The 45,689-nt window shown below is 60.5% G+C and carries 57 protein-coding genes and 1 pseudogene; 42 read left to right on the plus strand and 16 right to left on the minus strand.

Annotated elements, in window-relative coordinates; translation table 11 throughout:
* From tuf to AC1D2N_RS33215, 29 genes are all read left to right on the plus strand, one after another.
* A partial coding sequence (tuf, locus tag AC1D2N_RS33075) for an elongation factor Tu (RefSeq protein ID WP_477982781.1) occupies positions 1-1,092 on the plus strand: 1,092 nt, incomplete at its 5' end.
* A gap of 62 nt (positions 1,093-1,154) precedes the next feature.
* Complete coding sequence (gene rpsJ / locus AC1D2N_RS33080) at positions 1,155-1,463, plus strand: 30S ribosomal protein S10 (protein ID WP_003547547.1); 309 nt, start codon at positions 1,155-1,157, stop codon at positions 1,461-1,463.
* A gap of 39 nt (positions 1,464-1,502) precedes the next feature.
* Entirely contained in the window at positions 1,503-2,144 is a 642-nt protein-coding gene (rplC, locus tag AC1D2N_RS33085) for a 50S ribosomal protein L3 (RefSeq protein WP_477982783.1), read from the plus strand.
* Between the two features lie 13 nt (positions 2,145-2,157).
* The gene (rplD, locus tag AC1D2N_RS33090; protein ID WP_003573800.1) at positions 2,158-2,778 is read left to right on the plus strand and encodes a 50S ribosomal protein L4; all 621 of its coding nucleotides are present in this window, start codon (positions 2,158-2,160) and stop codon (positions 2,776-2,778) included.
* Positions 2,775-3,068, plus strand: a complete 294-nt coding sequence (locus tag AC1D2N_RS33095) for a 50S ribosomal protein L23 (protein ID WP_003547550.1) — start codon at positions 2,775-2,777, stop codon at positions 3,066-3,068. The genes rplD and AC1D2N_RS33095 overlap by 4 nt, the downstream gene beginning before the upstream one ends.
* 11 nt (positions 3,069-3,079) lie before the next feature.
* Complete coding sequence (rplB, locus tag AC1D2N_RS33100; RefSeq protein WP_018241641.1) at positions 3,080-3,916, plus strand: 50S ribosomal protein L2; 837 nt, start codon at positions 3,080-3,082, stop codon at positions 3,914-3,916.
* Between the two features lie 15 nt (positions 3,917-3,931).
* Entirely contained in the window at positions 3,932-4,210 is a 279-nt protein-coding gene (gene rpsS, locus AC1D2N_RS33105; RefSeq protein WP_003547552.1) for a 30S ribosomal protein S19, read from the plus strand.
* A gap of 2 nt (positions 4,211-4,212) precedes the next feature.
* On the plus strand, positions 4,213-4,602 hold the full coding sequence (rplV, locus tag AC1D2N_RS33110; protein WP_003547553.1) for a 50S ribosomal protein L22: 390 nt from the start codon (positions 4,213-4,215) through the stop codon (positions 4,600-4,602).
* Positions 4,602-5,333 (plus strand): 30S ribosomal protein S3, encoded by a 732-nt coding sequence (gene rpsC / locus AC1D2N_RS33115; RefSeq protein ID WP_003547554.1) that lies wholly within the window; start codon positions 4,602-4,604, stop codon positions 5,331-5,333. The genes rplV and rpsC overlap by 1 nt, the downstream gene beginning before the upstream one ends.
* Before the next feature lie 36 nt (positions 5,334-5,369).
* Positions 5,370-5,783 (plus strand): 50S ribosomal protein L16, encoded by a 414-nt coding sequence (rplP, locus tag AC1D2N_RS33120; protein ID WP_003573792.1) that lies wholly within the window; start codon positions 5,370-5,372, stop codon positions 5,781-5,783.
* Positions 5,784-5,795: 12 nt separating this feature from the next.
* Positions 5,796-5,996, plus strand: a complete 201-nt coding sequence (gene rpmC / locus AC1D2N_RS33125; protein WP_018241642.1) for a 50S ribosomal protein L29 — start codon at positions 5,796-5,798, stop codon at positions 5,994-5,996.
* Between the two features lie 12 nt (positions 5,997-6,008).
* On the plus strand, positions 6,009-6,248 hold the full coding sequence (rpsQ, locus tag AC1D2N_RS33130; protein WP_003547557.1) for a 30S ribosomal protein S17: 240 nt from the start codon (positions 6,009-6,011) through the stop codon (positions 6,246-6,248).
* Positions 6,249-6,507: 259 nt separating this feature from the next.
* Complete coding sequence (rplN, locus tag AC1D2N_RS33135; protein WP_003573790.1) at positions 6,508-6,876, plus strand: 50S ribosomal protein L14; 369 nt, start codon at positions 6,508-6,510, stop codon at positions 6,874-6,876.
* A gap of 11 nt (positions 6,877-6,887) precedes the next feature.
* Positions 6,888-7,196 (plus strand): 50S ribosomal protein L24, encoded by a 309-nt coding sequence (gene rplX, locus AC1D2N_RS33140; RefSeq protein WP_003547559.1) that lies wholly within the window; start codon positions 6,888-6,890, stop codon positions 7,194-7,196.
* The gene (gene rplE / locus AC1D2N_RS33145) at positions 7,189-7,746 is read left to right on the plus strand and encodes a 50S ribosomal protein L5 (RefSeq protein WP_018067987.1); all 558 of its coding nucleotides are present in this window, start codon (positions 7,189-7,191) and stop codon (positions 7,744-7,746) included. The genes rplX and rplE overlap by 8 nt, the downstream gene beginning before the upstream one ends.
* 32 nt (positions 7,747-7,778) lie before the next feature.
* Positions 7,779-8,084 (plus strand): 30S ribosomal protein S14, encoded by a 306-nt coding sequence (gene rpsN, locus AC1D2N_RS33150; protein ID WP_003547561.1) that lies wholly within the window; start codon positions 7,779-7,781, stop codon positions 8,082-8,084.
* A 12-nt stretch (positions 8,085-8,096) separates the two neighbouring features.
* Positions 8,097-8,495, plus strand: a complete 399-nt coding sequence (gene rpsH / locus AC1D2N_RS33155; protein WP_003547562.1) for a 30S ribosomal protein S8 — start codon at positions 8,097-8,099, stop codon at positions 8,493-8,495.
* Positions 8,496-8,537: 42 nt separating this feature from the next.
* Positions 8,538-9,071, plus strand: coding sequence for a 50S ribosomal protein L6 (gene rplF, locus AC1D2N_RS33160; RefSeq protein WP_017963907.1), 534 nt, complete (start codon positions 8,538-8,540; stop codon positions 9,069-9,071).
* Positions 9,072-9,083: 12 nt separating this feature from the next.
* Complete coding sequence (gene rplR, locus AC1D2N_RS33165) at positions 9,084-9,446, plus strand: 50S ribosomal protein L18 (RefSeq protein WP_018241643.1); 363 nt, start codon at positions 9,084-9,086, stop codon at positions 9,444-9,446.
* A 130-nt stretch (positions 9,447-9,576) separates the two neighbouring features.
* Positions 9,577-10,146 carry a 30S ribosomal protein S5 gene (rpsE, locus tag AC1D2N_RS33170; RefSeq protein ID WP_017963908.1) on the plus strand — a complete coding sequence of 190 codons (570 nt, stop codon included), beginning with the start codon at positions 9,577-9,579 and terminating at the stop codon, positions 10,144-10,146.
* A gap of 14 nt (positions 10,147-10,160) precedes the next feature.
* Positions 10,161-10,370, plus strand: coding sequence for a 50S ribosomal protein L30 (rpmD, locus tag AC1D2N_RS33175; RefSeq protein ID WP_003547566.1), 210 nt, complete (start codon positions 10,161-10,163; stop codon positions 10,368-10,370).
* Positions 10,371-10,386: 16 nt separating this feature from the next.
* Positions 10,387-10,863, plus strand: a complete 477-nt coding sequence (gene rplO, locus AC1D2N_RS33180; RefSeq protein ID WP_003547567.1) for a 50S ribosomal protein L15 — start codon at positions 10,387-10,389, stop codon at positions 10,861-10,863.
* Between the two features lie 235 nt (positions 10,864-11,098).
* On the plus strand, positions 11,099-12,439 hold the full coding sequence (secY, locus tag AC1D2N_RS33185; RefSeq protein WP_018447022.1) for a preprotein translocase subunit SecY: 1,341 nt from the start codon (positions 11,099-11,101) through the stop codon (positions 12,437-12,439).
* Complete coding sequence (locus AC1D2N_RS33190; RefSeq protein ID WP_130652206.1) at positions 12,436-13,086, plus strand: adenylate kinase; 651 nt, start codon at positions 12,436-12,438, stop codon at positions 13,084-13,086. Before secY ends, AC1D2N_RS33190 begins: the two co-directional genes overlap by 4 nt.
* Positions 13,087-13,308: 222 nt before the next feature.
* On the plus strand, positions 13,309-13,677 hold the full coding sequence (gene rpsM, locus AC1D2N_RS33195; RefSeq protein WP_003573772.1) for a 30S ribosomal protein S13: 369 nt from the start codon (positions 13,309-13,311) through the stop codon (positions 13,675-13,677).
* 133 nt (positions 13,678-13,810) lie between these two features.
* On the plus strand, positions 13,811-14,200 hold the full coding sequence (gene rpsK / locus AC1D2N_RS33200; protein WP_003547577.1) for a 30S ribosomal protein S11: 390 nt from the start codon (positions 13,811-13,813) through the stop codon (positions 14,198-14,200).
* A 97-nt stretch (positions 14,201-14,297) separates the two neighbouring features.
* On the plus strand, positions 14,298-15,308 hold the full coding sequence (locus AC1D2N_RS33205) for a DNA-directed RNA polymerase subunit alpha (protein ID WP_003547579.1): 1,011 nt from the start codon (positions 14,298-14,300) through the stop codon (positions 15,306-15,308).
* A gap of 123 nt (positions 15,309-15,431) precedes the next feature.
* On the plus strand, positions 15,432-15,854 hold the full coding sequence (rplQ, locus tag AC1D2N_RS33210; RefSeq protein WP_003558556.1) for a 50S ribosomal protein L17: 423 nt from the start codon (positions 15,432-15,434) through the stop codon (positions 15,852-15,854).
* 84 nt (positions 15,855-15,938) lie between these two features.
* Positions 15,939-16,358 carry a ribosomal maturation YjgA family protein gene (locus AC1D2N_RS33215; RefSeq protein ID WP_130652207.1) on the plus strand — a complete coding sequence of 140 codons (420 nt, stop codon included), beginning with the start codon at positions 15,939-15,941 and terminating at the stop codon, positions 16,356-16,358.
* Positions 16,359-16,368: 10 nt separating this feature from the next.
* Here the strand turns inward: AC1D2N_RS33215 and msrQ are convergent, their stop codons facing one another.
* Together msrQ and msrP are read right to left on the minus strand one after the other, a co-directional pair.
* A complete protein-coding gene (gene msrQ / locus AC1D2N_RS33220; RefSeq protein WP_130652208.1) occupies positions 16,369-17,025 on the minus strand; it encodes a protein-methionine-sulfoxide reductase heme-binding subunit MsrQ in 657 nt (218 codons plus the stop codon).
* Positions 17,025-17,972, minus strand: a complete 948-nt coding sequence (msrP, locus tag AC1D2N_RS33225) for a protein-methionine-sulfoxide reductase catalytic subunit MsrP (protein ID WP_115156937.1) — start codon at positions 17,970-17,972, stop codon at positions 17,025-17,027. The genes msrQ and msrP overlap by 1 nt, the downstream gene beginning before the upstream one ends.
* Before the next feature lie 335 nt (positions 17,973-18,307).
* Between msrP and ilvD the strand changes: the two genes are divergently transcribed.
* Entirely contained in the window at positions 18,308-20,146 is a 1,839-nt protein-coding gene (ilvD, locus tag AC1D2N_RS33230; protein WP_130652209.1) for a dihydroxy-acid dehydratase, read from the plus strand.
* A gap of 58 nt (positions 20,147-20,204) precedes the next feature.
* Here ilvD and AC1D2N_RS33235 read toward each other — a convergent pair whose 3' ends face one another.
* A complete protein-coding gene (locus AC1D2N_RS33235) occupies positions 20,205-20,558 on the minus strand; it encodes a lysozyme inhibitor LprI family protein (RefSeq protein ID WP_130652210.1) in 354 nt (117 codons plus the stop codon).
* 23 nt (positions 20,559-20,581) lie between these two features.
* Entirely contained in the window at positions 20,582-20,962 is a 381-nt protein-coding gene (locus tag AC1D2N_RS33240) for a YkvA family protein (protein ID WP_028733687.1), read from the minus strand.
* A gap of 256 nt (positions 20,963-21,218) precedes the next feature.
* On the opposite strand from AC1D2N_RS33240, the gene AC1D2N_RS33245 reads away from it, so the two are divergent.
* Positions 21,219-22,622 (plus strand): DegQ family serine endoprotease, encoded by a 1,404-nt coding sequence (locus AC1D2N_RS33245; RefSeq protein ID WP_018447016.1) that lies wholly within the window; start codon positions 21,219-21,221, stop codon positions 22,620-22,622.
* On the plus strand, positions 22,619-23,935 hold the full coding sequence (locus AC1D2N_RS33250) for a replication-associated recombination protein A (protein WP_130652211.1): 1,317 nt from the start codon (positions 22,619-22,621) through the stop codon (positions 23,933-23,935). The genes AC1D2N_RS33245 and AC1D2N_RS33250 overlap by 4 nt, the downstream gene beginning before the upstream one ends.
* A gap of 31 nt (positions 23,936-23,966) precedes the next feature.
* Here AC1D2N_RS33250 and AC1D2N_RS33255 read toward each other — a convergent pair whose 3' ends face one another.
* From AC1D2N_RS33255 to AC1D2N_RS33280, 6 genes are all read right to left on the minus strand, one after another.
* The gene (locus AC1D2N_RS33255) at positions 23,967-24,641 is read right to left on the minus strand and encodes a VIT1/CCC1 transporter family protein (protein WP_130652212.1); all 675 of its coding nucleotides are present in this window, start codon (positions 24,639-24,641) and stop codon (positions 23,967-23,969) included.
* 280 nt (positions 24,642-24,921) lie between these two features.
* Positions 24,922-25,233: a DUF1883 domain-containing protein gene (locus AC1D2N_RS33260; protein ID WP_018447014.1), complete on the minus strand. Its 312-nt coding sequence runs from the start codon at positions 25,231-25,233 to the stop codon at positions 24,922-24,924.
* A 131-nt stretch (positions 25,234-25,364) separates the two neighbouring features.
* Complete coding sequence (locus AC1D2N_RS33265; RefSeq protein ID WP_130652213.1) at positions 25,365-25,628, minus strand: hypothetical protein; 264 nt, start codon at positions 25,626-25,628, stop codon at positions 25,365-25,367.
* A 26-nt stretch (positions 25,629-25,654) separates the two neighbouring features.
* Positions 25,655-25,837, minus strand: a complete 183-nt coding sequence (locus AC1D2N_RS33270; RefSeq protein ID WP_165403086.1) for a hypothetical protein — start codon at positions 25,835-25,837, stop codon at positions 25,655-25,657.
* Positions 25,838-25,959: 122 nt separating this feature from the next.
* The gene (dapA, locus tag AC1D2N_RS33275; RefSeq protein ID WP_130652215.1) at positions 25,960-26,880 is read right to left on the minus strand and encodes a 4-hydroxy-tetrahydrodipicolinate synthase; all 921 of its coding nucleotides are present in this window, start codon (positions 26,878-26,880) and stop codon (positions 25,960-25,962) included.
* Positions 26,881-26,889: 9 nt separating this feature from the next.
* Positions 26,890-27,039 (minus strand): hypothetical protein, encoded by a 150-nt coding sequence (locus AC1D2N_RS33280; protein ID WP_165403070.1) that lies wholly within the window; start codon positions 27,037-27,039, stop codon positions 26,890-26,892.
* Positions 27,040-27,185: 146 nt separating this feature from the next.
* Between AC1D2N_RS33280 and AC1D2N_RS33285 the strand changes: the two genes are divergently transcribed.
* On the plus strand, positions 27,186-28,181 hold the full coding sequence (locus AC1D2N_RS33285; protein WP_018241662.1) for an alpha/beta fold hydrolase: 996 nt from the start codon (positions 27,186-27,188) through the stop codon (positions 28,179-28,181).
* 41 nt (positions 28,182-28,222) lie between these two features.
* Here the strand turns inward: AC1D2N_RS33285 and AC1D2N_RS33290 are convergent, their stop codons facing one another.
* Complete coding sequence (locus AC1D2N_RS33290; RefSeq protein WP_130652216.1) at positions 28,223-29,227, minus strand: ketopantoate reductase family protein; 1,005 nt, start codon at positions 29,225-29,227, stop codon at positions 28,223-28,225.
* Positions 29,228-29,374: 147 nt separating this feature from the next.
* Positions 29,375-30,226 (minus strand): oxidoreductase, encoded by an 852-nt coding sequence (locus AC1D2N_RS33295; protein ID WP_130652217.1) that lies wholly within the window; start codon positions 30,224-30,226, stop codon positions 29,375-29,377.
* 126 nt (positions 30,227-30,352) lie between these two features.
* Between AC1D2N_RS33295 and AC1D2N_RS33300 the strand changes: the two genes are divergently transcribed.
* Together AC1D2N_RS33300 and AC1D2N_RS33305 are read left to right on the plus strand one after the other, a co-directional pair.
* Positions 30,353-31,240: a LysR family transcriptional regulator gene (locus AC1D2N_RS33300; RefSeq protein ID WP_028733690.1), complete on the plus strand. Its 888-nt coding sequence runs from the start codon at positions 30,353-30,355 to the stop codon at positions 31,238-31,240.
* Between the two features lie 169 nt (positions 31,241-31,409).
* Positions 31,410-32,384 carry an alpha/beta hydrolase gene (locus tag AC1D2N_RS33305; RefSeq protein WP_197728284.1) on the plus strand — a complete coding sequence of 325 codons (975 nt, stop codon included), beginning with the start codon at positions 31,410-31,412 and terminating at the stop codon, positions 32,382-32,384.
* A gap of 70 nt (positions 32,385-32,454) precedes the next feature.
* On the opposite strand, the gene AC1D2N_RS33310 is transcribed toward AC1D2N_RS33305, so the two are convergent.
* The 3 genes from AC1D2N_RS33310 to AC1D2N_RS33320 all read right to left on the minus strand — a co-directional run bounded on the left by AC1D2N_RS33310 (position 32,455) and on the right by AC1D2N_RS33320 (position 36,805).
* Complete coding sequence (locus AC1D2N_RS33310; RefSeq protein WP_018241667.1) at positions 32,455-33,078, minus strand: carboxymuconolactone decarboxylase family protein; 624 nt, start codon at positions 33,076-33,078, stop codon at positions 32,455-32,457.
* Positions 33,079-33,141: 63 nt separating this feature from the next.
* Positions 33,142-34,677 carry a sensor histidine kinase gene (locus AC1D2N_RS33315; RefSeq protein WP_130652219.1) on the minus strand — a complete coding sequence of 512 codons (1,536 nt, stop codon included), beginning with the start codon at positions 34,675-34,677 and terminating at the stop codon, positions 33,142-33,144.
* A gap of 160 nt (positions 34,678-34,837) precedes the next feature.
* Positions 34,838-36,805 (minus strand): helix-turn-helix domain-containing protein, encoded by a 1,968-nt coding sequence (locus AC1D2N_RS33320; protein WP_130652220.1) that lies wholly within the window; start codon positions 36,803-36,805, stop codon positions 34,838-34,840.
* Positions 36,806-36,922: 117 nt separating this feature from the next.
* Here AC1D2N_RS33320 and AC1D2N_RS33325 point away from each other — a divergent pair, with 117 nt between their 5' ends.
* Entirely contained in the window at positions 36,923-38,167 is a 1,245-nt protein-coding gene (locus AC1D2N_RS33325; protein ID WP_130652221.1) for an MFS transporter, read from the plus strand.
* Complete coding sequence (locus AC1D2N_RS33330; protein WP_028733695.1) at positions 38,164-39,555, plus strand: amidohydrolase; 1,392 nt, start codon at positions 38,164-38,166, stop codon at positions 39,553-39,555. The genes AC1D2N_RS33325 and AC1D2N_RS33330 overlap by 4 nt, the downstream gene beginning before the upstream one ends.
* A gap of 64 nt (positions 39,556-39,619) precedes the next feature.
* Here AC1D2N_RS33330 and AC1D2N_RS33335 read toward each other — a convergent pair whose 3' ends face one another.
* On the minus strand, positions 39,620-40,024 hold the full coding sequence (locus tag AC1D2N_RS33335; RefSeq protein ID WP_130652222.1) for an Imm6 family immunity protein: 405 nt from the start codon (positions 40,022-40,024) through the stop codon (positions 39,620-39,622).
* Positions 40,025-40,418: 394 nt separating this feature from the next.
* On the opposite strand from AC1D2N_RS33335, the gene AC1D2N_RS33340 reads away from it, so the two are divergent.
* The 5 genes and pseudogenes from AC1D2N_RS33340 to AC1D2N_RS33360 all read left to right on the plus strand — a co-directional run.
* Positions 40,419-41,465 carry a LacI family DNA-binding transcriptional regulator gene (locus AC1D2N_RS33340; protein WP_130652223.1) on the plus strand — a complete coding sequence of 349 codons (1,047 nt, stop codon included), beginning with the start codon at positions 40,419-40,421 and terminating at the stop codon, positions 41,463-41,465.
* 9 nt (positions 41,466-41,474) lie between these two features.
* Entirely contained in the window at positions 41,475-43,088 is a 1,614-nt protein-coding gene (locus AC1D2N_RS33345; RefSeq protein ID WP_018241675.1) for an acyl CoA:acetate/3-ketoacid CoA transferase, read from the plus strand.
* Positions 43,081-43,860: an enoyl-CoA hydratase/isomerase family protein gene (locus AC1D2N_RS33350; protein WP_130652224.1), complete on the plus strand. Its 780-nt coding sequence runs from the start codon at positions 43,081-43,083 to the stop codon at positions 43,858-43,860. The genes AC1D2N_RS33345 and AC1D2N_RS33350 overlap by 8 nt, the downstream gene beginning before the upstream one ends.
* The gene (locus tag AC1D2N_RS33355) at positions 43,860-45,380 is read left to right on the plus strand and encodes an aldehyde dehydrogenase family protein (RefSeq protein ID WP_028733699.1); all 1,521 of its coding nucleotides are present in this window, start codon (positions 43,860-43,862) and stop codon (positions 45,378-45,380) included. The genes AC1D2N_RS33350 and AC1D2N_RS33355 overlap by 1 nt, the downstream gene beginning before the upstream one ends.
* Before the next feature lie 88 nt (positions 45,381-45,468).
* A pseudogene (locus AC1D2N_RS33360) lies at positions 45,469-45,689 on the plus strand (sugar ABC transporter substrate-binding protein); the annotation flags it as partial.

The raw sequence follows: 45,689 nt of genomic DNA on the forward strand, positions 1-45,689 counted from the left end.
AAGACGAAGACGTCTCTGACGGCAGCGATCACGAAGTACTTCGGTGAGTACAAGGCGTACGATCAGATCGACGCGGCTCCGGAAGAAAAGGCCCGTGGCATCACCATCTCGACGGCGCACGTCGAGTATGAGACGCCGGCCCGCCACTACGCGCACGTCGACTGCCCCGGCCACGCCGACTACGTCAAGAACATGATCACCGGTGCTGCCCAGATGGACGGCGCGATCCTGGTGTGCTCGGCCGCTGACGGCCCGATGCCGCAGACGCGCGAACACATCCTGCTGGCYCGCCAGGTCGGCGTTCCGGCAATCGTKGTGTTCCTRAACAAGGTCGACCAGGTWGACGACGCCGAGCTTCTCGAACTGGTCGAGCTCGAAGTTCGCGAACTGCTGTCGTCCTACGACTTCCCGGGCGACGATATCCCGGTCGTCAAGGGTTCGGCMCTTGCTGCTCTYGAAGATTCGGACAAGAAGATCGGCGAAGACGCGATCCGCGAGCTGATGGCTGCTGTTGACGCCTACATCCCGACGCCTGAGCGTCCGATCGACCAGCCGTTCCTGATGCCGATCGAAGACGTGTTCTCGATCTCGGGCCGCGGCACGGTTGTGACCGGCCGCGTCGAGCGTGGCATTGTCAAGGTTGGCGAAGAAGTCGAGATCGTCGGCATCCGTCCGACCTCGAAGACGACGGTGACCGGCGTTGAAATGTTCCGCAAGCTGCTCGATCAGGGCCAGGCTGGCGACAACATCGGTGCGCTGATCCGCGGTGTGAACCGTGACGGCGTCGAGCGTGGCCAGATCCTGGCCAAGCCCGGCTCTGTCAAGCCGCACAAGAAGTTCATGGCAGAAGCCTACATCCTGACGAAGGAAGAGGGTGGCCGTCATACGCCGTTCTTCACCAACTACCGTCCGCAGTTCTACTTCCGCACGACCGACGTGACGGGCATTGTGACGCTGCCGGAAGGCACGGAGATGGTGATGCCGGGCGACAACGTCACGGTTGCCGTCGAGCTGATCGTTCCGATCGCGATGGAAGAAAAGCTGCGCTTCGCGATCCGCGAAGGCGGCCGCACCGTCGGCGCCGGAACGTAACTGAAGGTAAGTCGTGTCCCTAAGTGGTGACACGCGGATAACAGACACAAGGATAAAGTCGAATGAACGGCCAGAATATCCGCATCCGCCTGAAGGCGTTCGATCACCGGATTCTCGATGCCTCCACGCGCGAGATCGTATCGACGGCTAAGCGCACCGGTGCAAGCGTCCGGGGCCCCGTTCCGCTTCCGACCCGCATCGAGAAGTTTACGGTCAACCGGTCCCCGCACATCGACAAGAAGAGCCGCGAACAGTTCGAGATGCGCACGCATAAGCGCCTTCTCGATATCGTTGACCCGACCCCGCAGACGGTAGACGCGCTGATGAAGCTCGATCTCGCCGCCGGTGTCGATGTTGAGATCAAGCTCTGAGACCTCGGGTCTTCGGGCTGAGTGAGAAGGATTGAACCGATGCGTTCAGGTGTGATTGCACAGAAGGTGGGAATGACCCGCGTCTATAACGACGCCGGCGAGCATGTCCCGGTAACGGTACTGCGTATGGAAGGCTGCCAGGTCGTAGCCACGCGCACTGTCGAAAAGAATGGCTATACCGCAGTTCAGCTCGGTGCCGGCCAGGCGAAGGTGAAGAACACGTCGAAGGCGATGCGTGGCCACTTTGCCATTGCCAACGTCGAGCCGAAGGCCAAGCTCACTGAATTCCGCGTGTCGGAAGATCAGCTGCTCGAGATCGGCACTGAGATCAAGGCGGGTCACTTTGCAGCCGGTCAGCTCGTCGACGTGACGGGCACGACGATCGGTAAGGGTTTTGCCGGCGCCATGAAGCGCCACGGTTTCGGCGGTCTGCGTGCCACGCACGGTGTGTCGGTGTCTCACCGCTCGCACGGTTCGACCGGCTCGCGCCAGGATCCGGGCAAGGTTTTCAAGAACAAGAAGATGGCTGGTCACATGGGCCAGACGCGCGTCACGACGCAGAACCTGGAAGTGGTTTCGACCGACGAAGATCGTGGTCTGATCCTGATCAAGGGTGCTGTTCCTGGTTCCAAGGGTGCTTGGATCATCGTGCGCGACGCCGTCAAGTCGGCCGCGAAGTAAGGGAGCCAGATCAATGGAATTCAACGTCAAGACCCTCGAGGGAAAAGACGCCGGGAAGGTTTCCCTTTCGGACGCGATTTTCGGCCTCGAGCCCCGTGAAGACATTCTCGCCCGCGTCATTCGCTGGCAGCTTGCCAAGAAGCAGCAGGGCACGCACAAGGCTAAGGGCCGCGCTGAAGTTTCGCGCACCGGCGCCAAGATGTACAAGCAGAAGGGTACGGGCCGCGCCCGCCACCATTCGGCTCGCGCTCCGCAGTTCCGCGGCGGCGGCAAGGCCCACGGCCCGGTCGTCCGCAGCCACGAGCACGATCTTCCGAAGAAGGTTCGTGCACTCGGCCTTCGCCACGCCCTTTCGGCCAAGATCAAGGCCGATGACGTCATCGTCATCGACAACCTGGTTGCCACCGAAGCCAAGACCAAGGCTCTCGCGTCCGTTTTCGAGACGCTCGGCCTGACCAACGCCCTCTTCATCGGCGGCGCAGAGCTTGACGGCAACTTCAAGCTCGCAGCTCAGAACATCCCGAACATCGATGTTCTGCCGATCCAGGGCATCAACGTTTACGACATCGTGCGCCGCGGCAAGCTCGTGCTTTCCAAGGCTGCGGTTGAAGCGCTAGAGGAGCGATTCAAGTGACCGATCTTCGCCACTACGATGTGATCGTCTCTCCGGCGATCACCGAAAAATCCACGCTGGTATCCGAAAACAACCAGGTTGTTTTCAATGTCGCCAAGCAGGCGACGAAGCCGGAAATCAAGGCTGCGGTCGAGGCGCTGTTCGGCGTCAAGGTCACGGCTGTCAACACTCTGCTGCGCAAGGGCAAGACCAAGCGGTTCCGCGGTTTCGTCGGCAAGCAGAAGGACGTGAAGAAGGCTGTTGTGACGCTGGCTGAAGGCCAGACGATCGACGTCTCCACCGGTCTCTGAGGTATAAGAAAATGGCATTGAAAACATTCAATCCGATCACCCCGAGCCAGCGCCAGCTGGTCATCGTCGACCGCTCGGCCCTCTACAAGGGCAAGCCGGTCAAGGCGTTGACGGAAGGTCTGACCAAGAGCGGCGGTCGTAACAACCTCGGTCGCATCACCGCCCGCTTCATCGGCGGCGGTCACAAGCGCACCTATCGTCTGATCGACTTCAAGCGTCGCAAGTTCGACATCGAAGGCACGGTCGAGCGTATCGAATACGATCCGAACCGCACGGCTTTCATCGCGCTGGTGAACTATGCTGACGGCGAAAAGGCTTATATCCTCGCTCCTCAGCGCCTGGCTGCCGGTGACAAGGTTATCGCTTCCGAGAAGGCTGTCGACGTCAAGCCCGGCAACACTATGCCGCTGCAGTTCATCCCGGTCGGCTCCATCATCCACAACGTGGAAATGAAGCCGGGCAAGGGTGGTCAGATCGCTCGCTCCGCCGGTGGCTACGCACAGCTCGTCGGCCGCGACCAGGGCATGGCGATCCTTCGCCTGAACTCCGGTGAACAGCGTCTCGTTCATGGCTCCTGCCTTGCTTCGATCGGCGCCGTCTCCAACCCTGACCACGCCAACATCAACGACGGCAAGGCCGGTCGTACCGTTTGGCGCGGCAAGCGTCCGCATAACCGCGGTGTTGTCATGAACCCGGTCGACCATCCGCACGGCGGTGGTGAAGGCCGCACTTCCGGTGGTCGCCATCCGGTGACACCGTGGGGCAAGCCGACCAAGGGCAAGCGCACCCGGTCGAACAAGTCGACCGACAAGATGATCATGCGCTCGCGTCATCAGCGTAAGAAGTAAGAGAGGAAGTCTCCAATGGCTCGTTCAGTATGGAAAGGTCCGTTCGTTGACGGCTATCTTCTCAAGAAGGCTGAGAAGGTTCGTGAAGGCGGTCGCAGTGAAGTGATCAAGATCTGGAGCCGTCGCTCCACGATCCTGCCGCAGTTCGTCGGTCTCACCTTCGGCGTCTACAACGGCAGCAAGCATATCCCGGTCAGCGTCAATGAAGACATGGTCGGCCACAAATTCGGTGAATTCTCTCCGACCCGCACCTACTACGGTCACGGCGCGGACAAGAAGGCGAAGAGGAAGTAACAATGGGCAAGGCAAAAGCCGAACGCCGGCTGAAGGACAACGAGGCGCAAGCAGTCGCCCGCACGCTCCGCGTCAGCCCCCAGAAGCTCAACCTGGTTGCTGCGGCTATCCGCGGCAAGAAGGTCGAGCGCGCACTCGCTGAGCTGGAGTTCTCCCGCAAGCGCATCGCAGGCGCCGTCAAGAAGACGCTCGAATCTGCGATCGCCAACGCCGAGAACAACCACGATCTCGACGTCGACTCGCTGGTTGTCGCCGAGGCCTATGTGGGCAAGTCGATCGTCATGAAGCGTTTCCACGCTCGTGGCCGCGGTCGTGCGTCGCGCATTGAAAAGCCCTTCGCGCACCTGACGATCGTCGTTCGTGAAGTGCAGGCAGCAGAGGAGGCCGCATAATGGGTCAGAAAATCAATCCAATCGGTTTCCGCCTCGGCATCAACCGTACCTGGGATAGCCGCTGGTTTGCGGACAATGCCGAGTACGGCCAGCTGCTGCACGAAGACCTGAAGATGCGCAAGTTCGTCATGAGCGAACTGAAGCAGGCCGGGATCTCCAAGGTGGTCATCGAGCGTCCGCACAAGAAGTGCCGCGTCACGATCCACTCGGCACGTCCGGGCCTGATCATCGGCCGCAAGGGCGCAGACATCGACAAGCTCCGCAAGAAGCTGTCGGAGATGACGAATTCGGAAACGCACCTCAACATCGTCGAAGTGCGCAAGCCCGAAGTCGATGCGACGCTGGTCGCTCAGTCGATCGCCCAGCAGCTCGAGCGTCGCGTGGCTTTCCGCCGCGCCATGAAGCGCGCCGTTCAGTCGGCGATGCGTCTTGGCGCCGAAGGCATCAAGATCACCTGCGCCGGCCGTCTCGGCGGTGCTGAAATCGCCCGTACGGAATGGTACCGCGAAGGTCGTGTGCCGTTGCACACGCTGCGCGCCGACATCGACTACGGCACGGCTGAAGCAGAAACCGCATTCGGCATCTGCGGCATCAAGGTCTGGATCTTCAAGGGAGAAATCCTTGAGCATGATCCGATGGCTTCCGAGCGCCGTGCGATGGAAGGTGACGCCCAGGGTCCGGCAAGCCGTGATCGTGACCGCGACAGAGACCGTCGCCGCGACAACGCTTGATAGCGCGCGTGGCAGAGAAGTTCGGAGAATAAGAAAATGTTGCAGCCAAAGCGTACCAAGTACCGCAAGCAGTTCAAGGGCCGCATCAAGGGCGTCGCCAAGGGCGGTTCTGACCTGGCATTCGGCGAATTCGGCCTGAAGGCACAGGAACCCAACCGCGTCAACGCGCGCGAGATCGAAGCGGCCCGCCGCGCGATCACGCGTTATATGAAGCGCGCCGGCCGTGTATGGATCCGCGTGTTCCCGGACGTTCCGGTAACCGCAAAGCCGACCGAAGTCCGTATGGGTAAGGGTAAGGGCTCCGTTGAATACTGGGCATGCAAGGTCAAGCCCGGCCGTATGATGTTCGAGATCGACGGTGTCAGCGAAGAAATCGCCCGTGAGGCGCTTCGCCTCGGCTCTGCCAAGCTCTCGGTCAAGACGCGCTTCGTTCAGCGCATTGCAGAGTAAGGGATTGAGCTCATGAAAGCCTCAGACGTTCGCGCGTTCAGCGCTGACCAACTCAAGGACGAGCTTGCCAAGCTGAAGAAGGAGCAGTTCAACCTGCGCTTTCAGAAGGCAACCGGCCAGCTCGAAAAGTCCTCGCGCATCAACGAAGTCCGCAAGGACATCGCCCGCGTGAAAACCATTGCCCGCCAGAAGGCGGCAGAAGTTAAGGCCTAAAGGAAGAAAAATATGCCGAAGCGCATCCTGCAGGGCGTCGTCGTTGGCGACAAGAACGAGAAGACGGTAGTGGTTCGTGTCGAGCGTCGTTTCGCTCACCCGCTGCTCCAGAAGACCGTTCGTCGTTCCAAGAAGTACAAGGCCCACGACGAGAACAACCAGTACAAGATCGGCGATACCGTATCCATCGAGGAATGCGCGCCGATTTCCAAGGACAAGCGCTGGACGGTGATTTCCGCCCAGGGCAAGTGACAGAATTTTGCGCGAGGCCTTGCGTCTCGCCGAAATATCTGTATGAAGCAGCGTCAGAACGCTCGAATGCCGGGCGTTCTTTTGCTTTGAGCGCACGGAAGGTCCCGTTCGGGAAACCACCCTGGCACGATCGATCCCGCGCTATTCAGCTATTGCCGCGTCTGTGCTGCCGTCATGGCAGCTCGGCCGGCGAAAATTTTCATAAGCCGGAGTAGGGGGCTAGCCCAACCATTCCGGTAAACCAAGAAGGCGACCTGATATGATTCAGATGCAAACAAACCTCGACGTCGCGGATAATTCCGGCGCACGTCGTGTCATGTGCATCAAGGTGCTGGGCGGCTCGAAGCGCAAGTATGCCTCGATCGGCGACGTCATCGTCGTTTCGATCAAGGAAGCGATCCCGCGCGGCCGTGTGAAGAAGGGTGACGTGATGAAGGCGGTTGTCGTTCGCACCGCCAAGGATATCCGTCGTCCGGATGGCTCCGTCATCCGCTTCGACACCAACGCAGCAGTCCTCATCGACAACAAGAAAGAGCCGATCGGCACCCGTATCTTCGGACCGGTTCCGCGCGAACTTCGCGCCAAGAACCACATGAAGATCATCTCGCTGGCTCCCGAAGTACTGTAAGGAGCGAAGCGATGCAGAAGATTCGTAAGGGCGACAAGGTCGTCATGCTCGCTGGCAAGGACAAGGGCCGTACCGGCGAAGTTGTTCAGGTCATGCCGAAGGAAGATCGTGCCGTTGTTCGTGGCGTCAACGTCGTCAAGCGCCACCAGCGCCAGACGCAGACCCAGGAAGCCGGCATCATCAACAAGGAAGCCCCGGTTCACCTGTCCAACGTTGCAATCATCGACAAGGACGGCAAGCCGACCCGCGTCGGTTTCAAGGTTGTTGACGGCAAGAAGGTCCGTGTGGCCAAGCGTTCTGGAGAAGTGATCGATGGCTGAGGCAAAATATGAGCCGCGGCTCAAGAAGGAATATGTCGAGCGCATCCGCAAGGCGATGCAGGAGCAGTTCTCCTACGCCAACGAGATGATGATCCCGAAGCTCGACAAGATCGTGATCAACATGGGTGTCGGCGAAGCGACCGCTGACTCGAAGAAGCCGACGGTAGCTGCCGCCGACCTCGCTGCGATCGCCGGCCAGAAGCCGGTCATCACCCGCGCACGTAACTCTATCGCAGGCTTCAAGGTCCGCGAACAGATGCCGATCGGCGCGAAGGTCACCCTGCGCGGCGCCCGCATGTACGAGTTCATGGACCGCCTCGTGAACATCGCGCTCCCGCGCGTTCGCGACTTCCGCGGCCTGAACCCGAAGAGCTTTGACGGCCGTGGCAACTTCGCCATGGGCATCAAGGAGCACATTGTGTTCCCTGAGATCAACTACGACAAGGTTGATCAGATGTGGGGCATGGACATCATCGTTTGCACGACGGCGACGACCGACGACGAAGCACGGGCTCTTCTGAAAGAGTTCAGCTTCCCGTTCCGTCAATAACCGTAACGACGAGCGTAGAAAAGGAACCTGACATGGCGAAGACAAGCGCAGTTGAAAAGAACAAGCGCCGCCGTACTACGGTCGCCAACCAGGCCGCTAAGCGGGCTGGTTTGAAGGCGATCATCATGAACCAGGCTCTTCCGATCGAAGAGCGGTTCAAGGCCTCGATCAAGCTGGCATCCCTGCCGCGTGATGGATCGAAGACCCGTATTCGCAACCGTTGCGAAGTTTCGGGGCGTCCGCGCGCATATTACCGCAAACTGCGCATGTCGCGTATTGCGCTGCGTGAACTCGGCAATCTCGGCAAGGTGCCGGGTATCGTCAAGTCGAGCTGGTAAGGAGCAGGTTACATGACAATGACTGATCCGTTGGGCGATATGCTCACTCGCATCCGTAACGGCGCTTCCCGCCGCAAGTCGTCGGTCTCGACGCCTGCTTCGAAGCTCCGTGCACGTGTTCTCGATGTTCTGCAGTCCGAAGGCTACATCCGTGGCTATTCCGTTGTCGATTTCGGCAATGGCAAGTCGGAACTCAGCATCGAGCTGAAATATTACGAAGGCGCATCGGTGATCCGTGAGATCGGCCGTGTGTCCAAGCCGGGCCGCCGGGTTTATGTCTCGGTCAAGTCCATTCCGCAGGTCGCGAACGGTCTCGGCATCACCATCCTTTCGACTCCGAAGGGTGTGATGGCCGATCACCAGGCTCGCGAACAGAACGTTGGTGGCGAGGTTCTTTGCTCGGTCTTCTAAGATCGGGCAGGGATCTCCATAGCGAACAGACAGGATTGAAACATGTCTCGTATCGGTAAAAAGCCCGTTCAGGTGCCTGCTGGGATCACGGCTACGGTCGATGGCCAGAAGGTGACTGCAAAGGGCCCGAAGGGCGAGCTGTTTTTCGTTGCTAACGACGAAATCAGCCTCAAGCTTGAAAATAACGCCGTCGTCGTGACGCCGGTGAACCAGACCAAGGATGCGCGCGCAAAGTGGGGCATGTCCCGCACGATGATCGAAGGCATCTTCAAGGGCGTCAAGGACGGTTTCGAGCGCAAGCTTGAAATCAACGGCGTCGGTTACCGCGCCGCCATGCAGGGCAAGAACCTGCAGCTCGCTCTCGGTTTCAGCCACGACGTGATCTACGAGCCGCCGGTCGGTATCTCGATCGTTGTTCCGAAGCCGACGGAAATCGTCGTCAGCGGCATCAACAAGCAGCAGGTCGGTCAGGTTGCCGCCGAAATCCGCGAATATCGCGGTCCCGAGCCTTACAAGGGCAAGGGCGTCAAGTACGCTGACGAGCGGATCGTCCGCAAAGAAGGCAAGAAGAAGTAAGGATCACGCGAAATGGCTAGCAGGAAAGAAGCACTTGCACGTCGTGCCAACCGCGTGCGCCGTCATCTCAAGTCGGTGGCCAATGGCCGTCCGCGCCTGTCGGTTCATCGCTCCTCGAAGAACATCTACGCCCAGGTCATCGATGATGTGGCCGGCAAGACGCTTGCGTCTGCCTCCACTCTCGAGAAGGATCTGCGCGGTTCTCTGAAGACCGGTGCCGATACCGCCGCCGCTGCCGTTGTGGGCAAGCTCCTCGCAGAGCGCGCCTCCAAGGCCGGTGTTACGGAAGTCGTGTTCGACCGTGGCGCCTTCATCTATCACGGCCGCATCAAGGCTCTCGCCGAAGCGGCCCGCGAAGGCGGTCTCACCTTCTGATCAGTTTCCGGCCGAACGCTCAAGCGCCGGCCGGATTTTCGCCGGACCGCAGGCAATCTCCGAAAGGGGAGGCTGATGCGGTCCACATTTGTTTGCCGATTGCACCCGGAAAAGAAAAAGGAAGAGGACAATGGCACAGGAAAGAAGGCCGCAGCGGGACGACCGCCAGAGCCGTGAAGAGCGCGATAGCGAATTCGTCGACAAGCTTGTCGCGATCAACCGCGTCGCCAAGGTCGTCAAGGGCGGCCGTCGTTTTGGTTTCGCAGCACTCGTCGTCGTCGGCGACCAGAAGGGCCGCGTCGGCTTCGGCCATGGCAAGGCACGTGAAGTGCCGGAAGCCATCCGCAAGGCAACCGAAGCCGCCAAGCGCGAGCTGATCTTCGTACCGCTGCGTGACGGCCGTACGCTGCATCACGATGTTCATGGCCGCCACGGCGCCGGCAAGGTTCTGCTGCGCTCGGCCAAAGTCGGTACCGGCATCATCGCCGGCGGTCCGATGCGCGCCGTATTCGAGACGCTCGGCATGCACGACGTCGTCGCCAAGTCGACCGGTTCGTCGAACCCCTACAACATGGTTCGCGCCACCTTCGACGCTCTGAAGCACCAGGTTCACCCGAAGGACATCGCAGCTCAGCGCGGCATCAAGTATGCAACGCTGCAGGCTCGTCGTGGCGCCTCCGGCAACGCCTCTGAAGAATAAGAGGAGTTTGACAGATGGCCAAGGCTACCAAGAAGGCTGAAGCGAAGACTGTCACGATCGAACAGATCGGCAGCCCGATCCGCCGTCCGGACGTCCAGCAGCGCACGCTGATCGGTCTCGGACTGAACAAGATGCACCGTCGCCGCACGCTGGAGGATACTCCTTCGGTTCGTGGCATGATCCGTGCTGTCCAGCATCTCGTTCGCGTCGTCGACGAGAAGTGAGACGGAGGAAACGCTCATGAAACTCAATGAAATCAAGGACAACGAAGGCTCGACCCACAGCCGCAAGCGCCTCGGCCGCGGTATCGGTTCGGGCTCGGGCAAGACAGGTGGTCGCGGCGTGAAGGGTCAGAAGTCCCGTTCGGGCGTCGCCATCAACGGCTTCGAAGGCGGCCAGATGCCGATCTATCGTCGCCTGCCGAAGCGCGGCTTCAACAACATTTTCGCTTCCGATTTTGTTGTCGTGTCGCTGGCCCGTATCCAGACGGCGATCGACGCCGGCAAGCTCGATGCCAAGACGACCGTTGACGCAGCTGCCCTCAAGGCTGCTGGTGTCATCCGCCGCGTCAAGGACGGCGTTCGCGTTCTCGCCGACGGCGAGATCAAGGCCAAGATCACCATCGTCGTTGCAGGCGCCTCCAAGCCTGCTGTCGAGAAGATCGAAAAGGCCGGCGGCACCGTGACGCTGCTTTCGGCTCCGGCTGCAGCCGAATAAATAATCTGATGATATATCGCCCGGGGTGCTTCACACCGGGCGATTTTGCTCCCATATGTGGGCCTCACAAAAACTTGGCTGGCGCGCCCGCGTCATGCCGGTAAGACTCGAAAACAAGGGTGAGGCAAGGGGTTGCGCCGCAATCCGTCCTGAGCCCGGTTTTGAATAATTTCATACTGATTCCGGGTCCGGTCTGTCCCCCAGAGACGCCGGAATTGGTAGCGCGGAGAAACGCATGGCTTCTGCAGCGGAACAATTGGCATCCAACCTCAATTTTTCGACCTTCGCCAAAGCAGAGGATTTGAAGAAGCGCCTGTGGTTCACACTGGCAGCTCTCCTCGTCTACCGACTCGGCACGCATATTCCGCTTCCGGGTCTCAATCCCGAAGCCTATGCCCAGGCTTTCCGCGGCCAGTCAGGCGGCATTCTCGGCCTTTTCAACATGTTCTCGGGCGGCGCTGTTCAGCGCATGGCGATCTTCGCGCTCGGCATCATGCCCTATATCTCCGCTTCGATCATCGTGCAGCTCATGACCTCGGTGGTGCCGGCGCTCGAAAACCTCAAGAAGGAAGGCGAGCAGGGCCGTAAGATCATCAACCAGTATACCCGCTATGGTACCGTCATCCTCGGTGCGCTTCAGGCCTATGGCATTGCCGCCGGCCTTGAAAGCGGCCAGGGCCTCGTCGTCGAGCCAGGCTGGTTCTTCCGTGTTTCCACCGTTCTGACGCTGCTCGGCGGTACGATGTTCCTGATGTGGCTCGGCGAGCAGATCACCTCGCGCGGCATCGGCAACGGCATCTCGCTGATCATTTTCGCCGGCATCGCCGCCGGCCTTCCCACTGCTCTTGCCGGCACGCTCGAACTCGGCCGCACCGGTGCGCTGTCGACCTTCCTCATCCTGCTCGTCATCGTCGTCGCGATCGCCGTCATCGGCATCATCGTCTTCGTCGAGCGCGCCCAGCGCCGGCTGCTGATTCAGTATCCGAAGCGTCAGGTTGGTAATCGGATGTTCCAGGGCGATACCTCGCACCTGCCGCTGAAGCTCAACACTTCAGGTGTCATTCCGGCGATCTTCGCGTCGTCGCTGCTGCTGCTGCCGGCAACGGTCGCGGGTTTCGCCAACACCACGGCAATGCCCTCCTGGGCGACATCGATCGTCGCGGCCCTCGGCCATGGCCAGCCGCTCTACATGGTGCTGTACGGCGCGCTGATCGCCTTCTTCGCCTTCTTCTATACGGCCATCGTCTTCAATCCGAAGGACACGGCCGACAATTTGAAGAAGCATGGCGGCTTCATTCCCGGCATCCGTCCGGGCGAGCGCACCGCCGAATATATCGACTATGTGCTGACCCGCATCACGGTGATCGGCGCGATCTATCTGGTCTTCGTCTGCATTCTCCCAGAGATTCTGGTGTCGCAAACCGGCATTCCATTAGCCCTTGGTGGGACTTCGCTTTTGATCGTGGTTAGCGTAACTCTTGATACGGTTGCACAGATCCAGGGTCACCTGATCGCTCAGCAATACGAAGGCCTGATCAAGAAATCGAAGTTGCGTGGAGGAAAGAGGGGGCGATGAGACTTATCCTTTTGGGGCCGCCGGGCGCGGGTAAGGGAACCCAGGCCCAGCGGATCGTGGAAAAGCACGGCATTCCGCAGCTTTCCACGGGGGACATGCTGCGTGCAGCGGTTAACGCCGGTACGGATGTCGGCAAGCGCGCGAAGGCGGTCATGGACGCCGGCAAGCTCGTCTCGGATGAGATCGTCATTGCCATCGTTTCCGAGCGCATCGATCAACCCGATTGCGCCAACGGCTTCATTCTCGACGGCTTCCCCAGGACGCTTGTCCAGGCTGATGCCACCGAGGCGATGCTGAGGGCAAAGGGTCTCGGCCTCTCCGTCGTCATTGAATTCCGTGTCGATGATGACGAGTTGATCCGACGTGTTGCCGGTCGCTACTCCTGTGCACAGTGTGGCAGCGTCTATCACGATACCGATAAGGTTCCGGCTGCTGAGGGCGTGTGCGACAAGTGCGGTTCGACGCACTTCAAGCGCCGTCCCGATGACACCCCGGAGACCATGACGGCTCGGCTGCAGGTCTACTACAAGGAAACCTCGCCGCTGATCGGCTATTACCATGCCAAGGGCAAGCTCAAGTCCGTGGACGGCATGGCAGAGATCGATCAGGTGACGGCCGAGGTCGAAAGCATTCTTTCCAAGCTTTAAGGCTTTGAAAATAAACTTGGCGGAACGGTTGCTTTTCAGCAGTGATTCCGCTAAACACCGCGCCAACTCGCGACATTCCATGCGATCGGCGCGGATTTCCCAGGGAAGTCCGGGTGCGGTCGTTTTGACATGTTGCGGACGTAAATCTGAACGGGCGGTTCTCAAGAGCCGCATAACGAAGCCCACTTGCCGGATGGCAACTGGAATGCAAGGAGAACAGGCGTGGCACGTATCGCTGGCGTCAACATCCCGACTGCGAAGCGCGTTGTTATCGCGCTGACCTACATTCACGGGATCGGTCCGAAATTCGCACAGGAAATCGTCGAAAAGGTCGGTATCCCGGCCGAACGTCGTGTGCATCAGCTGACGGACGCAGAAGTCCTTCAGATCCGCGAAGCCATCGACCGCGACTATCAGGTTGAAGGCGATCTTCGTCGTGATACCGCGATGAACATCAAGCGTCTGATGGACCTCGGCTGCTACCGCGGCCTGCGTCATCGCCGCGGCCTTCCGGTTCGCGGTCAGCGCACGCACACCAATGCCCGCACCCGCAAGGGTCCGGCAAAGGCAATCGCTGGCAAGAAGAAGTAATTTCCGGGAAACCGGGGTGGGGAGGCTGGCGGTCTGCGCCGGCCTCTTTTGAGTTTGGAGCGGGACCATATAGGCGCCGTTCCGGTGTAGCCGCTGGCATTACGGCGGTGAAGAGATCAACGAAAGGAATACCATGGCTAAGGAAGCCGTCCGCGTTCGCCGTCGCGAGCGCAAGAACATCTCGTCGGGTGTCGCTCACGTCAACTCGACCTTCAACAACACGATGATCACCATCACCGACGCGCAGGGCAATGCGATCGCCTGGTCGTCGGCTGGCGCCAAGGGCTTCAAGGGCTCGCGCAAGTCGACCCCGTTCGCCGCCCAGATCGCTGCCGAAGACTGCGCCAAGAAGGCCCAGGAGCACGGCATGAAGTCGCTGGAAGTCGAAGTTTGCGGTCCGGGTTCGGGTCGTGAATCGGCTCTGCGCGCGCTCCAGGCTGCAGGTTTCATGATCACGTCCATCCGCGACGTGACTCCGATCCCGCACAATGGCTGCCGTCCGCGCAAGAAGCGCCGCGTCTGATCATCGCTCTCGTCACCGGTGAGCGCCTTCGCGCTCCCGGTGGTTTTCAAGCTCGGTTGCCACGATTGGATGGTGGCAACGAACGGAAGGCAAACTCATGATTCAGAAGAACTGGCAGGAACTGATCAAGCCGAACAAGGTGGAGTTCTCTTCGAGCTCGCGCACCAGGGCGACGCTTGTTGCCGAACCGCTGGAGCGCGGCTTCGGCCTCACGCTCGGCAACGCGCTTCGCCGCGTTCTGCTCTCCTCGCTGCGCGGTGCTGCCGTCACGGCGGTGCAGATCGATGGCGTGCTGCATGAATTCTCCTCGATTCCGGGCGTCCGCGAAGACGTGACGGACATCGTGCTCAACATCAAGGAAATCGCCATCAAGATGGATGGCGATGATGCAAAGCGCATGGTCGTGCGTAAGCAGGGCCCGGGCGTTGTCACGGCTGGCGACATTCAGACGGTCGGCGATATCGAAATCCTCAACCCCGAGCATGTCATCTGCACGCTCGATGAGGGCGCCGAGATCCGCATGGAGTTCACCGTCAATAACGGCAAGGGCTATGTTCCGGCCGAACGCAATCGTGCGGAAGATGCTCCGATCGGTCTCATCCCGGTCGACAGCCTCTATTCGCCGGTCAAGAAGGTGTCCTACAAGGTTGAAAATACCCGCGAAGGACAGGTTCTCGACTACGACAAGCTGAACATGACCATCGAAACCGATGGCTCGATCACCGGCGAAGACGCCGTCGCTTTTGCGGCGCGCATCCTCCAGGATCAGCTTGGCGTCTTCGTCAACTTCGACGAGCCGCAGAAGGAAACCGAAGAGGAAGCAGTCACCGAACTCGCTTTCAACCCGGCTCTCCTGAAGAAGGTGGACGAACTCGAACTGTCGGTCCGTTCGGCAAACTGCCTGAAGAACGACAACATCGTCTACATCGGCGACCTCATTCAGAAGACCGAAGCAGAAATGCTCCGCACACCGAATTTTGGTCGCAAGTCGCTGAACGAAATCAAGGAAGTTCTCGCTTCCATGGGCCTGCACCTCGGCATGGAAGTGCCGGCATGGCCGCCCGAGAACATCGAAGATCTCGCCAAGCGTTACGAAGACCAATACTGAGAAAACAAAAGGCAGGCTCTTTCGGCTGCCTTTCCCCGTCAAACAGCAGGCCGATCGCCTGCATGTGCCAGGAAACGGCAGGCCCACTTAGCGTAAGGGCACCTGCATTAAAGGAGAATAGCAATGCGCCATGGTAAAGCCGGCCGCAAGCTGAATAGAACTGCAAGCCACCGCAAGGCGATGTTCGCCAACATGGCGGCTTCGCTGATTACCCACGAGCAGATCGTCACGACCCTGCCGAAGGCCAAGGAAATCCGTCCGATCGTCGAGAAGCTCGTCACGCTCGGCAAGCGCGGCGACCTGCACGCTCGCCGTCAGGCGATCTCGCAGATCCGCGATGCCGCTGTCGTTTCGAAGCTGTTCGACACGATCGCAACGCGCTACGCCACCCGCAACGGCGGCTACCTGCGCATCATGAAGGCCGGCTTCCGTCAGGGCGACAATGCCGCCATGGCTGTGATCGAATTCGTCGACCGCGATGCCTATGCCAAGGGCGCAGCCGACAAGGCCCGCGTCGCTGCCGAAGAGCAGGCTGTCGCCGCTTAATCTTCCGCTCCTGCGGAAACAGAACAGCCGGGCTGCAAAGCCCGGCTGTTTTTGTTTCTGATATAGTGACGGAGACCGGCTCCATTGCGCAAAATCATTCAGACTCGCTCTCCGCAGCTCCTTCGTCTGGCCGCCCTGTTTTTTGTCATCGTTCTCGGGCTGGTGCTCCGCAGGTTTGGCTATGCGGCCGGTCTGCCTTTTATCGTCGTCAAATATGGCGGATCGGCGCTCTGGGGAGCAATGGTCTATCTGCTCGTGGCGCTCTTTGTCACAAGGTCACGGCCGGCAGTAATTGCCGTCACAGCGCTGTTCATAGCGATCTCAGTGGAATTGTTCCGGCTTTACCACACGCCCTGGCTCGACGCGTTTCGGCTGACCACGGCAGGCGCGCTGTTGCTTGGCCGGGTATTTTCGCTTTGGAATATGCTGGCTTATGCCATCGGCATAGCCGCCGCTTGCGCTTTCGATCCCGCACGTCGGGCTGCGACGCATCCTCGCGGGTAAGTCTGCAATCCTACGAAACAGACGCTACTGCGCGATTGCGCGTGCGCCCTTTGCCCTTCTGCCTGTTGCGTGCGATTGGCCGATAGGAGCGGTAGAGGATCAGTGCGATGATCAGCCCGACATAGATATATTGCTCGAGGTCGAGGATCTTGGTCGAGAGCGCGAAGTGCAACGCCCCGCAGGCGGCGATGATATAGACGAGGCGATGCAGCCAGATCCAGTTCTTGCCGAGGCGGCGGATCGAGAGATTGTTGGATGTCAACGCCAGCGGAATGAGCATCGCAAGCCCGGCCATGCCGAACATGATGAAGGGGCGCTTCAGCACGTCGTTGATGACGGCGGAAATATCCATCGCCTGGTCCAGCACGATGTAGACGGTGAAATGCATCAGCGCGTAGTAGAAGGTCAGCAGACCGAGGGCGCGGCGATAGCGTAGATAGTTCCAGCCGAAGAGCTCACGGGCAGGGGAAACGGCAAGGGTCAGGATCAGAAAACGGATCGTCCAGATGCCGAGGAAGAGCTCGAAGGTCTTGACCGGATCGGCGCCGAGCTGGTCGGTCGCGCCGAGATAGAAAGTCCAGGCCGCAGGCACGAGCCCGACGACATAAAGCAGCCAGACGGAGGCGGGTTGCCAGCGCTTCGGGATGGCGAGCGACAGTTCCGCCATCAGAAATTCGCCTTCAGGTCCATGCCGGCATAAAGGCTCGCCACCTCGTCTGCATAACCGTTGAAGGGCAGGGTGGGATGGCGGCTCGCGCCAAAGAAGCCGCTTTCGCCGATGCGCCGTTCGCTCGCCTGGCTCCAGCGGGGATGGTCGACCGCTGGATTGACGTTGGCGTAGAAGCCGTATTCCTGCGGATTGGTGACCTGCCAGGTATTCTTGGGCTGCTGGTCGGTGAGTGTGATCCTGACGATCGACTTGATGCCCTTGAAGCCGTATTTCCACGGCACGACGAGCCGGATCGGCGCGCCGTTCTGGTTTGGCAGCGTTTCGCCATAGAGCCCGACGGCAAGCAGCGTCAGCGGATGGCGCGCCTCGTCCAGGCGCAGACCTTCGACATAGGGCCAGTCGAGCGACTGGAAGAAGCCCTTCTGCCCAGGCATCTCGTCCGGCCGCACGACGGTTTCGAATGAGACGTATTTGGCGCTGCCGAGCGGCTCCACCTTGTCGAGCAGCGATGCCAGCGGAAAGCCGTCCCAGGGGATGACCATGGACCAGGCCTCGACGCAGCGCATCCGGTAGGTGCGCTCCTCGATCGGGAATTCCTTCATCAGCACCTCGAGGTCGAAGGTACCTGGCTTGTTGACCATGCCGTCGACCTTGATCGTCCAGGGCAGCGGCTTGAAATCGCTGGAAAGTGCTGCGGGATCACCCTTGTCGAGGCCGAACTCATAGAAATTATTGTAGGTCGTGACGTCCTTGAGCGGCGTCGCCTTCTCGTCGACCTTGTACTTGCTCTCAACGGCGGAGAGGGCCGCAGCGCTCGCCTTGCCGGCGCTGTAGAGCGCCATGGCGCCAAGTGCTGCCGCGCCGAGGAATTCACGACGGCGCACATAGATCTGGCGCGGCGTGATCTCCGATGACGCGATCTTCGGTGGGCGATAGGTTGGCATGGCGAAATCTCCTGGGCGGATTTCTGCAATATAGTCTTTAAACGAACCGCCCGCATGTTCGGATGAGTGTCTAAGCCTTGAATATTACAGACGTGAAGCCAATTTTTTGTGTTCGGCCGTGATGGAATAGGCTGTAACGAAACGTCGCGCTGTACCGTATATGATCGATGGGCCTCATGGCGCTCAGGCCATGGCGTACCGGATTTGGCCTTCACGGTAGTGACAGCCCCCGTCGATTGGATTAGGACAATTCGAAAAAGCAGCGTTTGCCCGGCCTGCAGGCTCCATGCCGCCCCGCTTCGCCTGATAATTCCGACACGTTGAGGAAGACACCGATGCCAGCTTACCGTTCCAGAACCACGACCCATGGCCGCAACATGGCGGGCGCCCGCGGCCTTTGGCGCGCCACGGGCATGAAGGATTCGGATTTCGGCAAGCCGATCATCGCGGTGGTGAATTCCTTCACCCAGTTCGTGCCCGGCCACGTGCACCTGAAGGACCTTGGCCAGCTCGTTGCCCGCGAGATCGAGGCGGCTGGCGGTGTTGCCAAGGAATTCAACACGATCGCCGTCGATGACGGCATCGCCATGGGGCATGACGGCATGCTGTATTCGCTGCCCTCGCGAGAGCTCATCGCCGACAGCGTTGAATACATGGTCAATGCCCATTGCGCCGACGCCATGGTCTGCATCTCCAACTGCGACAAGATCACCCCCGGCATGCTGATGGCGTCGCTACGCCTCAATATCCCGACCGTCTTCGTCTCCGGCGGTCCGATGGAAGCCGGCAAGGTCGTGCTGCACGGCAAGACGCATGCACTCGACCTCGTCGATGCCATGGTCGCCGCAGCCGATGACAAGATCAGTGACGAGGACGTCCAGACCATCGAACGCTCTGCCTGTCCGACCTGCGGCTCCTGCTCCGGCATGTTCACCGCCAATTCGATGAACTGCCTGACGGAAGCGCTCGGCCTGTCGCTGCCCGGCAACGGCTCGACGCTTGCCACCCACGCCGACCGCAAGCGCCTCTTCGTCGAGGCCGGCCATCTGATTGTCGATCTCGCCCGCCGTTATTACGAGCAGGACGACGTAAAGGCGCTGCCGCGCATCATCGCTTCCAAACAGGCGTTTGAGAATGCCATGACGCTCGATATCGCCATGGGCGGCTCGACCAATACGGTCCTGCACATCCTTGCTGCCGCCCATGAAGGCGAGGTCGATTTCACCATGGCCGATATCGATGCGCTATCGCGCCGGGTGCCGTGCCTGTCAAAGGTCGCCCCCGCCAAGAGTGATGTTCACATGGAAGACGTCCACCGCGCCGGCGGCATCATGTCGATCCTCGGCGAACTCGACAAGGGCGGCCTCTTGAACCGCGATTGCCCGACCGTCCATGCCGAGACGCTGGGCGATGCGATCGATCGCTGGGATATCACCCGCACCAACAGCGAAACCGTTCGCAACTTTTATCGTGCCGCTCCGGGTGGCATTCCCACCCAGGTCGCCTTCAGCCAGGAGGCCCGCTGGGACGAACTCGACACCGACCGCGAAAACGGCGTCATCCGCTCGGTCGAGCATCCCTTCTCCAAGGATGGTGGTCTTGCCGTGCTCAAGGGCAACCTTGCGATCGACGGCTGCATCGTCAAGACTGCCGGCGTCGATGAATCGATCCTGAAATTCTCCGGCCCCGCCCGCGTCTTCGAAAGCCAGGATGCCTCCGTCAAGGCGATCCTTGCCAACGAGGTGAAGGCCGGCGACGTCGTCGTCATCCGCTACGAAGGCCCGAAGGGCGGCCCAGGCATGCAGGAAATGCTCTATCCGACGAGCTATCTGAAGTCGAAGGGCCTTGGCAAGGCCTGCGCGCTGATCACCGACGGCCGCTTCTCCGGCGGCACCTCCGGCCTCTCGATCGGCCATGCCTCGCCGGAAGCGGCAAATGGCGGCACGATTGGCCTGGTGCGCGAAGGTGACATGATCGACATCGACATCCCCAACCGCACGATCAGCCTGCGCGTCAGCGAGACCGAACTCGCCGCCCGCCGCGCCGATCAGGATGCCAAGGGCTGGTACCCGGTCGAAGTCCGCAAGCGCAACGTCACGACCGCCCTGAAGGCCTACGCCGCCTTCGCAACGAGTGCGGACCGCGGCGCCGTGCGCGATCTGAACGCCCGCTGAGTCGCTTCAACCTGCGACCCGCTGATTAAGAGTCAGCTGCTCCGCCGACCGGTCGCTTTCAAAGCGGCCGGTTGATGTTTTTATAGGTCTCGCCGAGCTGCTTCAGCCGCTCGTCATAGACAGCCTTGATACAGGCCACATCCGCCCCGCATTCCTGCCGTTTCTTCAGCCAGGCCGTCTGCTCGTCCTGCAATGTGCCGCGCGAGCCCATCGCCAGCAGACCGGAGAGCAGTTCGAACGTGGTTGCCATCTTCACGTCGGCATCGTTGAGCGCGCGGTTGTCGCAGATCGCTTTTTCATCCGGCTTCAATTCCTTCGCATCGCAATCGAAGCTTGCTGCCTGTGCCAGGTCCGATGCAATGACCAGGATCGCAAAGCCGAGGGCCGCTGTCGTCGTTCGTGTCGTGATCATTCATATGTTCCTATTGCCGCCGGTCAGGCCAGCTTCCGCAGTGCCAGAGCCAGGAAGATGATGCAGATGAGCCAGACGGCAAGGATGAAGATCAGTCCGACCCGGCTGGAGGGACGTTCGATGCGCCTTGCCGCCTCCGTGCGAAGCTCGTTCATCACCTCTGCCGGAACGAGCCGGATCGCCAGCATGATGCCGAGCGGCACGATGAGGAGATCGTCGAGATAGCCGAGGATGGGGATGAAATCGGGGATGAGATCGATGGGCGACAGCGCGTAGGCGGCAACGGCGCCGGCCACCGCTTTAGCATGCCACGGCACGCGGGGATCGCGGGCGGCAAGCCATAGGGTCACGATGTCACGCTTCAGTGACTTCGCCCAGTTTTTGGCTTTTGATATCAGTTGCATGGCCAATCTTCCTGAATCAAATTCATAATGACTTCAACCGGTTTCCAAGTCGTCCCCTTGCCTTATTCTTCCATGCTTCCGCCCTCTTTCCTTTCTAGCGTCGGGCCGCAGAACAGGATGATTTCAGGCCGGTCGGCCTAAAATCTGAATCCTGTTCGCAATTAAATAGTTAGAGCATGATGTCGTCCGAAAACCGCTCACACTTTTCGGCATCATGCTCTAAAACGTTTCTCAAGAGGATTCAAAAGGGATACCCATGCAAGGCCTGTTCAAGCGCGCCTCCGTCTCGCTATTCGCTCTCATGCTCGTTCTGCCGGCTGCGGCCGATGCGCAGACGGCAAAGACCGTACCCGAGAGCCAGATGCAGATGCAGCTCTCCTTCGCCCCGCTCGTCAAACAGACGTCAGGCGCCGTCGTCAACGTCTATGCGGAAAAGACCGTCAAGCGGCAGTCGCCCTTTGCCGGCGACCCTTTCTTCGAGCAGTTTTTCGGCCAGCAGATGCCGAACCGTTCGGAGAAGCAGTCATCGCTCGGTTCCGGCGTCATCGTTGAGGCGAACGGCACTGTCGTGACCAACAATCATGTCGTCGAAGGCGCCGACGACATCAAGATCGCACTGTCGGATGGCCGCGAATTCCCCTGCAAGGTGGTGCTGCGTGATGACCGTGTCGATCTCGCCGTGCTGAAGATCGACACCAAGGAAAGCTTTCCGACATTGCCGATCGGCAATTCCGATACGGTCGAGGTCGGCGATCTCGTGCTGGCGATCGGCAACCCCTTCGGCGTCGGCCAGACGGTGACGAGCGGTATCGTCTCAGCACTTGCCCGCAACCAGGTGGTCAGGAACGAATTCGGCTTCTTCATCCAGACCGATGCCTCTATCAATCCCGGCAATTCCGGCGGCGCCTTGATGAACATGAAGGGCGAACTGATCGGCATCAACACGGCGATCTTCTCGCGCGGCGGCGGCTCGAACGGCATCGGCTTTGCCATCCCTGCCAATCTGGTCAAGGTCTTCCTCTCCTCTGCCGATGCCGGCGTCAAATCCTTCGAACGGCCCTATGTCGGCGCGAGCTTCGATGCCGTAACCTCGGAAGTCGCTGAGGCGCTGGGGCTTAACAAGGCCCGCGGCGCGCTCGTCGTCAAGGTCTCGGAAGGCGGGCCGGCCGCCAAGGCCGGGCTGAAGGCCGGAGAAATCGTCACTGCCGTCGACGGGATTTCTGTCGAACATCCGGATGCGCTGCTCTACCGGCTGACGACGGCGGGCCTCGGCAAGTCGGTCAACCTCACCGTCGTCGAGAACGGCCGCGAGGAGCAGCTGCCGCTGACGCTCGCCCGTGCCCCGGAAACCTCGCCGCGCGACCAGCGCACGATCGGCGGGCATACGCCGTTTACCGGCGCCGTCGTCGAGAACCTGTCGCCCCGGGTCGCCGACGAGCTGCGCATGCCGCCGGAATCGGCAGGCGTCGTCGTATCCGAGGTGAAGGACGATTCGCCTGCTGCCCGTCTCGGTTTCGAACCGAAGGATATCATCGTCTCGATCAACGGCACGGATGTGAAGTCGACCAGCGAACTATCCCAGATCGCCGATAGCGACCCCGGCCTCTGGCGGGTCGAGATAGAGCGCGACGGCCAGCGCATCCGGCAATTTTTCCGATGAGCAACGATCTCTTCGCGCCGCGTGTTCCGGAGGAGGTCGCTGCCAGGCGGCCGCTTGCCGACCGGCTGCGGCCGAAGACGCTTGCCGATGTCACCGGTCAGGAACACCTGACCGGTGAGGATGGCGTGCTGAAAAGGATGATCGAAAGCGGCTCGCTCGGCTCGATGATCTTCTGGGGTCCGCCCGGCACCGGCAAGACGACGGCGGCACGGTTGCTTTCGGGCGAGGCGGGCCTGGCCTTCGAGCAGATATCGGCGATCTTCTCCGGCGTCGCCGATCTGAAAAAGGTGTTCGAGACAGCCCGTTTGCGGCGTATGGACGGCCGTCAGACGCTGCTCTTCGTCGATGAGATCCATCGTTTCAACCGCGCCCAGCAGGACAGTTTCTTGCCCGTCATGGAGGATGGCACCGTCATCCTCGTCGGCGCCACCACCGAGAACCCATCCTTTGAGCTCAACGCCGCTCTGCTGTCGCGTGCCCGTGTACTCACCTTCAAGTCGCATGACGAGGGGAGCCTCGAGGAACTGCTGAAGCGTGCCGAGGCGATCGAGCAGAAGCCGCTGCCGCTGACGGAGGATGCTCGCGTCAGCCTGATCCGCATGGCCGACGGCGATGGCCGCGCGGTGCTGACGCTCGCCGAAGAAGTCTGGCGCGCGGCGCGCGAAGGCGAGAGCTTCGACACAGAAGGCCTGACGCGCATCGTCCAGCGCCGTGCCCCGGTCTACGACAAGGCGCAGGATGGTCACTACAATCTGATCTCGGCGCTGCATAAATCCGTACGCGGCTCGGATCCCGATGCCGCGCTCTACTATCTCGCCCGTATGTTCGATGCAGGCGAGGATCCGCTCTATCTCGGCCGGCGGCTGGTGCGCATGGCGGTTGAGGATATCGGTCTTGCCGATCCGCAGGCGCTGGTGATCTGTAATGCCGCCAAGGATGCCTATGAGTATCTCGGCTCGCCGGAAGGTGAACTGGCGCTGGCCCAGGCCTGCGTTTATCTCGCCACCGCGCCGAAATCGAATGCGGTCTACACTGCCTTCAAGGCGGCAAGCCAGGCCGCGAAGCAGAATGGCTCGCTGCTGCCGCCGAAGCATATCCTCAATGCGCCGACCAAGCTGATGAAGGGCGAGGGTTACGGCGAAGGTTATCGCTACGACCACGACGAGCCGGACGCCTTTTCCGGCCAGGACTATTTCCCGGAGAAGATGGGTCGCCAGATCTTCTACGATCCGCCGGAGCGCGGTTTCGAACGCGATATCCGCAAGCGGCTGGAATGGTGGGCAAAGCTTCGCAAGGAGCGCAATCCGCGCTGAGGCGCGGTGCCTGTTCGGTTGGTGAAGGAGCTCAGCCGCCAAGAACGATCGCTATTGCAACCAGAAGCAATCCGAGACAAGTCATCGTCATCCCTGCATAAAAGGGCCTGCCTCCTGAAAACGTCGCCCACGCATAGCCCGTCACAAATAGCAGCATAACAAGGAACAGGTTGCTGGCTCTCAGGGCAAGCTGCGCATTGTCGATGAGAAGGAAAGGGATAACTGCCGGAATGGAGGTGGCAGAAACCAAAAAGAAGATCGCAATTGCGGCAAACAGATCGCCTTTCGATAGGGACACATTCACAGGATCGGCCCGAGATGCGAGCGTCAGGAGTGACCGATAGAGTGCCTCCGCATCGGCGGCCTTTCCAGAAAATGGTGCTTCTTCAATCGGGAATTCGTTCGCGAGCACCTTGAGCGCCGCAGATTCACTTTTGGCGGCTTTGATTTGCCGAAAAAGGCGCAGCCGTCTGCTCCTGTAGAATGTCGTGCCCAGGATGAACAATACGGCGTCAATGATCCCCCAAGCGACATTGCATCCGATTGTTGCAACTAAAAGCTCCTGAACATTTAACCCCTCTTTTTCAAGAACAAGTCTCGAACCAATCGTCCACGTGAGCGCCATAATCAATCCGAAAAGTACTTCGCCGAGCGCATCGCCAGGATCGATGATATTGGTGATACGACCCATTGGGCTCGAAGTCATGGCCTACTCCCCACGTTGTGAAGATCTTCGTCTGCTACCCCACTTACCCTCGGCGCATCAAATGGCGAGCCGAGCTGCATCTGGCGGCGCTGCGGCGCGGGCAAGCCTCGCGACAGGAGAACTGTGATCGACGTGGCAGTCTGATTCAATGATCCTGATCAAGGATCGGGGAGGATGTACGCGTTTTCCGAGCGCTTGATGGCTGCACGAACGCCCTAATCGGGGGCGCCGGCTGGTTGGCAGGAGAGACGAGCCGAGAAGATGCGTGGTGCTGCCAAGCTCAGGAAACGCGCGGTGTCTTCTGATTTGGTGGTGCGGCGATTACCTTGACGGACGATTCCGCAAGCCCGTGATGACCTTCCATGTCGACGACGACATGCCAGTGACCGCTTTCCGGAACGGCGATCTTGATCGGCGATTTGCGCGCCACGCCGCCGATATATTTGAAATCGAGAACCTCGGTGAACCGCTGGAAATTCGGCGCCGTCATCAGGCGGACATTGTTCACCGCATTCAACGACACCTCGATGATCGTTCCGGCGCGTTGTTCCTTGAGATCATAATGGGTGAAGCGGAAATTCGGTTTCGGCATCGGTCTCGCGGCGTCTGAAGTCTCTGCGCCAGGATTTTACCAGCATGCCGGTTAAGGAAAAGTTGGATATTGGCCTCCAACCCATGTCTTCGGTCTCCCGCCGGCTGAAAACGGCGGGAGACCGATAAGATTTAGTGGATATTCACGGTGCTACGCGCAAAGGGCGCGAATTCGAGCACCATGCCTGCGGCCGCCCTATGGATATCAGCCGAGGGGCAGTTGCATTCCCCTGCAGCGAAATGGAGGGCGGCCGCCTCATTGATGAAGAGCCCGCCAACGAGGCCATCGCGATCGTGGACGATCCAGCGGCCGCTTCTGTCGCGGCCGACGGTGAAGCGGGCAGAAGGCGAGTGCGCTGCGGAAGGCAGGCTGCGGCGTTGCTGTGCGTTTGCCATTGTAATGATTCTTCGGTCCTGATGGTTCAGCGGGAGATGAGGTTGAAGGTCATCTGCACCAGCCCGGCAAAGGCCATCGCTGCCCCAAGGCGGGGCGCAATGGCGGCAAGGCCGGAGAGCATCGGATGGGAGGGATCGGCGGCGAATGTCCTGAGGTGGCTGCGCAGCAGCGGGTCGCTCTCGGCACTCGGTTCAGTCAGGCGTGACATCGGTTTGTCCTTTCGAAGTCTCACTCAACCGCCGCTTGATAGTGCGGCGGTGTCACGCCTTGGAAGATAGGCGTCTGCGGATAGGGTTTCCATTTGGCGCCAGAGAGGAAAATATAAAAATCTCATAGGGATAGCGCCATCCTCGTGCTGCTTTCGTCAAGGAAAGGCGCAAGCGCCTCGCCGATGGCCAAACACACCTCCGGCTCGGCCGCGACAAGCGGAAGGCGAAGCTCGGCCTTCAGCCCGCGCATCAGCCGCAGCGCATACTTGATCCTCGCCGGATCGCCCTCCGGCCCGAGCGCTGATATCAGCGGTAGCATCCGATCCTGCAGCGAATGCGCGGCCGAAAGGTTCCCGGCCCGGGCCGCCTGCTGCATCGTGGTGAAGAGCCGCGGCACCACATTGGCGCCCGACGAGATCGTACCGTCGCCGCCGGCGATGGTGAAGGCGAGCGCGGAAGGATCGTGCCCGGAAAAGAAGCGGAAGCGCTGCCGCAGGCTAGCCGAAAGGCCGACGAAGCGAGCGATGTCGCCCGTGGCGTCGCGGATGCCAAAGATTCCCGGGATGACGGCCAGTCTGTCGAGCGTTTCCGTCGAAAGATCGCTCGCCGTCTGCGCCGGCGCATGGTCGATGATGACGGGCAGTCCGCTTGCCGCCGCCAGCTGCTCGAAGTGGTGGACGATGCCCTGCTGCCCAGGCTTGGAATAATAGGGCACTGTGACGAGCGCTGCTGCGGCGCCGAGCACTTCCGCCTCGCGGGTGAGCGCGATCGTGCTGTCGGTGGAATTGGTGCCGGTGGCGGCGACGACCGGCACGCGGCCGGCCGCAGAGCGGATGACGAGATCGATTACCTCGGCGCGCTCCTGCTGCGAAAGCGTCGGGCCTTCCCCCGTTGTCGAGCAGACGGTGAGCCCGTCGACGCCGCTGAGGATCTGCCATTCCGCAAGCGCCCGGAGCGCCGGCCCGTCGAGACAGCCATGACGAAACGGCGTGATGAGAGTGGTGATCGCGCCGCCAAGGCGCGGCATTCTCGCCGTTTCCATGGGCCGGCCTCAGAGCCAGCCGAAAATGACGACGTAGAGCTCGACGCAGGCGAGCACCACGCCGAAGACGATCAGCGCTCGGGCAGTGCGCTTCTCGCGCATCCGCCGGCTGCCGCGCGTGATCCTGTAGGGGTGAAGGGGTTTAGAATCGGAGGACATGACATATCGCATGGCATTTGACCTTTGCAGTGATGGCGAAAGCCTACTGCTGCGCGCGATAGGAAATCCATTCGGGGCACGGGGCGAAAATATAGGAATGGCATAAAGGTGATGGCAGAAATTTCGAAGCGCGGTGTCGGAAAAGCATGATCGCCGCCGTCCTTGCGGTATCGACGCAAACACGGAGCAAGGACATGTCGAAGATGACGCTGATTTCGATGATCGCAACGGTCGCCGCATTCCTGGCCGCGCCCGATATATCAGGTGCTGACGGTGGCACGCCGGCGAGCGAGGACAAAAAGGCCGTAGCGCCGATCGTCAGGAAGGGAAGTTTGCCGGTCAACGGCATCGATTATTATTACGAGATCCGTGGAGAGGGCGAACCGCTGTTGCTCCTTCACGGCGGCCTGGGGCAGATCGAGATGTTCGCGCCGGTCATGCCTGTTTTCACCGACCACCGGCAGGTGATTGCCGTCGATCTGCAGGGCCATGGCCGCACGCCCCTCGGCAAGCGGCCGATCGAGCTTCCGGCCATCGGCGCCGATCTCGCGATCCTGGTGAAGCAACTCGGCTACGACAAGCTCGATGTCTTCGGTTATTCCTTCGGCGGCGGGGTGGCGCTGAACATGGCGGCGACCGCGCCCGACCGGGTGCGCCGGCTGGTGATACTCTCGGCGCCCTATGCGCAGAACGGCTTCTTCCCGGAGATGCTGCCGCAACAGGCGGCCGTCGGCGCTGGTATGGCCGACATGATGAAGGACACGCCGATGTTCCTCTCCTACAAGGCGGTGGCGCCCGACGTTTCCGAATTTCCGAAGCTGCTCGACGCCATGGGCGCACTGATGCGCGAACCCATCGACTATAGCGATGCCGTCACCAAGCTCACCATGCCGGTCATGCTGATCTATGGCGATGCCGACATGATCCGGCCCGAGCATATGATCGACTTCTACCACAAGCTCGGCGGCGGTCTGCGCGATGCAGGCTGGATGCGGGAAAATATGTCGAGGAACCGGCTGGCGATCCTGCCTGATCTTACCCACTACGAGACCTTCGCCTCGCCCCTTATGGCGAATATGGCAATGACCTTCCTCGATGGCGGCGGCAAGGCGCCGAACTGGGCCGAGCAGGTCGGAAAGTAAGTGAAGACGGCCGGGCTTTCCGGTCGCCTTTCCCTCTGCGATCAGCTGCCGCGCTGGTTTTCCCTATCCAATTGCGTCACCAGCGCCAGGATCGTTTCCGAGACTGGCGTCGGCACGGCACTCAGGCGTCCGAGCGTCACTACCATGCCGACCAGCGGCGTGATTTCGAGCGCCTTGCCGCCGATCAGGTCCTGCAGCATCGATGTGCGCACGGCGCCGATGTGGCGCGATTGTTCGAGCCGCTGCTCGACGGTCATGCTGAAACGCGCGCCCAAGGCCTCGCCGACGGCGCGGACCTCGTTCATCACCTTGCCGACCGTGGTCGAAAGTGCTGGATCTGCCATGATGTCGGTCATCAGCGCCCTGGTCAGCGCGCTGATCGGGTTGAAGGCGGTATTGCCCATCAGCTTGCTCCAGATCTCGTCGCGGATAACAGGCGTCGTCGTGATGTTGAGGCCGGCGTCGGTCAGCACCGCGGCGATCGCCTCGAGATCGGGCGAGATCTCGCCCGAGGGCTCACCGAGCACGAAGCGGCCGTTGTTGGCAAGCTGGATCTCACCGGGGTTGATCACCTCTGCGCCTTGATAAGCGACACCGCCGATGACCCGTTCCGGCCCGATCAGCCGCCAAAGCCTGCCGCCGGGATCGAGCTCGTCGAATTGCAGCTCGGCATGCCTGCGCAGGGTATCGCGGTGAAAATACCACCACGGAATGCCGTTAAGGATCATGACGACGCGGGTACCTTCCTTGAGGAGGCTCGCAATGCCTTCGGCAGCGGGTGCCAGCTGATGCCCCTTGAGGCCGGTGATGACCAGATCCTGCGGCGGCAATGTCTTGGGATCGTCGGTCGCCGTGAGGCGGACATTGAGCGGCCTTTCTGCATCGGCTTCGCGCAGGCTGAGACCGTTGTCGCGGATGGCGTCGAGATGGGCTCCACGTGCGACGACGGAGATGGTGGCGTCGTTTCCGGCTTGGCTTGCAAGCTTGACGGCGATAGCGCCGCCGAGTGCGCCAGCGCCATAGATGCAGATGGACTTGATGGACATGCTCGCCTCTTCATGGTGGTGGTCGAACCTAGATCTAGGTCATTCCAGACGTGAGGCGAATGCTAATTTGCCGCATCATGCGTTTTCCTGCTCACAGCGGCGCTGCCGCCGCATTCCCGAGATCTGGGATGCGGCGGGCAGTGCCCCTCAGGCCAAGGCCGTTGCATCGCTTGGAAAATCCGTGGACAGCGCGAGCTGGCGCCAGGCGGCAAGTTCCTTTTCGACGCTGGCATGCTGCTGCTCGATGACGGCCACCGTGTCGCTGCCGAACGGCATCCGCAGCGGCGGATTGGCCGAGTTGACCATCGTCATGATGCCGGTGGCGAGCCTGGCGGGATTGCCGGGCTGGGCATGGTTGGCGTCGGCGGCGAAATTGCGCATGTTGCCGGCCGGCGTGCCTTCGTAGTCGGCGATGGAGGCCGGGCTCACCGCCAGCGACGTGTCGGCGAGGAAATCGGTGCGGAAGAAGCCGGGCTCGACGATCGTCACCTTGATGCCGAAAGGTTCGAGTTCGGCGGCCATCGACTCGGACAAACCTTCGACGGCGAACTTCGTCGAGCCGTAGACGCCCCAGCCGGGATAGCCGAAGTAACCGCCGATCGAGGAAAAGTTCAGGATGTGGCCGGAGCGCTGGCGGCGCATATAGGGCAGCACGGCGCGCATCACCTTCAGGAGCCCGAAGACGTTCGTGGCATAGAGCCTTTCGATCTCTTCGGCAGTGGCTTCCTCGACAGCGCCGAGCAGGCCGTAGCCGGCATTGTTGGCGAGAACATCGATGCGGCCGAAGCGGGCGATGCCGGCAGCCGCGGCCTCTTTCGCCTGTGCCTCGTTGGTGACGTCGAGGGCGACAGCAAGCAGGTTCGGATGATCACCGAACTGCTCGGTCACCGTCTTCGGGTTGCGGGCGGTGGCGATGACGGCATCGCCTGATGCGAGGGCTTCCTTGGTCATCAGCGCGCCGAAGCCGCGGGATGCACCAGTGATGAACCAGACTTTCATGACGAATTCCTCTCGATAACTGTTCGGTTGGCGTCGCATCTCTGTGCTGACGGTTTGAATTTGACCGAAAATCCGTTGCTGTATAAGATTTGTTATTCTTGAAACTATGATGAGTGTATTTCAGTAATGAGAGCCACCGAACTGTCCGAACTTGCGGCCTTCGCGGCTGTCGCGCGGCATAAGAGCTTCCGCAAGGCGGGTGAGGAGCGGGGCGTCACCGCTTCCGCAATCAGTCATGCCGTGCTCAATCTCGAAGACCGGATCGGCGTTCGCCTGCTCAACCGCACGACGCGCAGCGTCTCGCTGACCGAGGCCGGCGAACTCCTGGTCTCGCATCTCGATCCGGCCTTCGGCGAGATGGCAGCAGCGCTCGATGCCCTGAACCGCTACCGCGATACGCCGTTCGGCAAGGTGAGGATTAATGTGCCGAACTCGATCGGCCCCTTCGTCATCGGCCGCATCATCGGCCCGTTGCTCAAAAGCAATCCCCATTTGCAGCTGGAGATCAACGCGACCGACAGGCTGGTCGATATCGTCGAGGAGGGCTTCGATGCCGGCATCCGCTTCGGCGAGCGCGTCACGGAAGGCATGATCGCGCTGCGCATCAAGCCGCGCATCCGCTTGGTCGTCGTCGGTTCGCCCGCCTATTTCGAGACCCGGCCGAAGCCGACAATACCCCACGAACTCAAGCGCCATCTCTGCATTCAGAACATGTTTCCGTCAGGTGCGCGCTATGCCTGGGAATTCGAGAAGGATGGCCAGACCGTCAGCTTTCAGCCAACCGGACCGCTGTCGCTCGATGACCACGAACTGATGATGCAGGCGGCACTTGGCGGTGTCGGCCTTGCCTATATCTGGGAGCCGCGCGTGGAGAAGGCGATCGCCAGCGGAGAGCTGATCCAGGTGCTGGACGACTGGTGCCAACCGGAGGAACCGCTCTATCTCTACTATCCGAGCCGCCGCCACATGTCGGCGGGCTTCAGAGCAGTCATCGACGCGATGAGAGCCGAGTAAAAAGGTCGGGATTCGCATCGCTCACCCTTTTGACTTCGCCGCGTGAACTGGCCAAAGATACTGCCATGGCCGTCATGGCCCGCATCATCGGGAGAGGTTGATGAACCGTCGGATTTTGCCAACTGCCAATCGAAGAGGACTAAAGCGGATCAGCGGTCTGTTTCCTGCGTTGGCTGCGCTGATGCTGCTCGCCTCGGCGGCGACCGGGCGGGACATCGGACCGCAAAGCCAAATCTCGCGCGAGCAGGTCGAAAAATTCATCGGCCTCTGGAAAGATCACTTTGCCGGCGCCGATAGCCTGCAGCAGCGGCGGACAGCCTTCAGGACGCTGATGGAGACGACGCCGGGGCCGACGCGCATCCAGGTTCGGCAAGTCGATGCCGACGGCGTCGATGCCGAGTTGATGTGGCCCGCTCGTCTTCATCATCCGATCGGCCAAAGGGTGATCCTCTATGTTCATGGCGGCGGCTTTTCCAGCGGCTCGATCCGCACGCACAGCCTGCTCGCGGGATCTCTCGCCAAGGCCGCGTCCAGCGACGTTCTTCTCGTCGAATATCGGCTGATGCCCGAATATGCTTATCCCGCGCAGATCAACGATGCGCTGACGGCCTATCGTTGGCTTCTCGACAACGGCTATCGCAACGAGAACATCATCGTCGCCGGAGACGGCGCCGGCGGCAATATCGCGATCGAGACGGTACTGCGGCAGATGCAGGCGGCGAAACCGCTGCCGGCTGCCGTGATTGCGCTCAGCCCCATCACCGATCTTGCCGCGACGGGCGGCTCGATGACATCAAATGCCGGAAACGACCCACTGCTCGGCAAGGCTGAGATCGAGACGCTGCGCAAGACCTATCTCCGCAGCCGGTCTCCGACCGATCCCCAGGCATCACCGCTCTATGCCGACATGGCCGGTTTTCCACCGCTGCTGCTGCAGGTCGGCTCCGGCGAAGTCCTGCTGGATGATACGCTACGCCTCGCCGACAAGGCGCGCCAGGCGGGAGTGGATGTCACCACCGAGGTCTGGCCGGGCATGCCGCATCAGTGGCAGCTGTTTCCCTCTTTGCTCGACGATGCCGATCGGTCGAGCCAGAATATCGCCGAGTTCGCGATCCAGCATTTTGCGGACAAACCGCAGGAGTAGAGGCCGCAGGAGTGACGGCCTGAGGAGTTGGAGCCGCAAGAGCAGACGCCGAACGTCCTCCGTCATCGCATCATTGCGATGTGCCGCGGGACGGTGAGGGCGCCAGAGGCCGCTCGACTTCCCGGCCGACGCTGAGCGTCTTTCGCACATTCGGCTCCAACCGCTCGATATAGGCGTGGTCGGGTGCTGCGCCCAGCGCATCCAGCATTTTCGAGAAGAAACACCGGGCCGCTGCCGCAGCGGTGACGTCGAAGACATCGGCATCGCTCAGCCCGTGTTTCTTCAGCCCGTCTATATCCTGCTGTGTCACCGACGTCGCATCGCGTGCCACCTTGGCGGCAAAGGCCATGATCGCGCGTTCGCCGGCATCGATCGGCGCCTTCTCCGTCTCGTTGACAACAGCTGTCAGCCCGTCGCTGGTGAAACCCTCGCGCAGCAGCACCGAACCGTGTGCCAGCATGCAATACGAGGATTTCAGCTCTTTTGCCGCCGCCAGCGTCACCAGTTCATAGCGCCGCAGGCTCATATGGCCGCGAATGCTCGAAAGCAGCGCTGCCCAACTCTCCATCACCTCCGGCCGGTGGCCGAAGGCCCGGTACATGTTCGGCAGATAACCGTAGTTCGCCTCGGCCGACGCATACATCGACGTCGTCTTCTCGCTGGCGGATGCATTGGGGGTGTGAATGAAAGCCATGGCATGATCCTCCTCTATTGTGAGAAGGATAGGGTAGATATGCAGGACAGCAATCCTGAAACATCAGGCAGCGTCACTGGTCGCGGAAGCGTTACCACTTCTCTTGATGGGAAGGGTTACGGTAAATGTCGATCCGCATCCTCTTTCGCTTCGAACCTCTATCGAGCCGCTATGCAGTTCAACGATCTGCTTCACCAGGTTGAGGCCGATACCCGTTCCGGCAATCCCGGTCGACGTCCGGGCACGAAAATAGCGCTGGAACAGCCGTGGCACGTCTTCTGGATCGATCCCCACCCCGTCATCGCTGATGGAAACTTTAACGTTTCCTCTCTCCGCCCATGCCGTGACGCGAATTTCCGATGTTCCAGGCGCGTATTTGACGGCATTGGAAAGCAGGTTGGTAAAGACCTGTGCCAAAGTGCGGGGATCGGCATCGATGAACTCCGGCAGCCCATCGATATCCAACACAAAACTGTGCGACTTTGCGATCGTCGACTGCCGCTCGCAACAAGTTTTTATCAATGATCTCAATGCGCAGGCGTCGTAATTGATATCGATCTTGCCGGTATCAAGGCGTCCCGCTGACAGGATGCTCTCCATGAGATCGACAATCCGGTTCACCGATGCGCGGATTTGATCGACCTTGTCGCTGAGAAATTCGGGCTCGACCGCCCCCCTTTTTCGCAGCAGCCGCTGGGCAGCAGCGTCGATGATTGCAAGCGGGGTCCTGAATTCATGGGATGCCATCGCCACGAATTGCCGCTGCAATTCGTTGATGTTCCGCTCCTGCGCCAGCATGCGCTCGAGTTCCCGCGCCTGTCGCTCGACTTCCGCCGTGCGGCTCTTAACCGTCGCTTCGAGCTGATCATGATGTCGGCGCAGCTCTTCGGCAAGTCGAACGGTCTTGGTGACGTCCTCATGGGTGGCCACGTATCCACCGTTTTGCATCGGATTGTGGGTGATCTTGATAACGCGCCCATCGGCCAGGACGATGTTCTGGCTGGCCGGCGCACCGCGGGCTGTCGCTTCGAAGACCACGTCAAAATAGGTCGTGGTATCGGCCGGGCCATTTCCCTCCCGGCTGCGATAGGCCAGGATATCCACAAGCGGCGTTCCCGGTTGCGTCAGAAGGTCCGGCAGATTGTACATCCGCGCGTAGGAGGCGTTGCACAATATCAGGTTCTTGGTCGAATCGAACATGCATAGCCCATGCGGCATGTTGCTGAGGGCTGCGTCGAACCGGCGATGTTGTTCGGTCAGGCTGTCTTCGACCCGAATGAGAGTCGAGATGTCTTCGTAACTGAGGATCCAGCCTCCATCCCTCGATGGGGCGCAGGTCAATGAGACCATTCCTCCGTCCGAAAGGGCAAACTGAGACGTGGGCGGTCCACCGACCATCGATCGCCGGGACGCCACCGCACGGCAGTCTGCATTGCCCGGCAATCCGTCGATATTCATGCCTTTGCGAATGGCTCCTTGCGGAAGGCCGAGAATATCAAGCGTGCGTGAATTGAAAGCCGTCACCGTACCGGCAGGATCAAGCAGAACAATGCCCTGAGGCAGGCTCTCCAGAATGGATTCAAACGAGTGTGACATCATCCGGCCCTGCTTCAGATCTGGCGCGTTTGCACGTATCCGTAGCATTCGTCAGAAACGATAAAGTTTCGCTAATGTCTACCGGCGGGAACTCCTCGACGGAAACCTGGAGCACACGCCTGATCCGGAATTCTTCTGTCGTTTGCGATAGGCGAACCAGCGTTCAAGCGGAAGCTGCTTTGGTTCTGCCGGCAGGCTGCGGAGAACCGTATGTCGACTTCAGGTGGAACGCCAGGCTGAGCAGCAGATAATCGTCCTTATTGTCGATGTCCTTGCCCATCAATAGCTGCGCCCGCTGCAGCCTTTGATAGAGGGTGTTGATGTGTATGCCGAGGGAGGCCGCTGCCTTGGACGCTGATTTTCCGCTCTCGATGTAGATTTCCAAGGTCCTTAGAAGGGCGCCGCCGTTTGCTTCATTCTCGAAGGGAGCGAGTATCTGATCTGCGAATTCGAGGATATCAGCAGCGGATTGTTTGCGCAGCAGTCTGTCGATGCCGGTCTCGCTGTGCATGAGGATGCCCGGCCGATGCCGCATGCCCATGAGATGCGCGGCCTCGACAGCCTGGGCGGCGGCTTCGGGATAACGATGGGGCGCGCTTTGAATCAGGCTCGCCCCGCAACACCATCCCTCCGCAGCCGCCTGGTCTCCGATGGATTCCAGGTTCGTCCTCAGGGTTTCCTCGGTGGCGGCGCAGAACAGCAGGAAGACGCCTTCGTCCGTATAGAACGACAGCTGGTTGCGGATCGTCGCCGCCTTCAATGCCTGCTGCAGCGTTCTCTGCAGGAACAGGCTCTGGTTCTGGGCGCTCTCCTGCTCGTGCCTGACAAAGATGATCTGGCAGTACTTCCTGATCTGGAAGCCGAACCGGACGGCTCCGCCAGACGTGACGAGATCATCCCTTCCCAAAGCCTCGAAGTGCTTCCGTCTCTTGCTGTTGAGGATTTCGTCCTGCGACGCGCTGCGAACAATTTCGAGCGCTACGAAAGCGGACACCACGCCCAAGATCGCAGCGGCATAGCTTGCATTGTCGCCGCGCTCGAAACGAAAGGCTCCCACGACGTCGTCGGCGACACGGACGGGATGCACGAGGACGGCCTCTGTGGTCTTCGGCTCCTTCCATTCCTTGGACCCGAACGTCGTTCCAAAAATATCGGCGTAGTGGAAATCGATGCCGTAATGCGTCGCTATTTCCTCGAGATGTTCGCTGAGTGGCCGATGGTGCGTGAAGATGGAGAGGATGTCGTCATGGGCCGAGAGCGAGCGCGCCAGCTCCGCATTGCGCTTTTCGATCTCCAGCCGCATCCGATTGATGCTTTCATTCGATCGGACGGCCAGCTCGTAGGCCTGCGACTTCTTGTAGGCGATGGCAAGCTGCGTCGCCACGGCTGCAAGCAGGCTTACGCTGAATTCACCATAGGCGGACCCCTCTCGAAACGACATGACTGTCAGCGTTCCCAGCGTCGTCGTGTCCGTCCTGATGGGAACGCAGATAAGGCTGTGAGAGAGGCGCTGTTCGGACAGGAAGCGAACGTTCGGCTCACGCAGGTTCGCATGAGCATCCCTGATATCTTCCGGGGAGTTCAGCAGGACGGGCGTTCCGGTTGAGAACACGCTGCCGGAGATCGATTCTTGAGGCGTGGTGCGGTAATTGTAATAATCGTCGTCGAAGCCGACCTGCGACACCGGAATGAGGAGACCCGACGCCTCCTCGTAAAGTCTCAGTACGCCAGCATCGCTCGCGGCTATCACACTCAGCGTCTGCTCGATCGCGTTCATGTTGATCTCGTTCGGATCGAGAGAATCGAGGACATTGCGATTGATGGCATTCATGGCCTGGACCGCGCGGTTCTGAAAGCGGATGACCGCGCTAAGCACTATTTGCTGTAGGCGGGCGAAGACGGTTTCATAGTGGGCGCCGGGAATCCGCACCTCGCAGACGGCTCCTGCAAAATAGGAAATATCGGCGGTCAATATGGCATCGTCCTCGTCGCGGCGGTGGCTGAAGGTGATCGTAGGTTCCGACGCGTCGGTGTCCGGAATCGTCGGTCGCCCCGAAGCTCGCCGCCAGCTTACGTGCGGTCGGCTCGACAAAAGCAAAAGCGAACTCTCGATTTCGTCTATGATCGTCATGTGGCACCCATGTGTCTTTTCACACAAATAAACTGAGTGTGATGTGTGTTTCAATATCCAAAAACGGCTGCTCACATATTAAGCATGTTTTATAAACGCTCAAAAGGGGAGCATTCCATGCTTAGTCAAATCAAGCGCAGGCACATCATCGTCGCGATGCTGTTCATCTGCTGGGTCGTCGGGTTCCTCGACAAGACCGCGATCAACATCGCCATCATTCCGATCGTCGACGAGTTCCACCTGACCTCCGAACAGTCCGGGATGATCATTAGCGCATTCTTTCTCGCATATTCTCTGACGCAGCTCATCGGGGGCTACCTTGTTGATCGGCTGGGAACCCGCTCGGTCCTGACCTCGGCAGTCGGCATCTGGTCGATCAGCACGATCGCGTGCGGTGCGGTCGGCTCCGCGATGGGGCTGGCCGTGTCGCGCGTTCTGGTCGGAATGGGGGAGGCTGTTTTCCCGGCGGGCAGTTCGGTCGCCATAACCGAGAACTTCAAAAAGGAGAGCATGGCCAGGCCGAAATCGGTCATTCAGTCGGGAGCCTCTGTCGGCTTTGCCGTCGGTTCGCTCGTCACCACCGCGCTGATCGCCTACTTCAACTGGCGTGTCATGTTCATCACCCTCGGCCTAGTCGGACTGGCCCTTGCGATCCTGCTCTATCTGATCATGAAGCCGATGGTTGGCGCTGCTTCGATATCCGTCGGGCCGAAGGAAGAAAAGTCGGAAAAAGCCCGGATCACGGCTCTGCTCAAGAACTCGCTGACCTGGAAGATCGCCCTCTGCTACTTCTTCACGAACATTGTGTTCTGGGGTCTCCAGTCCTGGCTTCCGTCCTATTGGGTGAAGGTCAAGGGCATGAGCATGATGTCGATGGGCGCCTACTCGGCAATCCCGCCGACGCTCGGCTTCCTGTCCTTCCTGTTCTGCGGCTGGCTGCTTGACCGCTATTTCCACAAGAAGGAAAAGTACCTCATCTGTATCGGCGCGCTGGTGTCGGCGGTGTTCATCTATCTGATGGCCAACGCTACATCCATCCCGCTGGCCTTCTTCTATCTGACGGTTTCAAACGTGTTTCTGAACGCGATCTCGATCAGCGTGTTCGTGACGATCATGAAGCACTACCCCAGCCACTCCGTGGGGACCGCGACGGGCCTGATCAATTCGCTCGCCCAGATCGGATCGTTCGTCTCGCCCACAGCGATCGGCGCCATCCTGCAAGCCACGGATCAGAACTATCAGACAGCCTTCCTGGCGATGATCGGCTGCGCCATCGTGACCCTCGCCGTGGCTGCAACGCTTCCGGCCGGAAGCAAGGAAGAGCTGGTCGCAGATCAAGCAATTCCAGGACTGGTGAAATGACATATATCGACATCATCGAGCGCGCTGTCACCGACAAGGCGGAGGGGCTGCAATCGGCAGCGAATGAAATCTGGTCCTTTGCCGAAATCCGATATGAAGAGTACAAGTCGGCCGCACTTCTGGCCGACATTCTCGAAGCGGAGGGATTCTCAGTCGAGCGCCAGGCCGGGGGAATCGAGACGGCTTTCGTTGCGAGCTACGGTAGGGGACAGCCCGTTGTGGCGATCCTGGGCGAGTTCGATGCGCTGCCCAATCTCAGCCAGGAGGGCGACGTCGCGGGATACAAACCCGTCGTCCCCGGCGGCAACGGCCATGGATGCGGACATAATCTGCTGGGTGTCGGTTCGCTGGCCGCCGCCATCGCTCTCAAGGCCTGCAAGGACGAACTCGGGCTTGCCGGTACGATCCGCTTCTACGGCTGCCCTGCCGAAGAAGGCGGTGGCGGAAAGGCCTTCATGGCCCGAGAGGGATTGTTCGATGGTGTCGACGTCGCATTCACATGGCACCCGTGGGATGAGAACCTCGCCTACCATGCAAGAATGCTGGCGACGAACCAGGTCTATTTCACTTTCCGTGGTGTGAGCGCACATGCGGGCTTCGAGCCCCATCTCGGGCGAAGCGCGCTCGATGCAGTCGAGCTGATGAATGTCGGGGCAAATTTCCTGCGCGAGCACATCGTCCAGGACGGCAGAATTCACTATGCAATAACGGATACCGGCGGAAAGGCGCCCAATGTCGTCCAGTCGCAGGCCGAAGTACTCTACAAGGTCCGCGCGCCGCTGATGGATCAGGTGCGGGACATCACCGAGCGGGTCAAGGACGTGGCTCGTGGAGCGGCACTGATGACGGGAACGGAGGTCGAAATCACCTTCGATGCAGCTTCTGCCGACCTCATACCGAACGCCACGCTGGCAGGTGTGATTCACCAGGAGCTCGACAAGATCGGCGGAGCGTCCTTCTCGAACAGCGAGAAGGAGTTCGCGGCGGAGATCCAGAGGACTTTTCCGAGGGATGTTCAAGCGCGCATCGAGAAGCGCGGGACGATCCTCTCCGGACATGTCAACGAGTTTCAGGAAAAGCCGACATTTCTCCATGGCTCGACCGATGTCGGCGACGTCAGCTGGATCGTTCCCACCGGACAGGTCTATATGGCGACATCAGCCTACGGAACGCCTCCGCATAGCTGGCAGATGGTTGCGCAGGGCAAGACTTCCTACGCGCATAAAGGAATGCTTCAGGCCGGCAAGGTCATGGCCGCCGCCGCCGCCAGATGTCTCCAGGACAGCGAGTTGATCTGCCAGGCGAAGCAGGAACACCTGAGGGAGCTCGGAGGCGCTTCCTACAAGCCTCTCATCCCGCTCGAGACGAAGCCGATGAAGGTCCGCTAGGCAAATGCGGACGGTTATGTGAGCCATGGAATAGCTGCGAGCAATAGCGAGCGGCGAGGGGACTTCAGCCGAGTTTGGCCAGTTGCTCGTCCAGAAGGTCAAGGCTGTCCTCTCCCACTTCGTTGACATCACTCGGCATGGGTTCACCTGTCTCCTGATAAACAAGCCAGGCGACATACATGGCTGCTGTCGTCAGCGCGTTCCAGCCGTCTTCGCTGGGCTTTCCCACTGCCTCGGAGAGCCGGCGGAGCGTCCCGTGCTCATCGTCGCTGTAGATGAGGTCGGAGAAGTACCGGCCTGTCAGGCGTCCGCCATCACCCCAGGTACGGATTGCCGCCAAGGCGGCCTTGGTTTCGCGCGCGTCGGGTTCGGTGCGCTCGATCTGTGCGACCAAAAGCGCGGCGATCGCTGCCAAGCGCCGCGCCTGTTCGCGTGGCGGCAGAACCGTCAGCTCGGCGCGCAATTTCATGTCTCCATGGTCTCCACTGGGCTTGTCACAACGTCTATCAACACAGAATAGAGGCCCTTCCTGCTTTTGCCAGAAGGTCCGCCGATTACGCCGCATTGATCGCTTCGACGGAAATACCGGGCGAGCCTGAATCCTCTACATTTTTGCTGCCAACGCATCGGTCGGTCGTGCGCCACGCACGATTCTGCAGGTCGAAAAATATCGACATATGCCTCTCAGTCATGGTCATTTTTTAGACCGTTCCAATTTTCGGGATGAGATTCCGGCAGTCGGGGAGGCGGAAATTTGCCGCAGATGCTTCTAATGGATAGCGGTTCGTATAAATTTCGCTTGACAGAATTGGAACGTTCCAAATATTTAGGTAATCATTCGACGTTGGCGTCGGGAGGAAGACGTGACAAAGGCGCGGGTAACCGTCATCGACATTGCGAAAGCCGCAGGCGTCTCGAAATCGACGGTTTCGCTGGTGCTTCAGGGTTCCTCCCTGGTCAATGAGGGGACGCGTTCCAAGGTCAATGCCGTGATGCGCGAGCTGGGCTACGTCTACAATCGCGGCGCAGCCAATCTTCGGCAGGCCAGTGCCAAATCGAGGATCATCGGGGTCGTCGTGAACGACCTGACGAACAGCTTCTTCGCGGAACTGGCAGTCGGCGTCGACATGGTTGTTCAGTCGGCCGGATTCGTGCAGTTCCTGTCGAACACCAGCGAGAGCATCGACAGGCAGCGCGAGGTTGTCGCATCGATGCGGGAGCATGGTATTTCGGGGCTCATCGTGTCGCCGGCGCGCGCCACAGATGCCGCAGACTTCAAGCCACTCGTCGCGGCAGGGATTCCGGTGGTGGTGGTCGTTCGAAGCCTGCCTGGCGCCAAAGTCTCGTCCGTCGTCTCCGACAACCGGGCTGGCATGGTGTCTGCGGTCAAGCACTTGGCGGAGCTTGGTCACAAGCGCATCGCTTTTCTCGGCGGCTTTCCCGACACCGCTGTCTTCGACGACCGCCTTGCCGGTTACCGAAGCGGCATAGAGGCAGCCGGGCTCGACTATCACCAAGAACTTGTCATCTCGTCGGCGCCTTCGCGAGCTGGCGGGGTGGAGGCGATCGGAAAAGCGATCGTTCTTGCCGACAAACCCACGGCAGCCGTCTGCTTCAACGATGCCGTAGCCTTCGGTGTTTGCGACGGATTGCGTGCGCGCCGTCTGGAGCCCGGCTCCGACTTCGCGGTCGTGGGTTTCGATGACGTCATCGAGGCTCAGGCGGCGGTTCCCGCACTCACAACGGTTTCGGTCGATCCGCAGGGCATTGGGCGCCGCGGCGCGCAACTGCTTCTCAAGCAGATCAATGCGGGCAAGGCGGAGGCGGAGACTGTGACAACAGCGGTTCGGCTGGTTGTTCGCGAGAGCTGCGGAGCCCGCAAGATCGTAAAAATCGAAACAGGACTCTGAGTAACGCCAATGAACAAGCATCTCACCCCGACCGAAGCGGCCGCGCTGATCCCGGATGGCGCTGTTGTAACGGTGTCTTCCTCGAGCGGTCTCGGTTGCCCGGATCTCATGCTGAAGGCGATTGGTGAACGTTTCGATGCGACCGGCCATCCCCGTGATATCACGACCCTTCATCCGATCGCTGCCGGTGATATGAGTGGCATCAAGGGCGTCGACTATATCGCCAAGAAGGGGCTGCTCAAGCGCATCATCGGTGGTTCCTATCCGTCCGGCCCGTCGTCATCAGAGCCGCCGCTGATCTGGCAAATGATCACCAACAACGAAATCCCGGCCTACAACATCCCCTCAGGTATCCTCTTCGACATCCATCGCGAAGCCGCCGCGAAGCGGCCGGGCGTCCTGACCAAGATCGGCATCGATACATTCGTCGATCCCGAGCGGCAGGGTTGCGCGATGAACGGCCTGGCTTCGGAGCATGCGGTGGTCAAGCGCGTCAGCTTCGAGGGCGACGACTGGCTGTTCTTTCCCTCGATCGTCCCTGAGGTCGCCATCATCCGCGCCACCACCGCCGACGAGCGCGGCAACCTGACATACGAACATGAAGGCGCCTACCTCGGCGGCCTCGATCAGGCGCTGGCCGCACGCAACAACGGCGGCATCGTTATCGCCCAGGTCAAGCGGATCACCAAGGAAGGCTCGCTGAAACCCCATGACGTTCGGGTGCCCGGGATGCTGGTCGACTATGTGGTCGTCGATCCGGAACAGAAGCAGACGACGCAGACGCAATACGATCCGGCAATTTCCGGGGAGATCTTCCGCCCGCTCGATAGCTTCAGCGTTCCGGAGTTCAATGTTCAGAAAGTCATCGCGCGTCGCGTCGCGCAAGAACTTCAGGCGGGGAGCTGCGTCAATCTCGGCTTCGGCATCTCGGCCAACGTGCCGCGCATCCTGCTGGAGGAAGGGCTCCACGGCGCCGTCACCTGGGTCATCGAGCAAGGTGCGGTCGGTGGGGTGCCGTTGCTCGACTTCGCCTTTGGCTGCGCCTCCAATGCCGACGCCTACATGCCGTCTCCCTATCAGTTCACCTATTTCCAGGGCGCAGGCTTCGATGCCTCGCTGCTGTCCTTCCTCGAGATCGGCAAAGACGGTTCGGTCAACGTCTCGAAGCTCTCGTTCCGGCCGCATGTGACGGCTGGTGCCGGAGGCTTCGTCGACATCACGGCGCGGGCAAAGAAGATCGTCTTCTCCGGCATGTTCAATGCCGGAGCGAAGCTTTCGATCGCCGATGGATCTCTTCTCATTGAGAAGGAAGGCAAGTTGAAGAAGCTCGTGAACGAGGTCGAACACGTCACTTTCAGCGGTAGGCGTGCGATCGAGCAGGGGCAGGATATAACCTATGTCACCGAGCGGTGCGTGATGAAGCTGACGCCTGATGGTATCGTCCTCACCGAGATTGCCCCCGGTGTCGATCTCCAGTCCCATATCCTCGATCAGTCGGAATTTCCGCTGATCGTCGCGCCCGACCTGAAAGTGATGGATGCCGAGCTCTTTAGGGAAGCGAACATCGGCCTGTCGCTTCCGGTCAAAGGGGCACGGACGCTGGAGGGCAGCTTCCATGGCTAGCGGAACAGTCAGAATTGATGTCGATGGACATGTTGCGACACTGACGATTTCTCGTCCGGAGAAGCTGAACGCGCTCGACCTCGACATGCTCAAGGCATTGGTGGACGCTGCCGACAAGGTGGAGGCGAACGCGAATGTGCGCGCTGCCATTCTCACGGGCGAAGGAAAGGGCTTTTCCGCCGGAGGCGATATCAAGGCCTGGGGCGGAATGTTGCCTCAGGAGTTCGGTCATCTCTGGGTTCGGCACGGTCACCGTATCTTCGAAAGACTGGCGACCCTCCGGGTGCCGCTCATTGCGGCTCTCAACGGCCACGCCCTCGGAGGAGGGCTTGAACTTGCAGGGGTTGCCGACATTCGCCTTGCAGAGGAGCAGATCAAGATTGGTCTGCCGGAAACCGGCCTTGGGATGGTCCCGGGCTGGTCCGGGACTCAGCGTCTTGTGCGCCGGTTCGGGGCGCAGGCCGTCCGACGCATGGCGCTCGGCGGCGAGATATTCACCGCCGAAGAAGCACGCCTGCTCGGTATTGTGGACGCGGTCGTTCCCACCGGAAACGCGGTGACCGCTGCCCGGGAATATGCGCAGCGGATCGCCGCAAGGGGGCCGGCTGCGACGGAGATCGCGAAGTTGATGATCGCATCGGCGAACGGCGAAGACAATGGAACCGCGGTCGAAGCCCTTGGCTCGATCCTCGCTGCGAAGACCGGCGATCTGAAGGAGGGCGTCGCATCATTCAGCGAGAAGCGCCCGGCAACGTTCAAGGGAGAATGGTAATGACGGTGCTCGTCAACCCCACCGCGCTCAGCGACCACAAAGCGCGTGATTTCAAGATGCTCATCGATGGCAAATGGGAGGCTGGTGCCTCCGATCCGATCGAGCGTGTCGCGCCGAGCCATGGCGTCGTGGTCAGCCGGTTTCCGACCGGCAGTAAGAAGGACGCCGAACGTGCGATCGCTGCGGCACGCAAGGCGTTCGACCTCGGGCCGTGGCCCCGGATGACCGCTTCCGAACGTTCCGCCATCCTGCTCAAGGCTGCCGACCTGATCGCGGCGCGTGCAGAGGAGTTGGCATTTCTCGATGCTATCGAGGCAGGAAAACCGATCACGCAGGTGCGGGGAGAAATTGCAGGCTCCGTTGACATATGGCGCTACGCGGCGGCTCTTGCGCGCGACCTTCATGGTGAAAGCTACAACACGCTCGGCGACGGCACGCTCGGCGTCGTCTTGCGCGAAGCGATCGGCGTGGTGTCGATCATCACGCCCTGGAACTTTCCGTTCCTGATCGTCGGCCAGAAGCTGCCGTTCGCTCTGGCCGCAGGTTGCACGACCGTCGTCAAGCCCTCGGAGCTGACCTCAGGATCGACGCTCGTGCTGGGAGAGATCCTGCAGCAGGCCGGCATTCCGGATGGTGTCGTCAACATTGTCACCGGCACGGGACCCGAGGTCGGCGCGGTCATGACCTCCCATCCCGACGTCGACATGGTGTCGTTCACCGGCTCGACCGGTGTCGGAAAGCTGACGATGTCGAATGCTGCACAGACGCTGAAGAAGGTCTCGCTGGAACTGGGTGGGAAGAACCCGCAGATCGTGTTCCCGGATGCCGATCTCGATGCGTTCATCGATGCCGCGGTCTTCGGCGCATACTTCAATGCCGGCGAGTGCTGCAATGCCGGCTCGCGGCTGATCCTTCACAAATCAATCGCTTCCGATGTCGTCAAGCGGATTGCCGAATTGTCGAAGGCAGTGAAGGTCGGCGACCCTCTTGATCCTTCGACGCAGGTGGGCGCGATCATCACGCCGCAGCACCTGGAGAAGATATCGGGATACGTCGCCGGGGCGAGGAGCGGCGGTGCCCGCGTCGCCCATGGCGGCGAGACGCTCGATCTCGGCATGGGGCAGTTCATGTCGCCGACGATCCTCGAAGAGGTCACCCCTGATATGGCCGTGGCGCGCGAGGAAGTCTTTGGTCCGGTGCTTTCGGTCCTGACATTCGAGACATCAGCCGAGGCGATCAGGATTGCGAATTCCATCGACTACGGCCTGTCGGCCGGTGTCTGGAGCCGCGATTTCGACACGTGCCTGACGATCGGCCGATCGGTGCGGGCGGGGACGGTCTGGATGAACACCTTCATGGACGGCGCCTCGGAACTTCCCTTCGGCGGTTACAAGCAAAGCGGCCTTGGTCGCGAGCTCGGCCGCCATGCGGTCGAAGATTACACCGAGACCAAGACACTCAACATGCATATCGGCAAACGCACCAGCTGGTGGATGCCGCAGACGGAAAAGCTGGCTTAGCCGGTGGCCGAACTACGCTCGAGGAGGGCGGGTGATTGGTGCGGGAATGGGTCCCGCATCTTCCAAACTTGAACTGGGAGGTTCTTCGATGAACAGGTTTTTGACCACGACCGCAATGATCGCATTGGCTCTGGCTAGCGCCAGCGTGTCCGTACGCGCAGCCGACGTGAAGGAAGTGCAGATGCTGCATTGGTGGACGTCAGGTGGCGAGGCGGCGGCTTTGAACGTATTGAAGCAGGATCTTTCGAAGGAAGGTTTTGCCTGGAAGGACGTGCCGGTTGCCGGCGGTGGCGGCGATGCGGCGATGAC

This window comes from Rhizobium sp. P1_B8, assembly GCF_056406515.1.

Coding starts and splice junctions, on each gene's coding strand:
- rpsJ (WP_003547547.1), top strand. CDS start 1,155: ATGAACGGCCAGAATATCCGCATCCGCCTGAAGGCGTTCGATCACCGG.
- rplC (WP_477982783.1), top strand. CDS start 1,503: ATGCGTTCAGGTGTGATTGCACAGAAGGTGGGAATGACCCGCGTCTAT.
- rplD (WP_003573800.1), top strand. CDS start 2,158: ATGGAATTCAACGTCAAGACCCTCGAGGGAAAAGACGCCGGGAAGGTT.
- rplB (WP_018241641.1), top strand. CDS start 3,080: ATGGCATTGAAAACATTCAATCCGATCACCCCGAGCCAGCGCCAGCTG.
- rpsS (WP_003547552.1), top strand. CDS start 3,932: ATGGCTCGTTCAGTATGGAAAGGTCCGTTCGTTGACGGCTATCTTCTC.
- rplV (WP_003547553.1), top strand. CDS start 4,213: ATGGGCAAGGCAAAAGCCGAACGCCGGCTGAAGGACAACGAGGCGCAA.
- rpsC (WP_003547554.1), top strand. CDS start 4,602: ATGGGTCAGAAAATCAATCCAATCGGTTTCCGCCTCGGCATCAACCGT.
- rplP (WP_003573792.1), top strand. CDS start 5,370: ATGTTGCAGCCAAAGCGTACCAAGTACCGCAAGCAGTTCAAGGGCCGC.
- rpmC (WP_018241642.1), top strand. CDS start 5,796: ATGAAAGCCTCAGACGTTCGCGCGTTCAGCGCTGACCAACTCAAGGAC.
- rpsQ (WP_003547557.1), top strand. CDS start 6,009: ATGCCGAAGCGCATCCTGCAGGGCGTCGTCGTTGGCGACAAGAACGAG.
- rplN (WP_003573790.1), top strand. CDS start 6,508: ATGATTCAGATGCAAACAAACCTCGACGTCGCGGATAATTCCGGCGCA.
- rplX (WP_003547559.1), top strand. CDS start 6,888: ATGCAGAAGATTCGTAAGGGCGACAAGGTCGTCATGCTCGCTGGCAAG.
- rplE (WP_018067987.1), top strand. CDS start 7,189: ATGGCTGAGGCAAAATATGAGCCGCGGCTCAAGAAGGAATATGTCGAG.
- rpsN (WP_003547561.1), top strand. CDS start 7,779: ATGGCGAAGACAAGCGCAGTTGAAAAGAACAAGCGCCGCCGTACTACG.
- rpsH (WP_003547562.1), top strand. CDS start 8,097: ATGACAATGACTGATCCGTTGGGCGATATGCTCACTCGCATCCGTAAC.
- rplF (WP_017963907.1), top strand. CDS start 8,538: ATGTCTCGTATCGGTAAAAAGCCCGTTCAGGTGCCTGCTGGGATCACG.
- rplR (WP_018241643.1), top strand. CDS start 9,084: ATGGCTAGCAGGAAAGAAGCACTTGCACGTCGTGCCAACCGCGTGCGC.
- rpsE (WP_017963908.1), top strand. CDS start 9,577: ATGGCACAGGAAAGAAGGCCGCAGCGGGACGACCGCCAGAGCCGTGAA.
- rpmD (WP_003547566.1), top strand. CDS start 10,161: ATGGCCAAGGCTACCAAGAAGGCTGAAGCGAAGACTGTCACGATCGAA.
- rplO (WP_003547567.1), top strand. CDS start 10,387: ATGAAACTCAATGAAATCAAGGACAACGAAGGCTCGACCCACAGCCGC.
- secY (WP_018447022.1), top strand. CDS start 11,099: ATGGCTTCTGCAGCGGAACAATTGGCATCCAACCTCAATTTTTCGACC.
- AC1D2N_RS33190 (WP_130652206.1), top strand. CDS start 12,436: ATGAGACTTATCCTTTTGGGGCCGCCGGGCGCGGGTAAGGGAACCCAG.
- rpsK (WP_003547577.1), top strand. CDS start 13,811: ATGGCTAAGGAAGCCGTCCGCGTTCGCCGTCGCGAGCGCAAGAACATC.
- AC1D2N_RS33205 (WP_003547579.1), top strand. CDS start 14,298: ATGATTCAGAAGAACTGGCAGGAACTGATCAAGCCGAACAAGGTGGAG.
- rplQ (WP_003558556.1), top strand. CDS start 15,432: ATGCGCCATGGTAAAGCCGGCCGCAAGCTGAATAGAACTGCAAGCCAC.
- msrQ (WP_130652208.1), bottom strand. CDS start 17,025: ATGGCGGAACTGTCGCTCGCCATCCCGAAGCGCTGGCAACCCGCCTCC.
- msrP (WP_115156937.1), bottom strand. CDS start 17,972: ATGCCAACCTATCGCCCACCGAAGATCGCGTCATCGGAGATCACGCCG.
- ilvD (WP_130652209.1), top strand. CDS start 18,308: ATGCCAGCTTACCGTTCCAGAACCACGACCCATGGCCGCAACATGGCG.
- AC1D2N_RS33235 (WP_130652210.1), bottom strand. CDS start 20,558: ATGATCACGACACGAACGACGACAGCGGCCCTCGGCTTTGCGATCCTG.
- AC1D2N_RS33240 (WP_028733687.1), bottom strand. CDS start 20,962: ATGCAACTGATATCAAAAGCCAAAAACTGGGCGAAGTCACTGAAGCGT.
- AC1D2N_RS33245 (WP_018447016.1), top strand. CDS start 21,219: ATGCAAGGCCTGTTCAAGCGCGCCTCCGTCTCGCTATTCGCTCTCATG.
- AC1D2N_RS33250 (WP_130652211.1), top strand. CDS start 22,619: ATGAGCAACGATCTCTTCGCGCCGCGTGTTCCGGAGGAGGTCGCTGCC.
- AC1D2N_RS33255 (WP_130652212.1), bottom strand. CDS start 24,641: ATGACTTCGAGCCCAATGGGTCGTATCACCAATATCATCGATCCTGGC.
- AC1D2N_RS33260 (WP_018447014.1), bottom strand. CDS start 25,233: ATGCCGAAACCGAATTTCCGCTTCACCCATTATGATCTCAAGGAACAA.
- AC1D2N_RS33265 (WP_130652213.1), bottom strand. CDS start 25,628: ATGGCAAACGCACAGCAACGCCGCAGCCTGCCTTCCGCAGCGCACTCG.
- AC1D2N_RS33270 (WP_165403086.1), bottom strand. CDS start 25,837: ATGTCACGCCTGACTGAACCGAGTGCCGAGAGCGACCCGCTGCTGCGC.
- dapA (WP_130652215.1), bottom strand. CDS start 26,880: ATGGAAACGGCGAGAATGCCGCGCCTTGGCGGCGCGATCACCACTCTC.
- AC1D2N_RS33280 (WP_165403070.1), bottom strand. CDS start 27,039: ATGTCCTCCGATTCTAAACCCCTTCACCCCTACAGGATCACGCGCGGC.
- AC1D2N_RS33285 (WP_018241662.1), top strand. CDS start 27,186: ATGATCGCCGCCGTCCTTGCGGTATCGACGCAAACACGGAGCAAGGAC.
- AC1D2N_RS33290 (WP_130652216.1), bottom strand. CDS start 29,227: ATGTCCATCAAGTCCATCTGCATCTATGGCGCTGGCGCACTCGGCGGC.
- AC1D2N_RS33295 (WP_130652217.1), bottom strand. CDS start 30,226: ATGAAAGTCTGGTTCATCACTGGTGCATCCCGCGGCTTCGGCGCGCTG.
- AC1D2N_RS33300 (WP_028733690.1), top strand. CDS start 30,353: ATGAGAGCCACCGAACTGTCCGAACTTGCGGCCTTCGCGGCTGTCGCG.
- AC1D2N_RS33310 (WP_018241667.1), bottom strand. CDS start 33,078: ATGGCTTTCATTCACACCCCCAATGCATCCGCCAGCGAGAAGACGACG.
- AC1D2N_RS33315 (WP_130652219.1), bottom strand. CDS start 34,677: ATGATGTCACACTCGTTTGAATCCATTCTGGAGAGCCTGCCTCAGGGC.
- AC1D2N_RS33320 (WP_130652220.1), bottom strand. CDS start 36,805: ATGACGATCATAGACGAAATCGAGAGTTCGCTTTTGCTTTTGTCGAGC.
- AC1D2N_RS33325 (WP_130652221.1), top strand. CDS start 36,923: ATGCTTAGTCAAATCAAGCGCAGGCACATCATCGTCGCGATGCTGTTC.
- AC1D2N_RS33330 (WP_028733695.1), top strand. CDS start 38,164: ATGACATATATCGACATCATCGAGCGCGCTGTCACCGACAAGGCGGAG.
- AC1D2N_RS33335 (WP_130652222.1), bottom strand. CDS start 40,024: ATGAAATTGCGCGCCGAGCTGACGGTTCTGCCGCCACGCGAACAGGCG.
- AC1D2N_RS33345 (WP_018241675.1), top strand. CDS start 41,475: ATGAACAAGCATCTCACCCCGACCGAAGCGGCCGCGCTGATCCCGGAT.
- AC1D2N_RS33350 (WP_130652224.1), top strand. CDS start 43,081: ATGGCTAGCGGAACAGTCAGAATTGATGTCGATGGACATGTTGCGACA.
- AC1D2N_RS33355 (WP_028733699.1), top strand. CDS start 43,860: ATGACGGTGCTCGTCAACCCCACCGCGCTCAGCGACCACAAAGCGCGT.